Below are 57,671 nucleotides of genomic sequence, written 5' to 3'. Positions count from 1 at the left end.
GCCGAATAGACCAGTGTCACGTCCGGAGCACAAGCAAGTTGGGCAAAGTCGTGCGCCGCNAGNCCCATCCGCTCTTCCGGGTCCCCAAGACCCAATCGCGCCCGAAAATGTCGCGGAAGGAACGCGTCAGCTGCCGGTCGTTTCGGCCAAACGTCTTCATTCAGTCCAGCGAGAATGACGCGGTCNGCTGTCTGCAGGCGCGCCTCCAATGGCCCCCAGATAGACAATTGCGGATGCTCCGCCTCACCGNAGCTGACCGTCATCTGGGCCGCTTGAGCATTTACCAGATCTGCCAGCGCCGATGGCTTCATCGGGCCAAGTGATCCCGATACGTCTCGGACAAATTCCAGCAAGCGACTTGTGGCCGCCCCGTCTTCGCCGGCCCAGGGCATTGGCGTCTCGCTGACCGCTTCCGACAAAGCTGCNATGCGCTCTATCGCTTCNGCNCCAGTGACATCTTGTAACTGGCTCAGATCAGCCCGCGCATGATCGAAATGCGAAATGAGGTTTTGGACCAGATCAATTGCTGCAATCTGGTGATCCGATTTGAACTGAGGATAGGGCTCGATCGTGTCCCGCAAGCGTATACTCTCAACTAACTCGGCGAGGGATCGCCAACGGCGTGGACCACGCAGGAAATACAATTCCAGATCCGCAAGCCCCTCAANGGGCGCCGCGAGTTCGTGCGACAGGACAGACATCATCAGAACCGGATCGCCCGGATCAACCGCCCATTTGGCGCAGAGTCCCACAAAACTGCCCGCTGCNGTGCGCCCCACCGGAATACCGGCAGAAGGCGGTACGTTTATGTTCCACCGCTTCAACAAGGCCGAGACCCGCCGGGCAAGGCCAGCGTCCGGGGTGACAAGCGCCGCCGTACGGCCCTCAACTTCAAGAGTTTCCCGCATGATCAGAGAAATGGCGGAGGCTTCGGCAGNTTCATCCGGCGCCTCAATCAGGGACAAGCCATCCAACGCCTGCNTCGCGAAGGTCGCAACATCCGTCTCCGCACTTGCAGCGAGTTGATCAAGCGTGTCACGCCAGTCGGCAGTAGCATCTGCAGGTGCCAGCGCCTCCATGATCATGCGGCGGCGTGCATAGCGGTGAGGGTTCGCCTGGCTTCGNGGCCACTCCGCGACATCGCCGGGATCAAGCTTCAAATCCTGCAGCGTACTCATCAGAGCATTCTGGGGATGTCCGATCTCGGACAGAATCGCGAGACGCTGCTCTTCGGACACATCCCTATCAAGCCCGGGAAACACGACCAACCCCTTCGGCAGTTGAAGCGCAGCCTTCATCAGCGCACGCCCTGAAGGCGTTGCGCCAGTAGANCCCGCTATGATAACGGGCGCCTGAGGCATAGCGCTCTGCCACGCATTTGCGGTCGCTTCAGCCGCCAGCAGGCGCCGTTCGAGTGGGTCGGCAGCTCCCTGTTCTTTCAGAAACGCTGGCCATGCCGTTGTGATGATTTCAAGGAACTTCGCTGAGTTTTCCCAATGCTGGGCGAGGTCTGCTTCCTTCACCAGATCAGGAAGGCCGCTCCAGTCGGCCTCTGCGCTAAGATGCGCCTGATCCANCAGACGCGCGAGTTCGTTTGCTGCGGCAAGCGCGGACGAAGGCGGCACGTCCATACCGGAACTATTGCGATAATAGGCTTGCACCAGCGCCGCCAAATTCCCCAATCGCGNGGCAGNCGTTACGGCTGGNGGCAGGTCCGTTTCGGATATCTCTGCAACAGGAGGCGCCTCATCGCTTTCAAGATCCCCCATCGCGCGGATATCCGGTGACAGGATCGGCGTTTCATTTGCGGCGAGATACAGCGCCGCCGACAACTCACGTGCGGATCGCCTGTTCGGCACATAGATCGTCGCATCAGCGAGCGCATCTGGATTCCCGGAAAGGTTCACGGCGTGGGCCAGTTCCGTCGCGAGGGCCTTCAGGAAGTTTTCGCCGGGCGGGATGGACCAGGCCTTCGACGCCCCGGCNCCGAANATATTCGGATCACTGACCATGACAGNGCAACCACATCTCAGCATCCTTCAACGCGTCCGGATCGCCGACATGGAGCCAGAAATCATCCAGCGGCAGACCGTGCAATCGCCCCGCCTCAACCAGTGGCCCCCAGATACGCCAGGCAACTGAAAACCGCTCAACCTCCAGCCCGGCAAATGCCTGAGGCTTCAGAATGCGAACGCCTGCATACGCCCAAGGGGCTGAGGGATTGTCACCACGTCGGGACAGGCTGCCGGTTTCGGACCGAATAAAGTCCCCCGCGCCACCATATCCGAGGCTGCGCTGGNTGTCGGCCAATAGCAGGAGTTCATCCATGCGATCAGGATCAAACACCTCAGCCAGCTGAACGAACGGCGCTGGATCACCGCGCCCCCAGAACGCATCAGTATTGACGACAAAGATAGGATCCTCGCCGAGCAAAGGCGCTGCCTTCGCCAGCGCCCCGCCTGTTTCAAGCACTTCGCCGCGCTCGTCAGATACAATCACGTCTGCACCTTCGATGCCGGAAACATGGTTTTCCACCTGATCGGCCAGCCAATGCACATTGACGACAATCCGCTTCACACCGGCCGCAATCAGCGGCTCGATCATACGGTCCATAAGACGCTTTCCGGACACTTCAATCAGCGGCTTCGGGCACGTATCCGTCAGCGGCCTCATCCGTGTGCCCAACCCGGCGGCGAGCACCATGGCCGTATGCGGAACTTCAATCGGCATCAGGATTCCTCAAATACAAAAGGTGTCGTTTCCCGCACGAAAGCCTCCATGGAAGCCAATGCAGGATGAGACAGGTTGCGCGCGAGTAGTTTCAACTGTCGTGGCTGGAATGTTCCATAGCGCGGCTTCCCATCGCGGTGTTGAAGCCTTGAAAACACACCTGCAATGCGCAGCGCGTTCAGCGCTCCAATTACAGCGAGCCGTTCGTCGAATGCCTCACGCGCCTTTCCGGTCTGGTCGAGATAATGCCGGATGGCGGCCTCTGATGCCGCTTCGGACACTTCCCTTCGCGCATCCTGTGTCAGCATTGCCATATCCCAGGCGTCCCAGCCTTTCACCGCATCCTGAAAGTCCAGCAATGCAATGCGATCGTCCCCGAGCCAGAGCAGGTTCTCAGCATGGTAGTCGCGCAGCGTGAACACGCGCGGAAATGACATCGCTTGTTCGATCAGCGCATCGCGCTCCTGTTCCCATTTGGCTCGCGCGGCTCCGCTGAGCGCTTTGCCACCAGCTTCCACCGGCAGCCAATCTGCATAGAGATCCGCGTTCGAGGCCAGAGCGAGGCGGTCAAACTCCAAGATCGGCCAATGCTCGTTGCCGTCCGAGACGACATCAGGAATAGGATGAGCGTGCAGCCGGGCCAGCATGTCAGCGGCAAGCGTGTAGGCTGGAACCTCAAGCTCCGGCGTGCGCTCCAAATGACGCGCGAGTTCCATCCCGTCTCCGAAATCCTGCAACAGCGCGAGGCCAGCTTGCGTGTCATGGGCCAAGACCTTTGGCGCTTCAAAGCCGAGCGAACGCAGATGATTGGCGATCAGCACAAATGCATCCACGCGCGATGCGGCCAGCCGCGTCTGGGCGTTCCACCCCATCGCAGTGCGCGTCGCGTCGTCGGCATCCGGTGGGCACGGATCCGCCTCAATGCGTGGAGCATCCATGAGCATGGCCGTTGTCCCATCTGGCATCGCCAGCCGAATGTAGCGGCGCGTAGAGGCATCTTGCCCAAGTGGCAGCAACACCGCGTCCCCCCAACCATGCTGGGAGAGGAATGCGGCGATCAGTTTATCACGCATGCTAGAATCGAAACTCATCGCACCGTTTCTGCCAGTCTTCGCCATGCGGTTCCAGCGTAACGCGCCGATGCTCACCCTCGAAGTCAAAGACAATGTCGAGACGCCAGGCTGGCAGGCGCGAACCGGCCTTGTCTGGCCATTCGATCAGCGCCACGCCGTCTTGGGTTTCATCCCAGCCGATTTCGTCCATCTCATCGGGCGACTCAAGGCGATACAGGTCAAAATGCCAGACAGGAAACTCAGGCCCATCATAAGTTTGTACCAGCGTGTAAGTGGGGCTAGGCACGTCCTCAACAGAAGGCACCAAAGCGCGGATCAATCCGCGACTGAACGTCGTCTTGCCGACACCAAGCCCGCCATGCAGGGCAATCACATCCCCCGGCTTCACCAGGCTTGCCAGCTCTGCGCCCAATTGAAGTGTACGGGCTTCGTCTTCAAGTTCGTAAGTCTGAGTCATCACATTCTGCATATAAAAGAGAACCAGGAGACACCATCGTTTCCTGTCGAAATTGCGGCAATTGGCGTGGTGACATGCCTTGCGGTAACAGGCAGACTGGCCTAGAAACAGGAAAAATGACGCATGCGTCATGAATTGACGCTACGTAGCCGGGGAACGGGATTTTGGATCTTACGGACGCAAAACGAATTGTGGTGCTTGGCGGTGGTCAGGCCGCAGCACAGGCGATCCAGTCTCTGCGAATGGGTGGCTATGACGGCGAGCTGACACTTGTCGGCGCCGAAGCCGCCCTGCCTTACCAGCGTCCCCCCCTGTCAAAAGCCTACATGAAGGGCGAGTTTGCCGAGGAACGCCTCTATTTCAAACCAGCGGCCTGGTACGAAGACAACAATGTGGATCTGGTTCTTTCGACCCGCGCCACCGCGATCAATCGAGCAGACCGGACCGTCGAAATCGAACATGGTGGCAAGCTCGACTATGACGCACTGATCATCGCCACCGGATCGCGCCCGCGGAACCTGCCGATTGAAGGCGCCAATCTCGAACATGTCTACGCGCTGAGGGATCTGGCTGATGTGGAGCGCATCCGCCCGCAGATGGTCGCAGGCCGCTCCATCGTTATCGTTGGCGCTGGCTATATCGGGCTNGAAGCNGCTGCCGTCGCCCAACAAATGGGCCTGAAGGCAACCGTGCTTGAGATGGCACCGCGCGTTCTNGCTCGCGTGACCAGCCCCGTCATGAGNGAGTTCTACGAGAACGAACANCGCCGGCAAGGCGTGGACATCCGAACAGAAACCAGCCTCTCGAAGCTCGAAGGTACGGAAGATGGAGCCGTCTCGAAAGCTGTGTTGAGTGACGGAACAGTTCTGGACGCAGATATCGTACTCGTCGGGATTGGCATTCTGCCCAACGAGGAACTCGCCAAGGACGCGGGGATCAGTTGCAATAACGGCATCCTGGTTGATCGCGACGCACGTACATCTGATCCGAGAGTGTTCGCGGCGGGCGATTGCGCGAGCCGTCCGCTTGTTCACTTCGGACGCTCCGGCCGACTGGAAAGCGTTCACAATGCGATTGAGCAAGGCAAATTGGCCGCCGCGGCAATTCTCGGCAAGTCACGGCCTGTCGAAGACTGCCCCTGGTTCTGGTCCGACCAATATGANCTGAANCTTCAAATCGCAGGCCTGAGCGAAGGNTATGACCAAATCGTCGTGCGCGGAAATCCGGAAGACCGCAAATTCGCTGCCTTTTACCTGAAAAACGGCACACTCATCGCGGTGGACGCGATCAATAGNCCGCCGGAGTTTCTGGCGTCGAAAAAGCTCATCATGTCAGGTGCAAAAATATCGGCTGACATTCTGGCAGATACATCAATATCAATGAAAGAGATTGCCGCTAAAGCATCGGCAGCTTGAAGGAGAGAAACCGGCCCATGGCGAAAATTACCTATATCGATCACGACGGCACTGAGCGTGTCGTAGAGGCACAGAACGGCGAGACCGTNATGGAAGCCGCGATCAAGAATTCCATCCCCGGCATCGATGCCGATTGNGGCGGCGCCTGCGCCTGCGCCACGTGCCATGTCTATGTGGACGCAGCCTTCATGGATAAGGTTGGCGAACAGGAAGAGATGGAAAAGTCCATGCTGGATTTTGCCGAGAACGTTCAGGAAAACTCCCGCCTGTCCTGCCAGATCACCGTATCGGACGCGCTCGACGGCCTGAAGGTGACCACACCGGAAAGCCAGCACTAGTCTGCGCCTTAAATCGCAATTCACAACGCCCCGGTCAAAGCTGGGGCGTTTTTGCATCTGGATGCCCCAGCGTTACCAGTTGGTTCTTTTCCGGAACTGACTAAGTCTGAGCGGCAAGATACGGAGACTTTCAATGGACTTCACATCCCTCATGGAGAGCGGCAAGCAGACCGGAGACCGGTCAGTATCGTTTCACATTCCCGAGACCTGGATGCAGGGGCGCACGACCTATGGCGGCCTGACATCCGCGCTCTGCCTGAAGGCCGCGCTGCCAACATCGGGCGGACGACAGATCCGCTCCGCCCAAGTGGCCTTTGTCGGCCCCGTTTCCGGTGATGTCGAATGTACCGCCACACTGCTGCGCGAAGGCAAGAACACTGTGTTCACAAGCGTGCGGATGACCGGCGAGACCGGAGTAGCTGCAGAAGCCATCTTTGCATTCGGCGCACACAGGGAGTCCCGGCTGAACTTTGCTCACCTCCCCGCGCCGGACGTCAGCACCCCGGAAGAAACGATGTCCTTCTTCGGAGATTCAAATCGCCGCCCGGCCTTCACGCGGAACTTCAATATGAGATTGGCCGCAGGTCAGCCGCCNATGTCGGGNGCANACAAGGCCGACATGTCNCTATGGATGCGTCACAAGGATGGGGCCGTCGCGCCGAGTGACATTTCTGTTCTGGCGCTGGCAGATGCCCCGCCCCCAGCGTCCATGGCCATGCTGACCGAACCAGCCTTGATCAGTTCCATGACCTGGATGGCAGAGTTCCTGACGGACGATATCCAGACGGATGACGGCTGGTTCCTTGCCCGCCACATCGCGGAAGCGTCAAAGGATGGATACAACAGTCAGNCAATGACACTCTGGAATACGCGCGGTGAGCCAATCATGATCGGNCGGCAGACGATCGCGATGTTTGCGTAATCTAGTCTTCGGAGTCTGGCGTTTCGGTGTCATTGATAATCGGGCCAGGCTCCAACACTTTCAGGAGCGAAGCAGGAACCTCTCCAACGGGACAGGCCTGTTGCAGAACATAAGCGTTTCCAACACCTGGCGCACCTGCGTGAACCGGAGCTGCAATCGTCTGCGACCGAAAGATCCAGCTGAGGAAGAACATCGCGAACACAGCAGCACCTACAGCCGCGAGCGTGCCCCACCCCATTCCGAGCGGATCGGATGCCTTGGTCGCATTTGTGGCAACAGGCTTGCGAACGGCGCTCTGGCTCGGGACAGGCTTGACGGAAGCTTTCGCCAGCGCTGCAGCGCTCGCAGTTTCTGCGGCTGGCGCAGGCTTGATGCCCATCGCCTTCTCGCGCTTCTTCTTGTCGTCAATAGCAATTGGATCGTCTGGATGCGCNGCGATCCAATCGGCCCGCGCATCTTCGTCCTTTTTGCCATACCCCATCCATTCGCGCAGATCGGACCGGCCAGCACGCTGCCCGAGCTCTTCGATCATCTTGTAGAAGCCTTCCGGCGTCTTGCGGGAGGTCATGCCTTCAATAGAAAANCGCTTGTCGCTCTTGAACGGNTCATAGGGAATGGTTTTGTCGAGGCTTGTCTGAACGAGCATGCCAGGACGTGAATGGCCNACCGAGGCCGCTGCCCGCACCCAATCACTTTTCACCGCATCCTTGGACCACATGACCAGCATGTATTCGGAATTGCCCGCATTGCGCGCATCCTTGGCGTCAAACGTGNTGTCGGTCTGTTTCTGATCAAACCAGACCTTGAACTTCAGGGAGCGTAAACGCCGCGCGACAAGCTTCGCCATGTCGCGATCCTCGATCGCCGAGACCAGAAAAACATCATACGCCATGTGCGCGCCACCTCTTGAAGTAACNGGCCAAGCATACCCATAGACCCTTAACATTCCACCCAATTCCGCTGTGAGGCGATATTTCAGTCTGTTTTTCGGCTGAGAATACCGCTAGTTGCGCGGCGTAACCAATTATTCGGGAGCTCTCTCATGGGTTTCAAATGCGGCATCGTCGGCCTCCCAAATGTGGGTAAGTCCACGCTCTTCAACGCGCTTACGCAAACAGCCGCCGCACAGGCTGCCAACTATCCATTCTGCACCATTGAACCCAACGTCGGTGAAGTGGCCGTTCCGGAGCCCCGCCTTCAAAAGCTGGCCGAAGTGGCAGGGTCAAAGGAAATCATTCCCGCCCGCATGAATTTCGTGGACATTGCCGGCCTGGTTGAAGGAGCTTCCCAGGGAGAAGGACTAGGCAACAAATTCCTGGCCAATATTCGCGAGACGGACGCCGTAATCTACGTGCTGCGCTGCTTCGAGAATGACGACATCACGCATGTCAGCGGCAAGGTCGATCCGATCGCCGACTTCGAAGTCGTTGAAACAGAGCTGATGCTGGCCGATCTCGAAAGCCTTGAAAAGCGCAAGGCCGGCGTCGTGAAGAAAGCGAATTCTGGCGACAAGGAAGCGAAGGCGCAGGTGGCGCTGATCGACCTAGCACTCGCCGAATTGACNGAAGGTCGTCCTGCTCGCCGGGCAGAAGTCGCAAAGGACGACATCAAAGCCTGGAACATGCTGCAATTGCTGACATCGAAGCCAGTGCTCTTCGTCGCGAACGTCGACGAAGAGAGCGCGGCGACCGGGAACGAATATTCCAAACGCGTCGAGGAACGCGCCGAACAAGAGGGCGCCGGGTGCGTCGTGATTTCAGCACAGATCGAAGCTGAGCTTGCGCTGCTGGATGATCCTGACCGCGGCGAATACCTGGAGACACTCGGCCTGGAAGAGCCCGGCCTGACCCGGTTGATCCATGCCGGCTACGACCTGCTGGACTTGCAGACCTACTTCACCGCAGGCCCGAAAGAGTCTCGCGCCTGGACCATTCGCAAAGGGTGGACAGCGCCGAAAGCCGCCGGTGTCATCCATGGCGACTTCGAGAAGGGCTTCATTCGCGCCGAGACGATCGCNTTTGAAGACTATGTCGCGCACAATGGCGAAGCAGGCGCAAAGGAAGCTGGCAAAATGCGCGCCGAAGGCAAGGAATACGTCGTTCAGGATGGCGACGTGATGCTGTTNCGCTTCAACGTCTGATCCCTACGACAATTACTCCGCCGACAGCGAAGCGCGGCCCTTTCCTGAGCGTTTCGCTGTCAGGCTTGCCCATTTCGGCCGAACATACAGGAAGTTCAAAGCCGTGCCTCGGATCAGGGCATGGAACATTAGCGGCAGGCCGACAGCCAGGATAAGCGCCAGCGCACTGGCCAGCCCAATGTCGCCAAACGGCGCCCCGAATTTCGGCAGCACGAAACGCTCCATCAGGACGAGCGGAAATACGTAGGTCAGGTAAATGACGATTGAGTGCTGCCCGCAATAACGCAGGAAGTCAGCAGCCTTGAACCGTGTCAACAGAGACGACACCACGCAGACGGCAGTGGCCCCTGCCATACCGAACACGAAACTGGTGATGACCTGCTCGTGAAGGTCCAAGGTAACAGCCCACCAATTTACCACGGCCCAGACCATCAGTCCGGCAAGCCAAATCAATGGCGCTTTCGCGGCGCGTTCCGCAAACTGGAATATCTGTGGCGCGAACGCGTAGCCGAGAAAGAAATAGACATACCGGTTGCAGAAGCGGTCGATGATGCCCCAGCNTGTGTCGATAATGACGAGCTGATAAAGCGATTGAAGAATGAACGCCCCCGCAAACACAATCCATATCGGCACGTTGCGGAGCAAACGGGTCACAACATAGAAAANCGCCAGCATGTGCACGAACCAAAGCGAGTTGCTCGGTTCTACCAGGCTGAACAACCACATCTTCACGAANTAGCCAGGATGCTCGACCATCCAGTCAAAGTGCAGAACAGGAAACTGCAGCGTCAGCCAGAGCAGGTAGAAATAGACGAAATGTACGATCTTCCGATCGACATAGCCGCTGAGCGGGCCGTGAATGCTCCGCCCAAGAAAAAGTCCCGCGACCAGGAAAAAGTCCGGAATTCGGAATGGCCGGGCGAAGTCCACCACAGGATGCATCCACCCCATGCCGTCCAACACNTGCTCAACACCATTCACGGTGTGCATCATCACAACGAGTATGATGCAAATCCCCTTTGCGTAATCGACCCAATCAATCCTTGCAGCAGGTATGGANGACGCGGCGTNTTTCGCNGTGTTGCTCATGCCGAAACAACCTCCTCAAATTCGGCTGTGCCGGTNTGAGTTGTTGCCGCCTGAAGACAGTCAGCCATCCAGTCGAAGGACTTCTGTACACGTTGAACAGCATGTCGCTCTTCAGAGAGCACGCTGGACTCCCCTTCCGGCAGCCAGAAATAAGGGTTCGCTTCCCATATCATGACCTGGCCATCGGGACGAATACTGTAGTCGACCGCTGCGATATCAAGACCGAGGCTCCGGACAGCCTGCACAAGATGGGCACGACCAAGCACTGGGCTGTTGAAGTATTGCTGATCCGCCTCAATCAACTCGTCAAGCAGATGTCGGTGATATCCGAATTTGCGCGCTACGGCGCGATTGTGGCTGGATTCTCNGGAGAAAAGTGAATTTGAAAGACCTACGATAGGGCTTTTGGAGAAGAACAGATGGCTGGCCATGACCTGGTCGCCAATCACAAAGGCGCGTGCCTTGTGATGGTACTCGCGGAACAAGTGCGAAAACCCACCCCGTACGTNGCGGTACTCCTGGCGAATGTCATAGAGCCGCAGAACAGCTGATGCAGTGCCGGACGTCAGTGAGCANCGCGCAAGATCTTCCTGATTTCGGACGATAGTCACATCGCGCTGTGCATGTTCGCAATCGCTCCGCACAATGCAGGGCTTCCCCAACTCGAATACTGCAGACCTCAGCTGAGAGTCATTCCGCACCAGACGAACTGCAGCGCTCGGCACCTTTTTTTCGCTCCAGATGCGCGCTTGCATCGTCTTNGACGTATTGCAAAGCGCCTCTGGGTGGTTCAGCACTTTCAAACNGAGCGCCTCTGCCTCATCCGCGATAGCTTTGGCCTCTCTATAGCAATCTGGATATTTCTGTTGCAGCGGGTCGCCCAGCCAGAACACAATTGCACGCACGTCCGCCAAACTTGGAACGCCTGCTCCAGTCTCGTGAATTCGAATATCCTGGAGCAANGAGTGGTTTGTTTGCGCCAAACGCTTCTGGAAAGCCTTTCCTGTCGGAACCTCCCGTCCACGTCCCNTGCCNTGAACCACNACCAGTATCTTGCTGTTCTGAGTCGTTTGCATGTGCCGCAATCCCAATATCTGACATCGGCTCTGACGGCCGAGTTCTGTAGCGATATCAACGCAAGGCGCATGCCAAATTTTGGTCGTAAACCCTAGGATCCGTTCCGGACAGAGAGTTCAAAAGCACCTATCGGAAATTGTCGNACCGATATTCCAAANGTCGAAACCATCTCAGCCCACCCATCCTGTTGNGCGGTCAGCTGCTTCCACANCGTTAACANGACCGGACGNCACCTTCTGTCGCGAAAAAATCCACAGAAGTGTATCGACAAGCTCGAAAACTTTAATGATATATCTTTTGAGGGCTTATGAAGGGAATTTGGCTCAATGGATTTTTTCGTAACACATGAACTCGCCATCCTGAGATGGTTGCACATCGTCGCCATGGTCTACTGGCTGGGTGGTGAATGGGGCGTCTTCCAGACCAGCTACAAGGTGGTGAACACTTCACTGTCGTTCGAAGAACGTGCCCGCCACATGGAAACGGCATACCGGATCGACATCATGGCAAGGACCGGCATTATCTCCTTGCTGCCACTCGGCCTGCACATGGGCTACCTATGGGGTCTTCAGCCTCTCGGCGGCGGATGGCTCGTGGCAATGTGGATCGTCTGGGTGATCTGGATGGCAATCACGTGGGGCGCCTTTGCCAATCGTGGCAGCAAGCTCGGCCTGTTCCTGTCCAACATCGAAGACTGGACGCGTTACCTGCTGATCCCGACCCTGTTGTTCCTGTCCATCTCCTCGCTTCTCGGCAATGGCCCATTCGAGGCGGGCGACGGCCAGAAATGGTACTCGGCAAAGATGCTGACCTATGGATGCCTGCTGATCCTCGGCGTGATCCTGCGGTTGATCATGCATGAATGGCGCGCATTGTTCCCAATTCTTGAAAAGGGACCGAACGCCGAAGTCGAACGCAAGTTGCAACGGTCCATGTTTATCGGTCGCTGCACGGCCTATACCTACTGGGTTGGCATTCTTGCCACTGCATTCTTCGGCGCCGTTAAGCCTTTCTAGCAATTTTGGAGGGAGCCTCCCCTTGAGGCTCCCTCCGCCCCCAAAAGCGATGGCAACATCGAATGTTGCGCGCACGAAACACCTGTACATTTATCTCTTGGGCCGCATAAGACCCGCTCTTCCAGAGCGTAGCTGAGCGGAACAATTGAAATGCGATCTTCCGAAACAGACCTCCAAACCGGCTCAAGCGTCCTATCGCTGTCCGAGATTCAGTCTGCTATCGACAACAAGACCAAGCCGCTCGGCGCACTGGGAGAGATCGAGACTCTCGCAGCCCAGATCGCGAATATCCAGCAGACCCTCACCCCGCAGGCCGATACGTGTCGCCTGACCATCTTTGCAGCGGATCACGGAATGGCGCTGGCTGGCGTATCGGCGTTTCCCCAAGCGGTGACACGCCAAATGGTGNTCAACTTCCTGACCGAAGGAGCCGCAGCAAATGTGTTTGCCCGCTCGGTTGGCGCGGAAATTCAGGTGGTGGATGCCGGCGTATGTGGTGACCCGATCATTGACGAGCGGTTGCTCCAGAAGCGCATCGGGAACGGCACGGCGAACGCCATTGAACGTCCCGCCATGACACCGGACCAGGTTCGCTCGGCGCTCGCATCAGGCTCCGCCCTTGGCCATGATGGCAACGAAGCAGTGGCGTGCTTTGGAGAGATGGGTATCGGCAACACGTCATCGGCCAGCCTTGTGGCTGCGAAGGTTCTGGGTCTCCCGGTCACCGAAATCACCGGTCGCGGGACAGGACTTGATGACGACGGACTTCAGCGCAAATCCGCCCTGCTGGAAATTGCAGCCACCCGGACNGATGCGCANTTGGACGCCAAGGCAGCGCTCNAGGAATATGGCGGCTTTGAAATCGCGATGATGACGGGCGCCATGCTTGGCGCAGCNGCGGCTGGAAAGATCGTGATCGTNGANGGGTTNATTGCCTCGGCAGCAGCATTGGCAGCTTCCAGAATTGCCCCGGAGAGCCGCGCGAACATGGTGTTCGCCCATCAGTCGGCCGAAGCCGGCCATGCCCGCATTCTGGACGCGTTGGAGGCGAGGCCCCTGCTTCAACTCAATATGCGACTGGGCGAAGGGACTGGCGCGCTGCTCGCCTTCCCGCTCGTGAGAGCCGCCGCAGACATGCTGCGCGACATGGCGAGCTTTGAAAGCGCAGGCGTAAGCGGGCCAGCATGATTGGCGAGTTTGCGAAGTTTGTGCTCGCGGCGCAATTCCTGACGCGCTTGCCGCTTCGAACCGACCGGCTATTCACGCCTGAACGCATGGCCGAGGCGCCTCGCTACTTTGCGCTTGTAGGCCTTCTGATCGGATTGGTGTGCACGGGCATCTACTGGCTTGCCGCGCTTGTCCTGCCACATCTGATGGCAATCCTGATCGCGATGGGCACCAGCCTGCTGTTAACCGGCGCGTTCCATGAGGACGGGCTGGCTGACACGTTCGATGGCATTGGTGGCGGGCTCAACAAGGCACGCGCGCTGGAGATCATGAAAGACAGCCGATTGGGCACCTATGGCGCCGCAGCCTTGTTCATGGCCTTGGCGCTGAAGGCGGGCGCATTGTTTGCCCTGCCGCCTGTCTGGGTTTGCACAGCGCTTCCTCTGGCGCATTGCCTGTCGCGGGGCTCTGCCGTGCTGGTGATTGCGACAAGCCGCTATGTCCGGGACGAAGGCACCGGAAAGCCCGTGGCCAAAGGGATCTCAGCTGTCACGCTTGTCGTCACCTGTCTCACCCTGTCGGGGGCTGTCGCCATATGTCTCCTGGTGTTGCCATTTGTCGCCGTCGTGTCGTCCTTTGTCGCCATGTGTCTGATGCATGTCGCCATGCGCGCCTTCTTTCAGCCAAAGCTCGGAGGCTATACCGGCGACACGCTAGGCGCGGTCCAGCAGGCGAGCGAGATCGGCATCTATCTGGGACTGCTGGCATGGCTCTGACGCTGCTGCGCCATACGACGCCAGATGTCGCGCCGGGCATTTGCTATGGCCGGACGGACCTGGATGTGGTGGACACATTCGTCGAGGAAGCGACGCGCGTCGTAGCCTCTCTGCCACGGGTCGACCGCATCTACTCCAGCCCGCTAATGCGCTGTGCCAGCCTGGCAGACTTCGTGGGAGAACAGACAGGCCTGTCCCCCATCCGGGACGACCGATTGATCGAGATGGATTTCGGCCGATGGGAGATGCAGCCCTGGGGCGACCTGCCCCGACACGAACTTGACGCTTGGGCCAATGACTTCCTTGACGCGCGTCCGCATGGCGGCGAAAGCGTTGCCGAACTCACCGCGCGCACCCGCGCCGCAATTTCAGACCTGAACACACCGGATACTCACACGCTCATCGTGACCCATGCCGGGGTGATCAAGGCGGCTTTCGCCGCACTGGGCGGAGACCATCATTATCGCAGCACAGTGTCCTATGGGGGGCATGTCACGCTGCTGGAGCACAGACCGAGGAGCGCCCCATCATGACGGACGACACATCCCACACCGAAAAGATGAAGGCGCTTCAGGAAGAACAGCGCAAGAAAACGGACGCGGCCTCCGTGCCGGATCGCGGATTGGTGCTGGTCCACACAGGCAATGGCAAGGGGAAGTCCAGCTCCGCCTTCGGCGTGATCGCCCGCGCACTTGGTTGGGACCAGAAAGTGGGCGTCGTCCAGTTCATCAAAGGAAAATGGATCACCGGGGAACGGCAGTTTTTCAGCAAGTTCCCAGACCAGCTGGACTGGCACACAATGGGCGAAGGCTTCACCTGGGACACGCAGGACAAGGCCCGGGACATTGCCGCTGCGGAGGCCGCCTTTGCACGCGCGAAAGACATGATGGCAAGCGGCAAGTATGATCTGGTCGTGCTCGACGAGATCAACATCGCCATGCGCTATGACTATCTGGCCGTTGATGCCGTGCTGGACGGGCTGAAGGCGAGGTCCGGCCAGACAAGCGTGATCCTGACAGGGCGCGACGCCAAGCCGGCGCTTTGCGACTATGCCGACCTCGTCAGCGAAATGGTCGAAATCAAGCACCCCTTCAAAGCGGGCCTGAAGGCCAAGCGCGGCGTCGATTTCTGACCACTTTGCCGCGCATCCTGTCGTGCGTGCAGTATTGACAGCGTGACAGGCTTGCAACAATACGAGCGCNAGATGGTGCTTTCTGCAAGGAAAGCTAAGAGGGAAGCCGATGAGAATTCGGCGCTGTACCCGCAACTGTGAACCGGGAGTTCATGGCCACGAAAGCCACTGGAGCAACAGCTCTGGGAAGGCGGCCAGGAACGCAGATCGGTGAGCCAGGAGACCTGCCATCGCGTCGTTCGTCCGGAGGCCGGGAATAGTTCTCAGCGGGCGGGAAGGCTGCGTGCCTCTCCTTTGTAACGACATCCGAACCTTGGGCCTGGCCGTCCGCACCGATCACAAGGTGAGGCCAGATTGTCGTTATGAACTGCATCCACCATTCGGGCGGCTGGGATGCGAGGAAAACACATGTTTTACAAAACCGCTCTCCTCGGAGCNGTTGCTNTCGGNGCGTCATTATCCGNACTCGCACAGACGGACACCGCGGAAGAAACCAAGCTGGACACCATCACAGTCAACGGCTCGCGCCTTGACCAGACGCTGACGGAAATCGGCTCCAGCGTCTCGCTCATCACGAATGAAGACCTCGACGAGCTGGGCGTTGACTTCGCTCTGGACGCAGTGGCGACCGCACCGGGNNTCACCGTCAATCAGAATGGAGCCTTTGGCGGCAANGCCAGCGTTCGCATTCGCGGCGCTTCCAGTGACCAGACTCTTGTCCTGATTGACGGAGTTCCGGTAAATGACCCCACCGGAACGGGTGGCGGATACAATTTCGCCTATCTCGACACGGACAATATTGAGCGCATCGAAGTGCTGAAAGGCCCGCAATCCACACTATGGGGCAGCGATGCCATCGGCGGCGTGGTATCCATNACCACGAAGCAGCCAAGCNAAGGCCTCACCGGATCCGTATTCGGCGAGTACGGCTCTTTCAANACGCTTCGCGGCGGCGCAGCCATCAGCAATGCCAGTGAAACCGGCGATTTCCGGATCGCGGCCACGGGCCTGACCACGGANGGCATTTCCAAGGCGGATGAGGACAATGGCAACACGGAAGATGATGCCTATGAGTCCCAGACCGTGTCCGCCAAAGGCGGCCTGAACCTGCCAAACAGCGTCCGTCTCGAAACCAGCATTCTGTGGAGCGACACAGAGTCCGAGTATGACAGCTATTCCGGCAGTGCGCAGGGCAATGTTGCCGATGGCGACGAAGTCTCGAACTCCGAAACGCTGACGGGATATGTCACCCTGAAAGCTCCCCTGTTTGACGGCTTGCTCGATAATCTCGTGCAGATCGGCTATTCCGACATTGAACGCGAGAATGTCTCAAATGGTGCACAGAGCTACCTGACCGAAGGCGACCGCGTCCTTTACCGGTACCAGGGCACACTGAACATCAATGATGCGAANAAGCTGGCGTTTGGTGCTGAGCGAGAAGAAACATCAGCAAACGATCAGGACTCAGCTATCGACAGCCTGTTCGCACTCTACGAATACAAGCCGGTCGAAACACTNACCCTGACGGGCGGCGTTCGCATCGACGACCATGANGGCTTCGGCTCCGAGACNACAGGACGTGCCGCTGCGGCNTGGAACGCCACTGACCAATTGATCGTGCGCGCCAGCTGGGCGCAAGGNTTCAAGGCNCCGAGCATTTTCCAGTCGACCTATATCTGCACNTTCTGNGGNCTGACGGCTCCAAACCCNAATCTCAAGCCGGAAACGTCCGAAGCCTTCGACATCGGTGTTGAGTGGCNCTCTGCGGATCAACGCCTGATGCTGGGCGCGACCGTGTTCGACCAGGAAACCGACAATCTCATCGATTTTTCCTTCACGGCTGGCTATGACAACATCGCCTTTGTTGAATCTAAGGGCATCGAACTGGTCGGCGCCTACAGCCTCACGGAATGGCTGAATGTTTCTGCGAACTACACNTATATCGATGCCGAAGACGGCGATGGCAACGAGCTCTCCCGACTGCCGGAGAATTCCGCCAATGTGACGCTCTCTCTCGACCCTGAAGGCCCGTTCGCCGGATCCGTGATCGTGCGCCACAATGGCGAGGAAGCCAACACCAACAGCACCGACCTGGACAGCTGGACGCGGCTCGACCTGACTGGACGCTACGACATCAATGAGAAGGTCGAGCTTTACGGGCGGATCGAGAACCTCTTTGATGAGGATTATCAGCAAATCCTAGGCTACGGCACGCCGGGAACGTCTGGTTCCCTCGGCATCCGCCTGCGATTCTAGGCACGTAATGACGAGACTGATTGCCCCCCTGATCGCCCTGCTCCTGTCCGCATGCGGACAGGGCCTGGCACCGGAGGCAGAGCGGCCCGACCGCCCTGCACGGGTGGTCAGTCTCGATTATTGCGCGGATCAGTACGTCCTGAAACTTCTCGACCGGGAGCACATTCTGGCGCTCTCGCCCGATGCGGCGCGNGAGTTTTCCTACATGCGCGACGCAGCGAAGGGTTTGCCAACTGTCCGCCCCACCGCNGAAGACGTTCTCATCNTGAAGCCAGACCTCGTGGTACGCACCTATGGAGGTGGNCCGAACGCNTCCGCCTTTTTCCGNAAGGCCGGTGTGCCCGTGGTGGATGTTGGCTGGACGCCTGACATCCCGTCCGTCATGGCGAACACNCAACGCATCGCGGACGAACTCGGCGAAAGCGAACGGGGTGCGGCCGTAAATGCGCAGATGCAACAAAGGCTGGCCGATCTCCGCCAGCGCACGGATGGGCAAGTCGCCCTCTACATGACCCCCGCCGGCGTAACGACGGGTCCGGGGTCGCTGATCCATGAAATGATCGAAGCTGCTGGCCTGACCAACATGCAGACCGAGCCTGGCTGGCGGTCCATTCCGCTGGAACGGCTCGCCTATGAAAAGCCAGATCTTGTCGCGGCCGCATTCTTTGGCTCCAGAACCAATCATCCCGACGCGTGGAGCCCCATGAAACATCCCGTTGCGCGGACACAGCTGACCAAGAGCGAGGTGGTCTCTCTCGAAGGCGCATGGACATCCTGCAGCGGCTGGTTTCTGATGGATGCCGTTGAAGCAATGGCGGAAGGGACAGAGCGATGATGCGTGACTCCCTTCTCATGCCTGCGCTGATCATCGCGAGTGTCATCGCCCTNNTCGCCGCCTGCTTNCTGGGCTCGACAGCGCTCCCGGCAGACCGCCTNCTGTCAGCCCTGTTCGGCGGCGCGNACGCCGGAGACCGGTTGGTCGTGTGGCAGATCCGCCTGCCCCGCGCGATCGCGGCCTATATTGTGGGCGCCGCCCTCGGCATCAGCGGCGCNGCGCTGCAGGGATTGCTAAGAAACCCTCTGGCCGAGCCCGGCGTGCTGGGCGTGTCAGCGTCGGCGTCCCTGATGGCTACGTTCTCGCTCTACTACGGCATCGCGACGATCACGCCCTGGGCCCTGCCAATNGCGGCAATTATTGGTGCACTGACGGCAACTGCGGTGATAACAATTGCGGCCCTGAGAACACAATCNGTGGTGACGCTCATCCTGATNGGAGTCGGCCTGTCCAGCTTTGCGGGTGCAGCNATGAGCTTGTTGATGAACCTGGCGCCGAACCCTTTCTCCCTCTCCGACATGATCAACTGGATGCTTGGCTCAGTCGCCAATCGCAGCTTTGACGAGATCNGGCTGGCTGCGCCGTTCATCCTTGCAGGCGGGCTGATCCTGTTTGTGACGCGCCGGGGCCTGTCCGCNCTGACACTCGGCGAAGAGGCCGCAAGNGGCATCGGGCTTGACCTTCGGCGGCAACGCATCGCGACCGTTGTGGGCGCGGGTCTGGCAACNGGCGGCGCAGTCGCCCTGGCTGGCGCGATCGGCTTTGTCGGCATTGTCGCNCCGCACATCATCCGGCCATTCGTGGGACACGATCCGGCGCGCTCNTTNATCCCGTCCGCGCTTCTTTCCGGTCTNATCCTTGTCGTTGCAGATATCTTCGTGCGCCTGATCCCCACGTCATCAGAGCTTAAGCTCGGCGTCGTCGCCGCCCTGATCGGTGCACCAGCCTTNGTCTGGATCGCNATGCAAAGGCGGGCTGGAAATGACTGAGTTGACCGTACAGAACATCTCTGTCCANGCGGATAGGTCCATCCTGGTCGATGATGCGAGCTTTGCCCTGGCACGCGGGGAGTTTGTCGCGCTGCTCGGTCCGAACGGCGCAGGCAAGACCAGTCTCATTCGCGCCGCGATGGGGCTGCAGGATGTCAGCGCGGGACAACGCCTGCTAGGNGGAGCCGATGTNANGACGCTGTCNCCAGCAGAACGCGCCCGTCAGATTGCCTACCTNCCCCAGACCCGTCCGCTCGCTTGGCCCAATTCGGTCCGAGACGTCGTGTCTCTCGGGCGGTTCAGTCATGGCGCGCCGCTTGGCCGCCTGAAAGGGCTGGACGCCGAGGCAGTTGACCGCGCGCTTCAGGCCTGCGGGCTCTCAGACCTCGCCACGCGCAAGACAAACACGCTGTCAGGCGGCGAACTGGCGCGCGTACACTGTGCCCGGGCCTTTGCCGCCGAAGCCCCCTTGCTGATCGCGGACGAGCCGATTGCCGCGCTCGACCCACGCCAGCAATTCCGAATTCTCGACCTGATCAAATCCTATGTCGACCANGGCGGCGGCGCGCTTGTCGTACTGCACGATATTCAGCTTGCGGCCCGGTANGCGTCGCGAATGATCTGGATGAAGGATGGCANGATCGTCGCCGATGGNCCACCAGCCGACACACTTACGCCTGATCGGCTCAAGGACATTTATGGCGTCACCGCCCGTATTGAGGGCACCCAGATCTTCATCGAAGGTGCTGTGTGACCGCTCGAGCCTTGATGTTGCAAGGCACCGGCTCTGACGTCGGAAAATCCGTGCTGACGGCTGCGCTTTGCCGTATNGCGCGTCGGCAAGGCTTGAGTGTGGCCCCATTCAAACCGCAGAACATGTCCAATAATGCAGCCGCCTGTCCCGGCGGCGGAGAAATTGGCCGGGCTCAGGCNCTGCAAGCACGTGCCGCGGGGCTGGAACTTCACACGGACATGAACCCTGTCCTGCTGAAGCCCCAGACCGACCGCGCGTCTCAGCTAGTGGTACATGGCAAAGCCCTGCGCGCGATGGAGGCGGCAGATTACATGGCAAGCCGTGATCAATTGATGGGCGCAGTCATGGAGAGCTTTGACCGGCTCGCTGAANAGCATGATCTGATCATCGTCGAAGGCGCCGGCAGCCCGGCAGAAACCAATCTGCGCGCCCGCGATATTGCCAATATGGGGTTCGCGCGTCGTGCCGGTGTACCGGTCTGCCTGATTGGNGATATTGAAAAAGGTGGGGTGATCGCCAGTATCGTTGGCACCCGGACTGTAATCGACAGGAAAGACGCGGCCATGATCCGCGCCTTTCTGGTCAACAAGTTTCGNGGAGACCCGTCCTTGTTCGANGATGGGGTCAGGGAGATTGAGCGACGCACGAAATGGCCGTGTCTGGGCGTTATCCCCTGGCTACCGGCTACGGCAAAACTGCCCGCCGAGGATGCTGTGGTGTTGGGCACGCCATCCACCCAATCCGGCAAGACGCTGAAGATTGCTGCCCCCATGTTTTCCCGGATGGCAAACTTCGATGATGCGGACCCGCTAAAGCTTGAGCCCGGCGTGGAGTTTGAATGGACCAGACCCGGACAGCCGATTCCGCGCGACGCCGATGTGGTCATTCTGTTTGGCACCAAATCCACTTTGGGTGACCTCGCCTTCATGCGCGCGCAGGGATGGGATCACGACATCCTGGCCCATGCTCGCGCGGGTGGTCGCGTTCTGGGCATTTGCGGTGGCTACCAGATGCTTGGACAATCCATCACAGACCCTCATGGCGTGGATGGTGAACCCGGCGAAGCGCTGGGGCTCGGCCTGCTGGATGTCGAAACGACAATGACCCGCCACAAGGACGTTCGCCCCGTTTCGAACGCGCAGACCTTTATCGGGTCAACGACATCCGGCTACGTCATTCATGTTGGTCGCACGAATGGCCCCGATACAGACCGTCCCTTTGCAACGCTGGAAGGTGAGAGAGACGGTGCACGCAATGGGAATGGCCGGGTCATGGGCACCTATTTTCACGGCGCTTTCGCAAACAATGAATTCCGGCGGGACTGGCTGGAGCATGTTGGCCACTCCGGACGATCCACGCTCGACTATGACGCGGCCGTTGACGGCGCCCTGGATGATTTGGCTGATGGCGTCGAGGCAAGCGTCGATGTTGAAGCGCTGCTGAATCTCGCCGAGCCAGTCGGNTGGCGCCGGGACAAAACATGATGCTTTACGCGCCACTCNTACTGGGCGCNTGGTTGATCGAAGCGCTGTTCGGCTGGCCCAAGCCATTGTTCAGTANTATCCGGCATCCTGTCGTCTGGTTGGGCTGGATAATTTCTGCGGCGGANAAACNACTNAACCGGCCGCNATGGCCCCACTGGATCAAATATGCATTAGGCGGATTATTCTCCTCACTGCTTATATTAGGCACAGCGGCATTTGCGTGGGCAATATCGGATACCTTACCCAATACATGGTGGGGATGGCTGGTGGAATGCCTGATCGCCTCCTCACTTGTCGCGTCCCGCAGCCTGCACACGCACGTGGCCGCTGTGGCAATCCCCCTTGCATCCGGAAACATGGAGGCCGCGCGCAAAGCAGTTTCCATGATTGTTGGGCGTGACCCCAAACAGCTCGACGAAGCGGGCATTTCGCGCGCCGCCCTCGAAAGCCTCTCAGAGAACATGTCCGATGGCGTGATCGCACCGGTATTCTGGGGGGTACTGTTTGGATTGCCGGGTATTGCGGCCTACAAGGCTATCAATACACTCGACTCCATGATCGGACATCGCAGCGAACAGCACGAAGCCTTTGGAGGGTTTGCGGCACGGCTGGACGATATCGCGAATTTGATACCGGCGCGCCTTACCGGATTGTTCATCACGCTGGCCAGCGGACGCCCGTCTTCGGTCGAAGTGATGATACGGGATGCGCGCAAGCATCGCTCTCCAAATGCAGGCTGGCCTGAAGCCGCAATGGCCGGGGCTCTGGATGTGCGCCTGTCGGGGCCGCGGCGTTATCAGGGCCAAACCAGCGACGAACCCTGGCTTAACCCGGAGCGACCTGACCCCACTGCCGCGGATTTGGCGAAGGGGTTGAACATCTATCGCAAGGCGTGTCTGCTTGGCATGGTTTTCGTCGCGCTGATTGCTGGTGCGGAGCTGATCTAATGTCAGATGATCTGTTGCATGGCGGTTCGCTTGACCGAATGCGGGTCGCTTTCCCGGATGCGCCAGAGCCCTGGCTGGACCTGTCCACAGGCATCAACCCCTGGCCCTATCCAGTAGAGCCTGCGAGCGCGGATGCGCTGCATCACCTGCCGACGCGAGAGGCCTATACCCGCTGCCTCGCCGCGATGGCGAAAGCGATGGGCGCACCCACCGAGTCCATGCGCCTATCGCCGGGCAGCGAGCTACTGATCCGCNTGCTGCCGAAAATCATCTCACCTGANAAGACCNTCGTGCTGTCTCCCTCCTACGGAGACCATCAACAGGTCTGGAACGCGTCGTCGACTATTGTAACTGAAAGCGCTGATCCGCTCACTCATGCGGATACCGCAGACGCCATTGTGTTGTGCAACCCGAACAATCCTGACGGGCGCGTATTCTCTCTGGATGAACTCGAAATGGCTCGCGCCAGACTGGCGAAGCGTGGCGGCTGGCTGATTGTCGACGAAGCCTATGCAGATTTGAACCCGGGTTTCAGTCTTGCGCCGTGCGGAGGCGCGCCGGGACTGATTATTCTGCGCTCTTTCGGAAAGTTCTTCGGCCTGGCCGGTGTCCGCCTCGGCGCGGTCATTGCGCCGACGGACATACTGGACGCATTCGATCAGCTACTCGGTGTGTGGCCAGTCTCAGGGAATGCGCTGGAGATTGGTGCCGTTGCGTATACCGATATGGACTGGCAAGCGGACATGCGCCGGCGTCTGTCAGAGCGGCGCAACAGGCTGGACGAGATACTCAGCGCACACCGATTAGGCCCTGTTCAGGGCACAGACCTCTTTCGATATGTCACCTGCGAGGACGCTCACACACTCTGGCGGAGGCTCGCTCATCAGGGCATATATGTCAGGCGTTTTGCGTGGTCGGACAGACATCTGCGCATCGGTCTGCCCGGCTCGGACTCGGATGAAGCCAGACTGAACGCTGCACTCAGCCTTTCAGTTTGAGTGGAAGCCCCGCCGCGACGAACTCGACCTGATCGCAGACTTTGGCGACGCGCTGGTTCAAGCGTCCCTGTGCATCCCGGAATTCACGGCCAAGGCTTGTCTCCGGGACAAGCCCGAGACCGATCTCATTTGAGACGAGCGCAATGCTGCAATTTGATTGCGACAGTGCCTCGCACAAGGCGTCTGTTTCAGCTGCCATATCGCGCTCATGATGGAACAGGTTTGATAACCAGAGCGTCAGGCAATCAATGAGGAGGAATTCATCCGAGCCTTCGTTTGCCTTGATGGCGCTGACGAGGTCCAGCGGCACTTCAAGCGTTCGCCAGCCCTGCCCCCTATCCGCCTGATGGCGTGCGATACGGTCTGCCATCTCCGTGTCCAGAGCCTCTGCCGTCGCGATGAAGACACGCTGCGGAGANGCCGCTTCGGCAAGCGATTGCGCGCGGGAACTCTTGCCGGAACGCGCTCCGCCGAGGATAAAATACTTGGTCATCGAGACCTAATGNCAGGACAGCGCGCAAAGCGCAAAGGCAATCCGGAACACATCAGGCNGGGGTATCNTCATCATCGTCCAGGATGCGGTAGGCCGGGCCTTGCATGTCNTCGAACTGGCCGGACCGGATCGACCAGATGAACGCCCCGAGCCCGAGCAGGCCCAGCGCGAGGGCAACGGGNATCAGATACACGATGATGGTCATATCGCCCTATTCCCCGAGCTGGAGCCGCATGGCGTTCAATGTCACGATAATCGACGATAGCGACATCGCTATGGCGGCCACAAGCGGCGTAACGTTCCCCGTCACCGCGATCGGAACCGCGATGACGTTATAAGCTGCGGCGAGAGCGAAATTCTGGCGCATGATGGCGCGCGTCTTTCTGGCAACTTTGAGAANGAGCGGAATGGCCTGCATGCCGCCACTATAGACCGCGTCGCTGGCAGACTGGCTGATGTCGATCGCCGCGCCGGGCGCGAGCGAGGCATGGGCCAGAGATAACGCACCAGCATCATTCAACCCATCTCCAACCATGAGCACATGCGCATCCTGCGTGCGCAGCGCCTCCAGCCCGGCGACCTTGTCCTTGGGTTTGGCTTCGCCGGTCCAGTCACTGATGCCCAGAGAATTGGCCAGTGCGGATACCGAAGCGTTCTGGTCACCGGACACGATCTCAAGGCTGATGGACTGGTCACGCAACGTATCGAGCGCTTCACGCGCGCCGGGCTGAATGTCGTCTGTGAACTGGAATTTCACTTCTGGCTCATCCCCTCGCGAGAACCAGAGAGACGGTCCAGATGCTTCGCCATCGGCCTCCGCGCCGACCCATGCGGCAGAGCCCAAGCGCCAGATCATTCCGTCGAGTTCAGCTTCAAGGCCGTGGCCAGCAATCTCTTTCACGTTTTCGGCTGCTGCCCCGACGCCTGCGGCTGACACCAGTGCGCGGGAGAGCGGATGGTGGCTGGCTCTGGCCAGACGGGCCGCGTCAGAGAGCAGGCGACTGGCCTCTTGTGAACGTGCCTCGAGCTGACGATCGCCGATCAAAATGGAGTTCAGCTTGGGTGTACCCAGAGTGAGCGTTCCCGTCTTGTCGAAAACGATATGATCAATCTCGGCTAGACGCTCAAACGCATCGCCTGAACGCAAATAGACGCCCTTTCGGAACAGGCGGCCCGCAGCAACAACTTGCGCCACCGGCGCAGCCAGTGCGAGCGCGCAGGGGCACGTGATGATCAATGTCGCCGCCGCAATCATTAGTGCGTCCGGCAGTGATGCCCCCAGCAGCAGCCAGCCAACACAGGCCAGCGCAGCCGTCGTGTGAACGAACGGCACATAGATAGAAACCGCACGATCCGCGATGCGGCGATAGGCAGACCGGCGCTGCTCGCCTGCTTCCAGCATTTCTCCAATCTGGGAAAGCAGCGAGTCCTCCACCGCCTTCAGCGCTTCTCCGCGCAGTTGTGCCGAAACATTGATCGCGCCTGCGTGCAGCACCATCGCTGGCGAGAACGTGCGGGGAATGGACTCTCCGGTAACCAGGGACTCGTCGACATCACTTGTTCCGGCGAGGATGCGCATATCGACCATCGCGCGCTCGCCAGGCGCAAGCAGGATATGGTCACCCGCGGCAACATCGCTTGCAGCAACGGATACAGCTTCTCCATTACCGGCCACTCGCGTAACTGCGCTGGTCTGCATGGCTGCGAGCGCATTCGCTGCGGCGTGTGCCTGTCGGCGCAGACGCGCATCCAGAAAGCGTCCGATCAGCAAGAAGAAACAGAGCATNACAACGGCGTCGAAATAGGCGTGCTCGCCGCCGCGGAANGTTTCGAACACGCTGACGCCAAACGCCAGACTNAGCGCGAGNGAAATCGGNACATCCATATTGGCGTGNCCATTGCTGAGCGCGGCCCAGGCAGAGCGGAAGAAATGCCGTCCAGANAACAGGAGCACCGGCAGGGCGATTGCGCCCGACAGCGCGTGCANGGTCTGGCGCGTCGCCTCGCCCATTTCTCCGTGCCCAGCCCAGACAGATACCGAGAGCAGCATGATGTTCGCCGCGGCGAAACCGGCAACACCCATTGAGATCAAGAGCGAACGTTCTTCACGGGCCTTGTTGACCGCCCCTTGGTCAGCAGCCTGCGCCGCCACGCCATAACCAAGATCGGAGACTGTCTGCGCAATACGGTCAGCCGCCAGCGAACCNTTCCACCGAACGCGCATCTGGCCATTGGACAAATTCAGGCGAGCTTGCGTAACCCCCGGCAAGGCAGACACGGATTTTTCGATCTTGCTGAGACAGCCACCACATTTCGCNCCGCGCACTACCAGATCGAGCGCATTCTCATCGCCNACATGTCGAACGAACCCNGCATAGCCCGTCTTGGTGGCCTTTTCTGCCGCGGGGGCCATACCGGACGGACAGCCCGGCGCAGTGCTCGTCAATGACGTCATGGTGTGATGACAATCCTCTTGTCGGCGCGAAACACGATGTCATCCCCGGCGGGATCAATGACCTGAAACTGAACATCCCAGCGCCCTGCTGGCAAGTCGGACAAATTCACCGCATAGCTTCCAGATTGGAGAGGCTNCATNTCCACAANCTGGTCATGTGCCGTGCTCGCCGCCCGGCGTAGCTCGNTCGTNACCNGATACCCTNNCAACGGATTTCCGTCGGCGTCGGTCAGGTCGAACACGAGATCACTGCCCACCATGCCGGCGGCGGCGCTCCATCCGAGTTGATCCTGCGCGGCTTTCGCTTCCAACGTGTGATTATAGTCCAGCCCTTGCAGGTAGGACTTCTTCACATCCTCGCCCGGAAAGCTGGTGATGGCATGGTAAAGGAACACGCCGTTCACAGCGAACATCACGCCGAAGAAACCAAGCATGATGAGGAGAACATGCCATCCCGTCAGCTTTCCCTTTGAGGGCACCTGTTCAGCACTCATGATCTGTCCAGTCATTGNTCAGCTCCTCTGAAAGACGAGATATTCACATCAGCCTCNCCTGTTTCCGCATCCNTGACGGTGAAGGTAATTTGCCGACGTGGTGCGCCGGCCTCTGCAGCGACAAGAATTCTATAGCGATCAACACCGAAGCCTTCGACGGGGAGTTCGAGCGTTTCGCTGCCCTCATGATCCATGCCGATAACCTTGAAGGAGAGGCCCTCCAGGCCCGCAACGTCCAGCAACATGGTCCGCGGCTCGCTGGCCTTGTTCACGAGCTTTAACGTNTAGCCATTCTGGATGCGCCCGTCGGACAGCATGACATATGGCGGTGAGCGATCCTTCAGCACGTTGGCCTCAAGAGTTGATTTCGTGGCGAGCCCCCAAACCATCAAAACTCCGATCACAGACATGACAACAGCGTATAGCANAGTNCGCGCGCGAATGATCTTGTGNTTCGGCGGTGTGCAACCCTCGTTGCGCGCCGCGACAGCAATCTGTGTGTCGTAAGCTATCAGACCTTTGGGGCGACCGATCTTCACCATCATCTCGTCGCATGCATCAATGCACAAGGCGCAATGAATACACTCCAACTGCTCCCCATCGCGAATGTCGATCCCCATCGGGCAAACCTGAACGCATTGATCGCAGTCAATGCAGTCGCCGCGTTCATCCCAGCTCTCGGACTTTCTCTTCGGACCACGCGGTTCCCCTCGGTCGTACCGATAGGTGACATTCAGAGCCTGTTCGTCGGTCAGAGCCCCCTGAATGCGCGGCCAGGGGCACATGTAGGTGCACACCTGCTCGCGCATGGTCCCTGCCAGGAAGTAGGTCGTAAGCGTCAAAATGCCGGCAAACCAATACGCAGTCAGCGGCGCTTCGCCCTTGAACCAGCCTGCTGCAACCGTAGGCGCATCATGCCAGTAGAGAATGAACGCGCCGCCTGTCCAGAACGCTATGATCAGCCAGACTGCATGTTTGCCGAGCTTTCTTGAAAGCTTGTTGACGGACCAGGGCGCCTTGTCCAGACGCATGCGCGCGGCGCGGTCGCCTTCGAAAGCGCGCTCGACCCAAATATAGAGATCCGTCCAGACCGTTTGCGGACAAGTGTATCCACACCAGACCCGCCCCAACAAAGACGTAACCAGAAACAAGAGCAGCGCAGCGAGGATGAGCCCGCCGGCCATGAAGTGAATATCCTGCGGCCAGAGCTCAATGAAAAAGAAGTAGAATTTCTCACTGGCGAAATCCGCCAGCACCGCCTGGTCCGGTACGCCCTCACCGCGATTCCAGCGAACCCACGGCAATCCATAATAGACCCCCAAAGTGGCCGCCATCACGAGCCATTTGACCATCCTGAACTTGCCATGCGCAAGTTTGGGATAGATCTGCTTGCGCTTGGCATAAAGGTCTTCATGCCGCGGCGGCTCCCCACCCTGCTGGGCGGGGAGCGTGGCCGTTTTATCGATGAGGGTCGAACTGGCCATGTCGGGGTCTATTCGCCTCCNCTGAGCGAGTGAACGTAGACAGCGATCGCCTTGATCGTTGCGTCGTCGAGGCGGTCATCCCAGGCAGGCATGTGAGAATTACGGGCATTGTAAATCGTCGCCCGGATGTTCTCTTCACGACCGCCGTAGAGCCATTCCGCGTCGGTGAGGTTCGGTGCCCCCTGGGCGCGATCACCCGTTCCGTCCACGCCATGACACGTCGCACATTGCTGTTGGAAAATCGGCGCGGCACGGGAGACNGCNTCNGCATCATCGCTCCGGTCTGTCAGACTGAGCACATATTGCGCGAGATCATCAACTTGAGACCCTGTCAGAAGGCCGTCACGACCAAATGCCGGCATCGCAGAGAAGCGTGTTGCGTCATCCGCATCGTGACGGATGCCGTGGCGGATCGTGTACTCAATGCCGTCGAGAGAACCATCCCACAACCAGACATCATCTGCGAGAGCCGGATAGCCAATGGCACCCCGTCCACCCGCACCGTGACATGTGGCGCAGTTGTCTCCGAAGGCACTCTCGCCCATGGCGAGCGCGAATTGCTGCAAGGTACGGTCTGTCTCGATCGTCTCCAGATTGGCATCCAGCAGCACAACCGACTGCGCATCACGAGCCGACTGAAGGTCCGCAACGGCCTTGGCGACTTCCACACGGTCAGAATGACCCCTGACACCTTTCGTATTTGTTCCCATGCCTGGCAGAGCCGGAATGGCGGGCATCAGGATCATGTAAACGACGGCCCANGCAATCGTCATGTACCAGACATACAGCCACCAGCGCGGCAACGGATTGTTCAGTTCCTTGATACCATCCCAGGAATGGCCGGTCGTCTCGACACCTGAGTGTTTATCAATGTCTTTGGTTTCATCAGTCATTTGATGGCCCCTTGTCTTCAAGCGGAGAGTTTGCAGCGCGGTCGAAAGTTTCCTGATTGTTGGGCCAAAGCGCGTAGGCCAGAGCCGCCAGGAACATCAGAACGAAATAGACCAGGCCGCCGGTCTGAGCGAAACTTGAAAGTGCTTCATACATTCCGTGATCCTCCTAGCGACGGTTNCTGAGGTCGTTGGCCTCATAGGTTGAGAAGTCGACCAGCGTGCCGGTCATCTGGAGGTAGGCAACGATGGCATCCATCTCGGTGACGCGCGTGCGGTCTCCATCATAATCGCGATACTCAACCGAGCCGTCGCGNCCTGCGATGCCGTCATACTCTTCGATCAGGCTGTCGAGATAGTCGTAGCCTTTCTCGTCNGGATCNGCNTGNGCATAGATATGGCCCGCGGCGTTCTCAATCATCTCATCCGTGTAGGGTACGCCAAGCATCCGCTCGGTCCGCAAACGCTCCTCGATCCGATCATAGTTGAGCTTCTTATCGGCCAGGAACGCATAAGGCGGCATGACACTCTCCGGCACCAGAGCGCGCGGATCCTTCAGGTGGTCGACCTGCCATTCAGCAGAATACTTGCCACCCACTCGGGCGAGNTCCGGCCCCGTCCGCTTCGATCCCCACTGGAAGGGGTGGTCGTACATGCTTTCCGCGGCGAGAGAGTAGTGCCCGTAGCGCTCAACCTCATCCCGCAGGGGACGGACCATCTGGCTNTGGCAGACATANCAGCCTTCGCGGATGTAGATGTCCCGGCCCATNAGTTCGAGGGGTGTATAGGGGCGCATCCCGTCAACCTTCTCGATCGTGTTGTCCATATAGGCGAGAGGGGCCATCTGGATCAGGCCGCCGATGGATACGACGACGAGGATGCCNATGGTGAGGAGCAGCGAATGCCGCTCCAGCAATCCATGTTTGTTCATAATGCTCATGGANACGCTCCTATTCAGCAGGAACCAGCGTCGCGCGCGGCTCGGGGGTTGCGTAAGGGTCAGGCTTGGCATCAATCGGCTCTGCAGCGCCGTGGCCCATTGCGGAGCGCACGAGGTTGTAGGCCATGATCAGGGCACCGCTGAAGTACAGCAGACCACCCAAAGCACGGATCATGTAGCTGATATGCTTTGCCTCGACGGTTTCAACGAAGCTGTATTCGAGGAAGCCGTATTCATTGTAGGCGCGCCACATCAGACCTTCCATGATCCCNGCGAACCACATGGAAATCATGTAGAACAGGATGCCGATCGTGGAGATCCAGAAGTGCCACTCAACAAGNGACTTCGAGTACAGAGCTTTCTTCTTGTAAAGCCAGGGCACAAGGCAGTAGAGCGCGCCGAAGCTGATATAGCCGACCCAGCCCAGCGCACCTGAATGCACGTGGCCAATGCCCCACTCCGTATAGTGGCTNAGCGAGTTCACCGCACGAACGGACATCAACGGTCCTTCAAAGGTCGCCATNCCATAGAAGGCCAGCGAGACCACCATCATGCGTACAACTGGATCCGTGCGCAGCTTGTCCCANGCNCCTGACAGCGTCATGACNCCNTTGATCATACCGCCCCAGCTAGGCATCCAGAGCATGATCGAGAACGTCATGCCAAGCGTCTGCGCCCATTGCGGCAGAGCCGTATAGTGCAAATGGTGCGGACCCGCCCAGATGTAGATGAAGATCAGGCTCCAGAAGTGCACGATCGACAGGCGGTAGGAATAAACCGGCCGATTCACNCGCTTCGGAATGAAGTAGTACATGATCGCCAGGAAGCCGGTCGTCAGGAAGAAGCCAACCGCGTTGTGGCCGTACCACCACTGCGTCATCGCATCTTGCACACCGGCAAAAACCTGAACGGACTTGGTGCCCGTCCAGCTGACCGGCACAGACAGATTGTTGACGATGTGCAGCATCGCGATGGTCACGATNAAGGACAGGTAGAACCAGTTTGCCACATAGATGTGCGGCTCTTTCCGCTTCCACAGTGTGCCAAGGAAGACGAGCAGGTAGGCCACCCAGACAATCGTCAGCCAGAGGTCCACATACCATTCCGGCTCAGCGTATTCTTTCGACTGCGTAACGCCGAGCAGATAGCCCGTTGCTGCCAGAACGATGAAGAACTGATAGCCCCAGAAAACAAACCAGGGCCACATTCCGCCAGCAATCCGCGTGCGGCAGGTGCGCTGAACCACGTANAANCTTGTCGCCAGCAACACGTTGCCGCCAAATGCAAAGATCACNGCNCTNGTGTGCAGCGGTCTNAAGCGACCAAAGTTCGTCCAGCCCCATTCAGGAAANTANAAGATGTTCGGAAAGGTCAGCTGCAATGCGATGACCACACCGACCAGAAGCCCNGCGATGCCCCAGAACATGGAGGCAAACACGCCATACTTGACCAGCGTGTCTTCGTATTTGGTCTCATCAAACGGATTGCGGTCCAGCAGATTGCCAGCCCACATCCCCGTCCCGACGAGAAATGCCGTGACAAGCGCGATGAATGTCATCGCCTGAATGCNCATGGCGTGATCAATCGTGCGACCTGCGATGATCAGGGCAAGCACCCCGAATATCGCTACGGCAACCGAGACAGTCGCAATGCTGCCCCGGCTACTGTTTGAAGCAATGGAATTTGGTGTCATCATACTAACTAAGCCCCTTCCGCAGAGCGTTGCGGTTCACTCGTATGACGCCTGATTACGGTGATCGCCTCGGCCCGCGTATAGGGGCTTTCCCGTATGGGACAGTTGGTCCGNATTTTCTATGAAACGGCATCAATTGAAGGGACTTCGATGTGAAAACGACATTCGCCTATCTCGCCTCAGCCGCGCTGCTGACTGTCGGCCTCGTAAAGATGGCCGTTCAGGCCTCGACGCAATCCACCCTTTTGATTCCAACCTGCTTAGGCCANTCGGTCGCCCTTCCTGTCGCGAGCGCAGGAACGCCGCTACTTCACTGCTGGGGATGCTATACGGCGGCGCTCGGAGCAGTTGGCCTGACTGTTCTGGCTGCCAATGGCCTGAAGCAAACACGCCAGCGCCGAGTGTCTGCGCTTTCCTAATTGACCGACTACTCTTACAGTCGACGGGATATGACCNATCCCTTGTCTGACCTCTGGCGTATTGAGAATTCCGAGTTNCANGACTCGNGTTCGCTTCANTCAATCCTGTCGTCGATNTTGCANTCTGTACCGGACGCGATGATCGTGATCGATGATCGCGGAATCATCATGGCNTTCAGCCGTGCGGCAGAAACCCTGTTCGGTTACAAATCCGAAGATGTCGTGGGCGAGAANATCAAATGCCTCATGACCGATACCGATCAATCCCATCATGACCAGTACATCCGCAACTATCTGACGACCGGCGAGCGCCAGATCATCGGCATCGGCCGTATCGTGGAAGCGCGCCTTGCCAATGGCGACTCTATTCCGGTGGAACTCAAGATCGGAGAGGCAAACATTGGCGAGCGCAAACTGTTCACCGGCTTCATCCGCGACATTACAGAGAAACAGGCCAATGTGCACCGTATTGGCGAGTTGCAGGCGGAGCTAAGCAATTTCTCTCGGTTGAGTGCGGTCGGCACAATGGCGTCCGCGATGGCGCATGAGCTGAACCAGCCGCTGACCGCCGTGGCGAATTATCTGGAAGCCGCCCGCGACATGCTGGACGATCCAAGCTCGGATGACCTTGCAATGGTACAGGAAGCGATGGCCGCCGCTGCCGAACAATCCATCCGGGCCGGACAGATTGTACGCCGCCTGAGGGATTACGTTTCTCGCGGTGAACTGGACTTGCGCCCCTTCCCGCTCAAGGAAATTATCGACGACGCTGTCACCATCGCCAAAGTGGGGATCGACGGCCCCCTTGCCCGGGTCGTGGTGCGACTTGACGATCCCGATGTGAAGGTGATGGCAGATCGGCTGCAATTGCGTCAGGTGTTCGCGAATCTGGTTCGCAACGCAATCGAAGCGCTGGCCGAAACGGAAAACCCGCAAGTCTGGATCCATGGACGGCAGGNCGNCGANGAGATTATNGTGGAAGTNCGCGACAATGGGCCCGGCCTTTCCGAAGACTTGCTCCACTCGCCGTTTGAAGCGTTCCAGACCACAAAAGCCACAGGCATGGGACTGGGACTATCGATCTGCCAAACNATAGTCGAGGCACATGGCAGCAGCATTCAAGTTGCATCAGAACCGGGTACTGGAGCCTGCTTCACCTTTACGCTAAGAATCGCCTCGGACNTGGCAATGTGAGCTCGAAATGACCAAAACCATTTTCCTCGTGGATGACGACGAAGCCATTCGGCACTCGGCAAGCTTCATGCTGCGCCACGCCGGCTACACGGTGAANACGTTCCCGGATGGAATGACCTTCCTCGACGCATACGCCCCAAACGATTCGGCTTGCATCCTTCTGGACGTTCGGATGCCTGGAATGGATGGCCTGGCAGTGCAGCAGGCTCTGTCAGAACGTGGGAACAAGATGCCGATCATCGTGCTCACAGGACATGGAGACGTGTCCGTCGCGGTGCAGGCAATGAAGAATGGCGCGATCGAATTCCTCGAAAAACCGTANGAAAAGAAGGCATTGCTGGAAGCCATCGAAAATGGCTTCAATCGTATTGCCGACCATGCTGCCGAAGCAGACCAACGCAGCGAAGCCGTCGCGAAGCTCACCCGGTTGACTGGACGGGAATCTGAAGTGCTTGATTGCCTGGTGGACGGAATGACCAACAAGGCCATAGCGGAAACCCTGTCGATTTCTCCCCGCACCGTCGAGATCCACCGTGCCAATCTGATGGAGAAACTGGAAGCCGACAGCCTGTCCGCTGCGCTTCGCATAGCTTTCACGGCAGACCGCGGTCGCGAGCTGCCTCGTTAGGTAGGTGTACTTAGAGACGCGCGATCTCTCCGTTCGTAGATATGGGATTCTATGAACGTTGAGATCAGCCATCCATGAACCAATCCGCGCACCAGCCCGAATTGCTCAGAATTGCTCTCGTCGAAGACGATGAGGAAGTNCGCTACTCCTTGATGATGCTNCTNAGGTCACGTGGCTTCGCGGTCGACTCCTACNGGAATGGTATGGAGATCCTGATGAACCAACCGAGCCTGCAAGTGGATTGCCTGTTGATCGACTANAAGCTGCCGCGATTTGACGGAATTGACTTGCTGGAAAAAATGCGCGTGGCTGGCACCACAACGCCCGCTGTTCTTATCACAGGCTATTACTCTCCCCACCTGAAAGCGCGTGCGCTCAAAGCGGGCTTTACAGACGTCGTCGAGAAATCCTCAAAACCGCAAGACGTACTCAATTGCCTCGCGACTGCGACCGGGCAAATCCACTAACATTTTGCCGCAGGCGAATTGATCCGTTCAGGACCAGTCTACAGTCCTGACCAATCTCAAGAAGGCGCTTGTGTGCCAGTGCCCTCGGATTCCGGTGCGGCGTCCGCCACCCAATCTGGCCCCTTCAGTGCGACATAAATTGCGGGGATTACCAGAACGGTCAACGCGGTGGATGACGCCAGCCCGAACAGGAGCGAGATTGCCAAGCCCTGGAAAATCGGGTCCGTCAGAATCACAGCTGCGCCAATCATTGCGGCCAAAGCTGTCAGCAGGATCGGCTTGAACCGAATGGCCCCCGCATCCAGCAAGACTTCCCGCAAGGGCCGGTCCGCGAACTGACCGTGGCGAACAAAATCCACCAAGAGAATCGAATTTCTCACGATGATGCCCGCGAGTGCAATGAAGCCAATCATCGATGTCGCCGTGAATGCCGCCCCGAATATCCAGTGCCCCAGCATGATACCGATCAGCGTGAGTGGCACTGGCGTCAGGATCACCAAGGGAGTTCTGAATGTACCAAACTGCGCGACCACGAGTATGTAGATGGCCACGAGAGCTACGCCGAACGCCAAGCCCATATCCCGGAATGTGACATAGGTGATCTCCCACTCCCCATCCCACAACAATGATGGCTTTGATTCATCCGCCGGCTGACCATAAAGGCGTATTTCAGGTGCCTCCAGCCCCGCCGCAGCCCAATCATAAGCGTCGACACGGTCCTGGATTTCCATCATTCCGTAAATAGGCGCCTCAAATCGGCCGGCCAATTCTCCCATGACCATGTCGGCGAAATAGCCATCCCGACGGAAGATCGTGGCTGAGCCGGATTCCATGCGCGCATCGACCAACGTACCCAGCTCAACAGCCTGGGCACCCGGCTGGACCGGCACTGGCAGACTGGCCGTGCGTTCTGACCAGACCTGTGAGGACTTCGGCAGCCGAACCGCAACAGACAAGGGGTCCCGCCCACCACCGCGCGGGGCCACACCAACGATCTTTCCAGAATAAATCAGCGCCAGCGCATCCAGCACATCCTGCTCGGCAACACCTCGGTCAGACGCGGTTGTCTCATCGACGGAAAGAAGCAGTCGAGGTTGCGGACCACCGAAAGAGTTGTCGACGTCCACAATATACTCGGTTTCCCGAAACAATTGTTCTACAATTTCTGCGGTCCTGCGCCGCGTCTCCGCATCCGGCCCATAGATTTCAGCCAGCAATGTCGACAGGACAGGAGGCCCAGGAGGCACTTCCACGACTTTGACACTGGCGCCATCAGGCAGCGGAATCTCTCTCAACTGAATTCTCAGATCGAGCGCAATCTCGTGACTGGACCTGTTGCGATGGCTCTTTTCAAGCAGATTGACCTGAAGATCACCAAGCTCCGGAGAAGACCGAAGGAAATAGTGCCGCACCAGTCCATTGAAGTTGAACGGCGCCGCCGTACCAGCATAAGCCTGAATGGACTCGACCTCATCGACATCGTACATCGTTGCCGCCAACGCAAACAACGTGCGTTCAGTGTCTTCCAGAGCCGTCCCCTCTGGCATGTCGAGAACGATCTGTATTTCAGATTTGTTGTCGAACGGCAGTAGCTTCACCGTCACGGCTTTGGTCATAAACAGCACCAAGGATGCAAGTGTCGCCACACCGACTATGCCAAGAAATATCCAGGCATTGCGGCGGCTTTCCACAATCGGACCAGCAACAGTGCGATAGAACCGCCCCAAACGGCTTTCTTTCTCATCAGAATGCTCATGAACAGGTGCCCTGCCCGCGATCTTCATCAAAAGCCATGGGGCGATCCCTACAGCGACAAAAAATGAAAACAGCATTGCTGCAGAAGCATTTGCCGGGATCGGCGCCATGTACGGACCCATAAGTCCTGAAACGAACATCATCGGCAGCAAAGCAGCTATGACGGTCAATGTCGCGACGATTGTCGGATTCCCGACTTCAGCCACGGCATCAATCGCAGCCTGCACGCGTGGTCGCCCATCCCGCATGGACCAGTGTCGCGCTATGTTCTCGATAATGACGATCGCATCATCCACCAGAATACCGATGGAAAAGATGAGCGCAAACAAACTGACCCGGTTAATCGTATAGCCCATCATAAGTGAGGCAAAGAGCGTTAGCAGGATGGTTGTCGGAATAACGATCAGCGTAACAATCGCTTCTCTCCATCCAATTGCGAATGCGATCAGGACCACAATGGACACTGTCGCAAGCGCCAGATGGAAGAGCAATTCATTGGCCTTGTGGTTCGCCGTCTCGCCATAGTTTCGCGTCACGGCGATATGGACGCCTTCCGGTATCATTTCCCGTTCGAGCAGCTCAAGTCGCTCGAGAATTTGGTCTGCAACCACAACCGCATTCGCCCCCGGCCGCTTGGCAAGTGAGAGCGTCACAGCGGGTAAGGCTTCGAACTCTGCNCGCGACGAATTTCGCTCAAGCGTCCACGCGCGTGCCTCAGTCTCAATACCGGCGACTTCGACGCGCGCGATATCCGACANGTATATTGTGCGACCNTCGGGAGCCCGGATTTCAAGACGTTCCAGATCCCCTATGGCGGATATGCGATCCCCCGCCTGAACGATGATGGATTCCCCTGCCCCNCGCGCAGCTCCAATGGGGCGCGCCTGAACGGCCTGCGAAACGGTATCAACCAACGCCTGTAGTGGAACACNATATGACGACAGGGCCTCAATATCGGGCTCGACACGCAGCTCGAGGCTACGNCCACCAATCACGTCTGTCAGGCCGACATCTTCGACCTTCACGAGTTCTTTCAGAACCTCGTCCGCCAGCATCCGCAAGCTCGTGTCGTTCCAGACATGGCCCGTCCAAGGCTCAGGCGACAGGGTAAGNGTAACGATCGGAACATCATCAATGCCGCGGCCGACAACTTGTGGCATGGGCACTTCTGGCGGAATACGATCAATATTTGCNCGGATCTTTTCATGGATTCGCAGGATCGCGTCATCGGCATCAGTCCCAACCATGAAGCGAGCGGTTACAATCGCTCCATCGTCCCGGCTCTGACTGTATACATGTTCAACATCAGGGATCGCCTTGACGATTTCCTCCAGCGGCTCCGTAACCTGTTCAACCGTGTCGGCTGCGCGCAGGCCCGGGGACTGTACCAGAATGTCCACCATCGGAACGGAGATTTGCGGCTCCTCCTCGCGAGGAATCGTCAGCAGTGCAACCAAACCGACCGCNAGAGCAGCCAGCAGGATCAATGGCGTCAGCGGCGAACGGATGGTTGCCCGTGTGATAGAACCCGAAACATCCGCCTTCATGAGCTTTTCGTTCCCGGCAAGGCAATTACNTCTCCCGNTCGCAGCCCCGACAGAACTTCATANACTCCNTTGGCAACCAGCGGCTCGGCNAAAACGACAGGGGCATCAACATATCTGTCCCCAATCTTCACCCGCACAAAATCTACGCCATACCGCGTCGTNACATACTCCTGGGGNAGNATGATCGCCCGCCGGTCACCAACTGGCGCAAGCACGTCGGCTCGCTCCCCAACCAAGGCATTGAGCCCGCCCTCGACAACAGCATCAGCCACCACAGCGCCATCCTTGAGTGCTGGGTAAACCTTTTCAATCCTGGCCGTCCTAATGGCATCATCTCGNGCGGGAAGCCGAATGGATATTTCGCCGCCCTCAGATAGATAGCTCAAATGTCGCTCAGGCAGAGACAAGCGTACCAGGCCGTCCAGNGTCGCTAGAGTGGCGATGACTTGTCCTGGGGACACGACACTGCCCTCTACCACCGAGACATCAGTCACCCGCGAGTCCGCAGGCGCCCGCACATAGCCTTCTCCCTGTCGGGCAACGAGACTGCGGCGCTCCTCTATGGCCGAGGCTCTGTTCGACTTCATCACATTGAGCGCCGCCGCTTCCTGATCATATCGAGCCTTGGGATAAAAACCGTCCGCCAGTAGTTTCTCAGCGCGCGCGAGATCCGCNTCTTGNTGGGTCACTTGCTCTGTCAGGCCATCAATTCGGGACTGAATGGCGTTGATCTGNGGTGCGATCGTGTCGTCAGCAATGAACGCAACAACGTCACCAGCCTTCACTGTATCACCCTCATCTATACCAAGCTGGGTCACGATGCCTTGCAGCCGAGAGCGGGCCATTGCCGTATCGCTGGCCTCAATGCGGCCAACGACGGGTCGGTAGTCCGTGACGATGCTCTCCTCCACCGTCATGGTTTGGGTAGCAGCAATCGGACTACTTGCCAGACAGACCGCCAAGCTGGCCAAAGCAAATCGGATCATCTCANTAATCCCCCTTGTCCACGACAGTCCCGGTGGCTGGATCAATCCGAATGCACGGCTGTCCAGNTGATCTCCAGGCAGCAATTCCCCCAGCCATATGAGCGGCCTCAACCCCAATCTCCTTCATGAACTTTTCCAAGGCCATGCGGGATCTTTTGCCGGAACCGCACTGAAAAANGATCTGGCGGTGTCCGTCAGTCGGAAGCGCCTTTGGCTCGAAAGTCGACAATGGGTGCAGTAAAGCACCATGGATCCGCTCGTTCGCGAACTCCGCCGGCTCACGTACATCGACAAGCAATATGTTTCCGGCCTTCAGGTCAGCCAGAACTTGTTCGGGTTTCACGTCATACTTGTCTGCCATGTTCATCAAAGCTCCCTGCTTGCTGGTGATTGCGCACCACGCATTTGATCTAGGTCATCAATACTCGCTCCCATATAAGTAGCATTGCGTATTTGCGAAAGTGCTAATATACAATATCTCTCCTGCATGGAGGATTGGTCATGGCAAAAGTCGTAATTCTCGGCGCCGGATTGGGTGGGCTTATCGCAGCCTTCGAAATCAAGAAAACGCTCGGCGATCAACACGATGTCGCGATCATCAGCGAGACCGANTACTACCAGTTTCAGCCTTCAAACCCTTGGGTGATCGTGGGATGGCGCCAACGCTCGGATATAACCATCGACCTTGCCAAACCCCTGAANAAGCGAGGCGTTGAACTGATTGTCGGCAAAGCGGAAGAGAGTNGTCCCCGCAGAAAAATGCGTTCGAATGCCGAATGGCGACCGCATCTCCTATGACTATCTCGTAATTGCCACAGGACCCGAGCTTGCATTCGATGAAATTGAAGGCCTTGGTCCACGCGGCCACACACAATCCGTGTGCCATATTGATCATGCGGAACAAGGATTCGCGGCCTTTGAAGCCTTTTGCAGGGACCCCGGACCAATTGTGATCGGTGCAGCGCAGGGGGCATCCTGCTTTGGACCTGCGTACGAGACTGCTATGATCATCGAGACGGAACTGCGTAAACGGAAGATCCGAGATTAGGTTCCAATGACCTTTATCACGCCTGAACCCTATATCGGTCACCTCGGCCTCGACGGTGTGGGCGACACAAAGGGCTTGCTGGAAAGCGAAATGCGCGAACGGCATATAAAATGGATTGTCAACGCACGCGTTTCAGCAGCCAAAGCGACTTCAATCGAGGTAGAAGAACTTGATTTGAATGGGAACGTTGTGAAGAAACACGACCTTCCGTCCAAGTTTTCAATGCTCATGCCACCATTTCAGGGCGTGGAGGCCGTTCGCGGCGTCGATAATTTGGTCAATCCAAAAGGCTTCATCCTCACGGATGAGTTTCAGCGAAATCCGACCTGGCCAGATATCTTCGGTATTGGCGTCTGCATCGCAATACCGCCCATGGGACAAACACCCGTACCCGTCGGCGTCCCAAAGACAGGCTTCATGATCGAGTCAATGGTTGAGGCGACCGCGCGGAACATCAAGCAGCTGATTGATGGCGAGGTTCCAACTCACAAGGCAACATGGAATGCAATTTGCCTGGCGGACTTCGGGGATGGCGGCGTTGCCTTTGTCGCACAGCCACAGATCCCACCGAGAAATGTCAACTGGTCGGCCTCAGGTCGTTGGGTTCACATGGCGAAAGCCGGTTTCGAAAAATACTTCCTGCACAAACTGAGAACCGGAAAATCAGAGACCTTCTACGAAAATGCCGCCCTCGGACTTTTGAAGACTCACAAACTGAAAGGTCACTCTTGATAATGGCGACCAAACACATTGTTTGCACAAAATGCGGCAGGATAAACCGAGTGCCCACTGACAAGCAATTGGCAAGCGGCCAGTGTGGGGCATGTCAGTCAAAGCTCTCAGCCGACACGCCAATTGATATCAGCGAAACCGTATTGAATCGCTTGTTGGCGAAAGATGAGGGCTCATTCCTACTAGATGTTTGGGCGCCTTGGTGCGGCCCCTGTCGAATGATGGCACCAGCCTACATGGAAACAGCAAAGCACTATGGCGGAGCTTTGCGTTTTCTGAAACTGAACACTGAAGCGTTTCCGAATGCTGGCGCGGCATTGAACGTTCGCGGAATTCCCGCCCTGCTCATGTTTCAATCCGGCTCCATCGTGGATCAGCGCGCAGGAGTCATGACATCGCAAATGATGACCAAATGGATCGACAACTCAAACATCGCAGCGTCTCTAACGGAAATCTGACTTAACACGGAGTATTGCAATGAACCTTGACCGCGCCGTTCTGGCATTCGCAGGCTTGATCGTTCTCGTGAGCCTTGCCCTCGGATACTGGGTTTCGCCCTACTGGCTGCTTCTTACCGCGTTTGCTGGCCTAAACATGGTTCAGGCTGCTTTCACGGGATTCTGCCCCGCGGCACTGATCTTCAAACTGTTCGGCGTCCGCAGCGGCTCTGCGTTTCGCTGAAGGATCATGAAGGCCGAAAAACGCTTTTGCCCCACCTCAATCAAAGCGCCCCTCGCCTGAATACCAGGCAAGGGGCGCTGTCTTTTAAACCGATCTGACTGGATCTAGAACTTAGCCGTCAGACTGACCGAGAAGGTCTGACCACGATCATACGTATTGAACTCAGTACGTCCAAGTTCACCTTCGCTGATCTGATACTCTTCATGAGCTTCATCAAGCAGGTTGCGCCCGCTCAGCCCCAGCGTGAATTCGCGTCCAACCACTTCGAAATCACGGTTGTAGACGAGGTCCAACTGAATACCTGGATCTTCGATGATATCCGGCAGAGCCGCGCCTGGCAGATCAATGCCGCGCTGGAGAATACGATCATCAACCCAACCCACGAGTAGAGTGAGCTGTTCGACGTCAGATTCCCAACCAAACTGAGCGTTCAGAATGTTCTCAGGCGTTCCTTGCAAGTCAGATCCATCCAGACCGAAGAAGCTGGCGTCACGGAGAGACCGGGAAATCGGATCGAAAACCTGATCATTCTCATCAGCCTGCACTTCTGAAGACGTGTAGGTGTAGTTGATGGAGAACCGGCCGTCGCGATCGTTGAAGAACGAATTATCGAACGGGAATTCGAACAGAGTACGATACTCGAATTCACCGCCGAACAGTTCGGCTTTCGGTGAGTTGATGAACGTTGTTTCGAACACGAAGGTTGAAGTGGAGTACTGGATTTCCTCGATAGGATTTTCCAGTTCCTTGTAGAAACCTGCAATCGTGATGAACTCGTTCGGGCCAAGATAGTACTCGAGGCGCGCATCGTAGTTTGTCAGCTCTGTATCGACCAGCCCGTTATTACCCCGATAGGAGCGCTCACTTTCTGGATCGAAATAATTCGAAAGAGCGAGTTCCCGGAATTGTGGGCGAGCAATTGTCTGGGAATATCCAAGACGCAGTTGCAGATCTTCAGCGAAGTTCCACGTGAACGTCAAGGATGGCAGCAGATAGTCATTTTCGAGATCGACTGCACCGGCGCCTTCATTGCCGAAACGGTCGAAGGTGTTGACTGTCTGCTGGGCTTCTTCATAGCGAAGGCCCAGCGTGGTCTGGATGAAGTCCGTCCACTCAATGTCGCCCTCGACATAGGCGGCATAAACATCCAACTGACCCTCATAGGAGTCGTTTGGCGTGGTGATTTCCTGCAGCACGAAACGCTGTGGGTCGATATTGTCAGGGCTGAACAGGAAGTCGGGGCGTTGGATCTGAATATCTTCAGAGATCGAGTTGCCGCCGGCAAAACGGAAAGCGTAGAAATTGTATTCACGCTCGGTCGAGGAAACGTCAAAACCGCCCGACAGGACCGCCTCACGGGAATCGCTCAGCTCAATTGTGTATTCCGCATCGCCGCCGATTCCTTTGATATCATCGGTAAGGTCGGAGAAGCGAATGTCGTAGCTGTTCGCGACCTGATAGGCCGGAACACCGTCATCGTTGATGTAGCGACGAAGCGAACGCTCATACGGCGCGTCACGCGTCGATTGAGCGACCGAACCGCGCCAGGACAGGACGAGATCATCAAACGTGTGCTCGCCGCGAAGCTGACCAAACAGAAGGCCCCGCTCAAACCAGCCTGAGGATTCGTCGAAGATTTCGCCAGAGCTACCCTGCGCGTTGAAGTCCGTACCGGTATCAATCTGGGCTTCTTTCGACGTGTCATGCACGTAGAATACAGTCGCCTGGACTTCATGACCGGAATACCAGTTGATGGTCGCAGAACTTAGCGCGTTAACGGTCGCGTTGTAGTTCGTTTCCAGCGTCTGATAGTCGTTTCCGAGCACACCGCCCTGAACAAATTGGCGAGTCGCTTGCTTGGTGGCCCAACCGGAGTCAAATCCGGCAACACCAATGATGCCGAGGTCAAACTCCTTGCCTTCAACAATCCGGCCAAACTCAACAGAACCGTTATAGTTTGGTTCCAGATCCTTTTCCTGAATGACATTCAGAGGCGTGTTTACGAGGCTCTCACCCACAGCTTCGATGGCGTCGTCATCAAGGCTGTTCAAGCTTTGGTCCAGGCTCAGTACGAGCCCCAATGGTTGCGGGAAATTGCGCAGACCATCATCATAACCGCTCCAGTCCGTATCAGAACCGCGAACGAAGATACCCTTGTCGAACGTGGTCGCCGTGTTTGCACTGGCACCAAGCTTTACGTGAAAAAAGTTCTCGTTTGGCTGGCGAAGCGTTTGCAGGTCGATGATGCCGCCACCGAATTCGCCCGGATAGTTTACCGAGAAGGTTTTTTGGACGGTTGCACCGTCAAGAGCGTTAGACGGAAACAGGTCCAGTGGAACTGTCCGGCGAAGTGGTTCTGGACTGGGAAGCGGCGAACCGTTCAAAAGTGCCGCTGAGTAGCGGTCACCCAGACCGCGAACATAGGCAAATTTGTCCGAAACAATACTAAGACCCGACAAGCGGGTCAGTGCGAGCGCAGCGTTGGAGTCGCCTTGGCGAGCCAAGTCTTCCGGCGCGAGAAACGATGCGACCTGCGACGTTTCACGTTGGGGTGCGGGGATGTACTCGCCTCGAACAACAACCGTTTCCAGTTCACGTGCTTCTTCGGCGGTTTCTTCCTGCTCAGATGGAGCTTCTTGCGCAACGGCGGGAATGTGGTTTGCCAGGGCTAGCGCTGTCCCGAACAGCAAAGTCCCTTTTAGCAATTGGTGTCTCATGAGACTGTCCTTGTGAATCTTTACCCAGTCGTTCGTGATAGAAATGCCCCTCGAACTCTCGGGAAATACAAACCTGTGTAGGTGCAAGGTGCGGGCAACGCTCGTTGCCCGCACCCCGCAAATGCCTCTGGCTAGCAAGCGTCGCTAGCTTCCAGTCCGCAGGACCATCCCTGCCACCATGTGTCAGAGCTGTCCTTGACGGCGCCGATGTAATCAACCGGGTCGAGATCGGACGAAATCGTCGTGACATCGAATGCAGTGACACCAGACTCGGCGGCTCCATTTACAAACGTGGAAGACAGCGTCGACGCGGTCGTCGTTGAGTTGTTTGTGCCAGCTGCAACAGACGCTTCAGCGATTGCCGTTTCCGAATTCGACGTGGTTAGGCCGAGGTCACAGTCAAACAGTACCGAGTCGAAAGCGGGGTCCGATCCGGCATCATACGTCGTGTTGCCATCACCGGCGCTATCCTGCCAACGCATGCACTCTTTTCCGTAGTTCACAACGCCGTTGACGTAGCGACCAACCGTACCTGTGTTCAGGCGGAAGGCGTTCGTGCGGTTACCGACGAATGTAAAGTTGGAAATTTTGGCGTTCGACAGTGGCGTGACACCAGAACCAGCGCTGGAGGCTTCAACGATATTGTCACCGCCGCTTTCGCGCTGAACCACGATGGCATACTGAATGGAGCCATTGTAGCCATTGTCCGTATCGATCGAGTCATCGTCGTTGCCGGTCAGCACCAGGTACTTCACGTTGACGCCGCCACCGAAGAACTCGACGCCGTCGTCAGCGTTGTTGTGGACCTGAATGTATTCAACTTCAGTTCCGGTTCCAACGCCAGCGAAGGTGATGCCGTTCAGTTCGTTACCAGCTGTGTTGATTGCGAAGCCAGCGTGGCGAACCTGGGTGAAGCGGATCGAGCCGCTGTCATCATCAGCGGTTGCACCACCGTAAACGGCTTCTGGATTGGTCACACCTTCAACGAGGTTTTCACATGCGACCGTGCCTGGCGTTGCAGCGTCACGGCAGCGATTGATTGGTGCGCGGCCGAGAATAACCACGCCGCCCCATTCACCGATGGCATTTTCTGCATCAACCTGGCTGTTCGTAAGATCAGCCTCAGACGTCATGATGACGGGGTTCTCGCGAGTACCGTTGGAGAAGATCTGCGAACCGCGGTTCACAACGATGTAGTCTTCACCNTCATCACCGAACATGGTCACGCCAGATTCGATNGTCAGGGCAGCNGGGTCGCCATCCGTAGCGGAACCGTCAGCNCCGACGTCGATACCGACATCAACCCGTCCGACGATTTCNTAGATGTTGCCACGGGTCAGGCGGACATCGTCCGTCAGGATACCGCTGACTTGGCAGACATTCTGACCTTGGAGGTCAAAGCCGCTATCGGTTGTTCCGGATGGGCATTCAGGCTCAGGGAACACTGCGAATGACCAACCAGACGCCCAGTTTTCCGTGACCGATTCGTCGGGACCAAATGCACCGATGTAGGTGACAGGCTCGAAGAAGCTGGACAGCGTCGTNGCNTCAAATGGCGTGACAGCCTGCTCGTTCGGTCCAGGGAAGAANTGCGAAGCGAGGGAGTCGCTGACGTCGGTTGAGTTGTTGGTACCTGCCGCAACAGATGCTTCAGCGGTTGCCGTTTCGGAGTTGCTCGTGGTCAGGCCGAGGTCACAGTCGAACAGGACCGAGTCAAAAGCCGGATCAGAACCAGCCGTAAATCCGGCAGTGCCATCACCAGCACTATCCTGCCAGCGCATACATTCCTTGCCGTAGTTCACGACGCCGTTGACATAGCGGCCAACCGTACCTGTGTTCAGGCGGAAAGCGTTCGTACGATTACCGACAAAGGTGAAGTTGGAAATGTTCGCGTTTGAAAGTGGCGTTACACCGTTCCCGGCGCTGGATGCTTCCACAATGTTGTCACCACCGTTTTCACGTTGAGTGACCAGAGCGTACTGAATCGAGCCTTGGTAGCCGTTGTCAGTGTCGATGGAGTCATCATCGTTGCCGGTCAGCACGAGGTGGCGAACGTTGACGTTTCCGCCGAAGAACTCGACGCCGTCGTCAGAGTTGTTGTGAACCTGAACATAATCGACGGTCGTGCCGTTGCCGACACCTGCGAAGGTGATGCCGTTCAGTTCGTTACCAGCTGTGTTGATAGCAAAACCAGCGAAACGGACCTGCAAGTAACGGAGGATGCCGCTATTGTCGTTGGAGTCGTCGCCACCATAAACGGCTTCCGGATTGGTCACGCCTTCAACAAGGTTTTCACAATCCACAGTGCCTGGGGTCGCTGCATCGCGGCAGCGGTTGATTGGCGCTTGGCCCAGAATGACCAGACCACCCCACTCAGAGATGTTGTCACCACCGTCATCATTTGACGCGTCGCTATCGGCCTGGCGCTCAAGGTCGTCGGCGCTTGTCATGACGATCGGTGCCGCGCGTTCACCATCCGCTACCAGCTGAGATCCGCGATTAACGACGATGTAGTCAGAGCCGGATTCACCGAACAGCGTGACGCCAGGATCAATCGTCATCGTCACGCCCTGGCCGCCGGCGAGATTGCCGTCTGCACCCGTGTCAGCGCCGATGTCGATCCGACCGTCGATGCGGTAGGCCAGCCCCTCAATATTCTCAAGCGTAACATTCGCGAGATAGGTGCCGGACAGATTACATGTGGTCAGGCCAGCAACAGCTTCGCCTTCAGTAAAGGCTGCGGGGCATTCAGCGGAACCTGAACCGCCGTCACCGCCGCCATCGCTACCGCCTCCTGGAGGCGTCGTTGGGGTTGTCGTTCCTGGTGAAGAAATGTCGCTGCCCTGCGAACAGGCTGCGAGAGCAAGCGCCAAGGCACTCGCGGCTAGTTTGAGTCTCATTGTCCAACCCCTAATAATTGGTTTGCAAATTGCATTCGATCGTAGTTTCGACGATCTGAAGGGGCTCTAGACGTCTTATGTAACACCCGAATGACACCCCGGATGGTTAGCGCGCACCGATATGTCCAGATCACTCAACGCACCGCAGACAGTATGCAAAGCCTCTGCCACGGACTCGTCACACGAGTTACAAGAAAGTATCCATGTACAGGATAGCTGCAGTGAGGCACTCTACTTAATGCACGCGCCTTCAAGACACAGAAGCGCCCAGCATCCACCCAAACCATTGTTTTGTTTGGATTTTAATTCCACAGTCTTTGTAGAATACTCTGCTGGTGCCAAGCTGAGCAATTTGATCTTCGCAAGAAGAGCAGAACACGATCAATTTGAAGCATGGAAAAACCCCAAAACTCCGCCCTCTGATTGCACGCGATAGCGGCCGCCTTGAAGACGCCCCCTCACAAAAGCTGTTTTGTGAATTTTTTGTGTATTTCGCAGCTCGACACATCGTTCTTTTGTGCCCCTGAAGCCCCCATATCGAATGAGTTCCCCCCCTGCCTGGGTGGAACAAGCTGATGACGGTATGCAGTCTGCACGGCTTTCGTGCCGCCAGTCCCTACCTGCGCAAGTGTGCCCGATCTGGTTCTCGTATGAAGTCTGAAAAATTGGCATGATTTCGGCTGTACACTTACCATAAGGCGATACGAGCGCCCCAACTTCGTACAGGCGCACTCACACGATTATCAATGAGCACCTCAAAAGCGTGACGTTAGCCGAACATAGTATTGACCTCCATCAGTATCGTAGGGGGCGTTGCGGGAATAAATCAGCCCCTTGCTGACCTCCAGAACGGCCTCATCCGGATACTGATTGAATAAGTTCTCCACGCCGAAGCGCACAGTGAAATTGTCACTGAGCTCAGCCGACACACTGACATCGACGAAAACTTCCGAACCGAACTCCTGAATCAAATCTGCATTTTGATCGGTAAAATCCACCCAGGGACCGATCCATTTGAGTCTGGCATCGAATGACCAAGTTCCGCGTCTGAACTCTGCTGAGGCATGGGTGGAGAAACGTGGATAGAGCCGCTCGAACCGGTCTACTCGCGAAGAGTTTTCAACAAAGCTGGAGTTCAGCACATAGGTGTTGTTGTAATTGAATGATAGGCCGAGAGTTAAGTCACCCGCCGCCAGTTGCGCGTCATAATCCATCACCAGATCCACGCCGGACGTTCGCGTATCGAAGCTGTTCTGAAAGAATCCCACCTCCGTAATGCTTTCCCCACCCGGCACACCCAATGCCGCGAGACGCGCACGCTCATTGGGTTCCAACGTATAAAATTCAGATGTAAAAATCCGATCTCGGACGTCTGTCTGATAGATATCCAGGCTGGCCATCATCCTGTCCATAGGACGGAAGACCAAACCGGCAGAGAGATTCACCGAAGTTTCGGGCTTCAGTGCGGAGATATCCACACCTCCCCGCCCGCTGAGAATTTCCGCCACCGGTCCGATAGGGCTAAAACGACCATTCGTGAAAACGTCCAACGTGTCTGGAGCGACCCCCTGCGATGTCCGCTCCGAGAAGAGTTGCGCCGGTGTCGGCGCCTTGAATCCGGTCGAGACTGTGGTGCGTAGCGCGAAACCTTCCAGCAAGTCGTTACGATACGATAGCTTACCGTTCAGTGTGCTTCCGAAAGTATCGAACTCTTCGAGACGCAGAGCGACACCCAGTTGTACATTTTCATCAGGACGCGTCTCGGCGTCGACATAAGCTGCCCAGTTGGACTGATCATATGTTTTAGCCTGGTCCAGGGTATAGCCTGGAAACCCGTTTGATCCCGAAGTCAAACCGTCTGCGGCGCCCGGGCCAATTTCATATGAGGCAGGCTCGCCTTCAGCGATGGTGTAGCGTTCCAGTCTGCTTTCAAGGCCAAAGGCCAAATTGATTGGTCGGGAGAAGAATAGAGACGTATCGAGCTGGGTTTGGAAATCTGCATTCAGATTGAACTCCTGTTGGCGCAAGCCGCCTGCATCGAACTGCGTCGGACTATCCGGCCCCATGGACGCATTGATCGTGTTATAGAGAAAATAGTCGATCTGATTTTCTCCGTATGCAGCACTGATATCGTAGGACAAGCCGCTCGCCAAAGCGCCTTTCAGACCAAAGATTGCAGCACGGTCATTCTCCTCCTGCCCGAATTGGGGCGTGAACCCGTTCGGATAGAGATCAATCAGCGACCAGTCTCCGAAGGTGGAACTGGAAACATAGACGCTTGGTGTTGCCGGGCTGCGCCAGTTGAAGTCGCTCACACCTTGCCCCCAGCTCGCACTGAGGAGGGTATAGATCTGTCCGAAGTCCGTATTCTGGTCTGCCACCAGCAACGCCCGGAAATCCTCCCGTTCGGGCTGGCCCCATTTCTGGACTGGATTGGCAATAGCTGCATCTGGATGTTCTTCAAGATATTGCACAGCATCGAGACGCTGGCGGGCACGAGAAGTCGGCGCGGCATCGCTGTAGTCGAGGCTGAGCCGGAAGCCGCCTTCTAGTTCGCGGGCTCCGCCGCCAAGGCCGATACGCTTCTGAATTCCATCACCCTCGTAGTACTGGCTAGATTGCGCGAAGCCTTCAACCAGCGTGTCATCGCGAGTGATAATGTTGATCACCCCCGCAATCGCGTCCGAACCATATTGCGCCGATGCTCCGTCCCGCAGAATCTCAACACGCTGGATGGCATTGGTGGGAATCTTCGACAGGTCGGGTGACTGGGATCCGCCAGCATTCAGCATGGCGGAGCGGTGTCGGCGCTTACCGTTGACCATGATCAGTGTATGATCGGCTGACAGATTCCGCAGGCTATAAGGGCGCACGAATACGGCACCATCGCTAAGCGGTCGGCGTTGCACAAAAAAGCTGGGCATGATGCCTGCCAGAACATCTGCAAGATCATCGGATACAGGCGCGGCCAAATCTGTCTGGGTCAACACGTCAACCGGCGACAGACTTTCCCAAGCTTCCAATCCAGACCGAGAGCCAGTCACAATCACCGTATCATAGGTGCGTGGCAGGTCGATGGTTTGTGTAGGCCGCTGGCTGCGACGGATCGCCCGGAGACCATAGGCGGGCCGCTCTGACGTCGAGCTTTCGGGCTGTTGGCGGCGAACAATCCAAACTCCGTTTGCATCTTGGCTGACGCTCAGGGATGTGCCGGACAACAATGCTGTCAGCGCTTCCTCGACGTACATGTCGCCTGATAGCGACTTGGAACTAAGGCCATCCAGATCCGCTGCTTCCGCAATAATGACAGTGTCAGTCTGGTCTGCCAGCAATGTAATGGCACCAGCCAGTGGCATGTCTGGCAGATGCAGGGAATGAGTCTGCGCNGCCGCCGATGGCACCNCGGCAGAGCANGTCAGCAGGAACAGGCAGAGCGATCGCATTCGTCCCTCAGGGAGGTCCTCGCATTCCGCGTTGAAGTTACCCCTAAGAAGCCGATGGCGATGACAGGTAGATGACAATCATCATCTAAAACAGACATTCCTGTGCCGGTGGGACCCAAATGCTGCAGTTAGGTACAGTTCGCAATGTCAGAATTCCGCCAAGAGAGAATGCAGCGCTCGCACAAGCTGAAAGGCTTGATCCGGCGTATTGTAAAGAGTCGGCGTCACACGCACGCAGGCACCGTTTGCCACGCCATCACGATGCACGGTGAAGATGCGATGCTTGTCCACCAAGGCCTTCACGATAGCCTTGTTGTCCTCGACGCTTGTGACNTCTCTNAAGCGAAAAGACGTNATGGCGGCATGCAGACGTCGGTCTGGCGGTGTCAGGATCTCGATCCGGTCGTCGTCGCGCATTTCCTCGGCCCATAGGTCGCGCAAATACGCCACGCGGGCGGCCTTGCGGGCCGGGCCGACAAGCTCATGGAAATCAAGCGCATCTTTCAGCGTCANGAAAGTCGCGAAATTCGTCGTGCCTGTATGGATACGATGGTAGATCGTGCCGACACCTTCGGGCCGCTCGGAGATGTCCGGCGAGATGTCCGTCAGCCGGTCGCGGCGGATGTACATCAAGCCCGCGCCGATCGGCGCACCGATCCATTTATGAAGGTTGAAACCGATAAAGTCCGCACCAAGATCTTCCATACGAAAATCGATCTGGCCCCAAGAATGAGCCGCATCGACGATACAGTCCACATTAAAACCGCGCGCCATCTTAACAATCTCCCGAACCGGTATCATCAGGCCGGTGCGGTGGCTGATATGGGTCAGCAACAGAAGGCGCACGTTCGGATTGGCTTCCAGTGCCTGCCGGTAGGTGTCGATCAAGCCATCGAAGGTCACTGGTTCCGGAATGGCAATGCGGACGACCGACGCCCCTTCCCCTTCGGCCTTGGTGTCCATCGCCGTCTGGATGGAATCATAGTCCAGGTCGGAATACATCACCGCATCACCCGGCTTCAGACGGTTATAACCGCCGACAAGGCCCTGCAGCGATTCCGTGGCATTTCTGGTGAAGACGATCTCATCCTGCCCAGCGCCGAGAAAATCGGCGATGCGCGCATGGATCGGCTGGATGTCGGAGTAATAGTCCCGGCGGGCATACCAGGAGTTGTGGCGGTTCACTTTTTCAGTGTTCCGAACGAAGGCTTCCAAGACAGGTTTTGCCATCAGCCCCCAATATCCGTTCTCGAAATTCACGACATCCGGCGTGACGTCGTATTGCGCCACAATCGGACGCCAGAAGGCTTCGTCGCTCGCGATATCTTGCACTGTCCGCTCCCCTGCAGAGGCCGGCACCGGCGCAGCGGTACAGGCCGTTTCTGTCGTAAAGGACGCCGCTGCAACAGCGGCGCCCTTCATGACCAGTCGTCTGGTAAAGTCCATATCTCTTTCCGGAATCAGAAGCTGAGATCGAGGCGGAGGTAATACTGGCCGCCATCGGTATCATAGGGGGCGTTCCGGGAATAAATTAGTCCCCGGCTTGCCTGATAGGTCGCTTCGTCTGGATATTGGTCGAAAACGTTCTCGGCGCCCACGCGGACTGACAGATTATCGTTCACCTGATAGGTCGCGCCGAGATCAAACAGCACCATCGCGCCAAAATCCTGGAAGATGTCACCGGTGGAATTGCCCGAATAGTCACGCCATTCCCCATAGTAGCGCATCCGGCCAAAGACATCCCATTTACCAAATGCGTAATTGGCTTGAAGGTTTGCGGTATGCTCCGGAATGCCTTTCTCGAACCGGTCAGCCGAGGTTGTGTTTTCAGCAAAGTCGCCACCGGTCACTTCGGTCTTGTTATAGTTATAAGCTCCGGTCAGATTCACCTGTCCTGGCCCAGCATTGAAGGCATAAGCTAAAACGAGGTCGAGCCCCTTCGTGCGCGTGTCAAAATCATTCTGGAAGAAATTGACTCGCGTAATCCCTTCCGCGCCCGCAACGCCTAGAGCGGCAAGCTCCGCACGTTCCTCATCAGTGACAACAAAGGTCGACGATGTGCTCAGACGGTTGGTGACGTCGATCTGATAAATATCAACAGTCGCGGTCATGCCGAAATCGCTATTCCAAGCCAGACCGGCCGTGATGTTGTCAGACTCTTCCGGTTCGAGCGGAAGAATGTTCACGTCAGCACGCTGGCTGATCAGTTCAGCGACGGCACCTTGCGGGCTGAACCGGCCACTTGTGAAAATGTTCAACGTCGTGGTGTCGAGCCCCTGATAGGTTCGCTCCGAGAAGAGCTGCCCTGGTGTGGGGGCGCGGAATCCGCTGGACGCAGTCGCCCGCAGGGCAAGGCCAGGCGTCACTTCGAAACGAGTCGACAGCTTGCCGGTCGTGCTGCTACCGAATTCGGAATAATCCTCATAACGGACTGCAGCGCCAACCGTCCACCGGTCTGTAATCGGGGCTTCCAGATCCACATATGCTGCATAGCTGGACTGATCCGAAGATCCGGACTGGTCTGGCGAGAAGCCGGGGAAACCGTTGGAACCAGAAGGGAAACCTTCGGCCGCGAGCGGTCCCACGGCAAANGATGCATACTCACCCTGACCAATTGAATATTCTTCCTTGCGATTCTCCGCACCGAAAGCAAACGACAGATCGTCGGCCAGGAAATCCAAGCTGGCAAGGTACACGAAGTCAGCGTTCAGGTTGAACTCGGTCTGAGTCAGCGTTCCGATATCGAAGGAGGTCGGGCTGGCAGAGCCGAGCGAAGCNTTNATCGANTCGTACATGAAGTATTCGATCTGNTTCCGGCCATAGCTGGCACTGAGGTCATACGAAAATGCCCCGTCTCCTGCACTGCGCAAACCGCCGGTCAATGAAAAGTCGTTGTCGTCCTGACCAAAGCGCGGCGTAAAACCGGCCGGATAAATCTCAGAAAGGTCATAGTCCGGATCAATCGCGCTATCACCGAACGCGCTGGTCGAAAGAGGGTTTCTCCAGTTGAAGTCAGTTACGCCGGTACCGAAGCCGTAGGTACTGAATATGTAGGCTTCGTTGTTCGCTAGCTCGTATGCACCGTTCAGCGCGAATCTATATGCCTGGCGCTCTGGCTGACCCCAGTTCTGAACCGGATTCGGCACTTTAATGTCTGGAAAGGCTTCCTGCAGGGCGATGGCATCAGCACGCTGACGCGAACGGGATGTCGGTTGCGCATCTGTGTATTCACCAGAAAGGTTCAGAAAACCATTGTCGAATTGAAACCCTTGTTGGGCGCCGATGCGATATTGTTCGCCATCGCCTTCATAATACTGGCCAGCCTGGGCGAAAGCATTCGTACCGGGTTCGTCGTCGAGGATAATGTTGATAACACCCGCAATNGCGTCGGACCCGTACTGAGCCGAAGCACCGTCACGCAGCACCTCNATTTGCTTGATGGCGTAAGACGGAATCTGAGCAAGGTCTGGCGCTTGAGCGCCGTTGGAGCCAAGCATCGCAGAGCGGTGCATACGCTTGCCGTTGATCAGCACCAACGTGTGATCGGCTGAAAGTGAGCGCAGGCTGGCCGGACGGACAAAAACCTGACCGTCAGCCATCGGAAGGCGTTTGACGTTGAAAGACGGCACAAGTTGAGACAGCGTATCCATAACTTCGTCAGATGCTGTCAGNTCAATGGCTTTTTCAGAGATGACATCTACCGGCGCGAGGCTATCGAACGCGGTGCGGGGCGCACCGCGCGTACCGGTGATGACGACCGTATCCTGGATGCTTGTATCGTCCTGATCGGTTGCTGTCTGGGCAATCGCTGCATTGCTGAAGCAAAGGGCGGCGCCCGATGCCGTCAGAATGAGTGCCTTGCGCAGGCTGATCGAAGTTTTCATGACTTTCCCCTCATGGTGAATTGTGCGGGGCGAAGCATCACACCCGCCGCCACGCTCCTGCGTGGTCAAGGGGAAGACAGATCAGGTCGCCAGGCCTTTCAGCGATTTTGCGAACTTCATAAAAGGTTCACCGCAGGCGCTGTCAGCGTCCTTGCGAAATCACGATTTCCGTATCGTTTTCGCGTACCTCTATCGGGTAAGCTGCATCCAGACCGGCCAAGACCTGATCAATCTGTTTAACAGAGAAAGACAGGGTAAGCCGCATGTCCGCAGGCGCGCTGGGCGCGAGCCTGACCGGACGACCGCTGTATTGGTTTATATCCGCGACGATGTCATGAAGCGGCGCATCTACAAATGTGAGNCGTCCGGATCGCCAAGAGAGTTCCCGCTCAGCATCGAATGGCTCGACCGGCCCAAGACGCAAAGCGGCTGAGGAGACAATCCGGTCGCCGGCCCGCAGATCGCGCGCGGCCATATCAGTCATCACGCGGACGTGCCCGCTGTCGACAGAAACAGCCACCTGTTCCGTTCTCTTCTTTATACTGAACCGGGTGCCGAGAACTTGAACTCGCACACTTCCCGTATCGACGGTTAAAGGCCGATCTTTGCTGCGCGTAATATCGAAGTAGGCATTGCCTCCGACGAGCTCGAGGTTTCTCGTCGTCGCTGAGAACTCGCCTCGAACCTGGCTGGCACCACCCAGCGTGATCTCGCTACCATCAGACAAGGTGAAGGTCTTAATCTCGCCAATTGGTGTGGAAAGCTCGATCATTTCCGGAGGAACTTGCTGTAGCGTGAGCGAGCCAATGCCGACAGCACAAACCAGGCTCGCAGCGAGGCCTCCGCCCAACAATAACCGTCGCGACATCCTCCGGCGCGACTGAAACGTCTCAATGTTGTTCTGATCCGTCAGGATGTTCTCGACATCTTCGACATCGGCCATCGCATCCCACAACTGGCCGGCCCGCTCGAACGCGACGCGCCGATCCGGATTTCCGGCGAGCCAATCAGCAAAGAGCTTTTGCTTTTCCGGCGCATTTTCTCCGGAAGCAAAGTACAATACCCATGCATGGGCTTCAGCGTCCAATGCCGATCCCGAAACAGGTTTTAAGGAAGAGTCAGGCTTCACGGGCTTTTTCATTGCGCAGCGCTACCCGTCCAGTTCGGCTTGCAGCAGTGCCATGACGCTGCTGAGCTGGCGGGAAATATCCGCCTCGCTCCAGCCGGTATCCTTCTTGATCTCCGCATAGGTCTGCCCTTTGAACCGGCTTCGCAACAGGATTTCTTTCTGCTTCGGCGACAGCAGCCGCATAGCGTACGCGACCCGTTCGAGATCCTGCTTTCCCATTAAGACAGTTTCGGGAGAGATTTCTTCCACCTCAGGAGAAAAATTTCCATTAATCTGGGTTTTGACGAAGTTTCGCCCACGCCGTAGCTTGTCGTTTGAGTTTAATCCCAGATTGATCGCCGTCTTGAACAAGAAGGCTCGGGGTGACCGGATTCGGCTGAGGTCCGTGAGCTCGGCGAGTTTTGAAAACGCAGCTTGCGCCACATCTTCTGGTTCAGGTGGCCCGGCACCATGGATCTTCCTGAGGCGGCCAACCAATTCGCTGTAGTGGTTACGAAACAGGCTATTCAGGAAACGCGTCCGATCCGCCGCCTCGTCTCGCTCGCTACCCGACGCAGATGCGTTGACTATTTCAGTAAAAGTACCGGTTGGGACGATGTCGTCCGGAGAGGATGGTTTTGCCTGCATGTTGCGCCTTCAGGTCGTTGCCTGCGCTATTGAAGTAGAAACGCGACGGATTCGTGAAGCTGACTTGAAACAACTGTAACGAACTCCCGAAAAATCCATGCAGGCCGCTCGCCAAGGACACTACGCTGGGTGCATCGCTACCAGTTTGCTTTTGGCAGGCCGTCAGCTCTGCGAACAGATTTCGTACTCTGTCATTTTCAACCATGGGAGAGCTTGCTTGCGCGTCATGCCCAAATTTTTAGAATGCTCAAGTCCTGATCAATACCTGGCGGGGGCACTGCACCACCGCGCCCCTCACTTTTCTTTGGGCTACCGACCACCCTCTCCGCAAACCATCTTGCGCGCGCCGATTATCACAATGCCCCGCCATGACATCTGCTATCAAAAACCATTCACACGGATGATTTTGTGCGCTAATACTTGCGTAGCATTTGAGGCTGCTCAGGGGCGTAACGCCGCTCGACCGGCGCATGGGCCTGCGATTAGAGATGCAACTGCCCTCCAGCGTGGAGAACGTGACGAACCCTTCTCGACCGCACGGCGTTTGCATGAAGGGCTCAGAACTTTCCCGAAAGAACTTCTTTCAGGATCTGATTGTCCAGGGCGAGATCGGAGATTGCCTTGCGTAGGCGCCGGCTCTCCATCTCCATGTCATTTATCCGCTTCGCCTGGCCGACCTGAAGGCCGCCAGACTCCTTGCGCCACCCTGTAGTAGGTCTGCTCGGTCACCCCGATCGCATGCACGGCCTGACCCGTCGTCTCACCCCGGCTCAGTCAGACCTCCACCTCACGCAGCTTCGCGACGATCTCTTCAGGCTTGGCTCTCTTACCTATTCTCAGCTCCACAATCGAAGCCGACTCTCACTCAAATATCGGACCCGTTTTCGTGTGGCAGACCATGTCCGCGTAGAGCAAGTGGGTCTGCAGTGCGATTGGGATCAGATCGCTATCGTTTAAGCATCATGATAAATGCGAGGAATACTTCATGCCATTTGCAGTGCAAAAGTGTGTATTATGTAGTGCGCGGATTACCAAAAAAAGCAGGTTTGAAACGGACAGCCCGCGCCTTTAGCAAAAGCTCAACAAAACTGACTACAATCCTCTTTTCTATTCGAGACAAAGTAGAGAGAACGCTTCCGCGCTTCATCTAGGCTCGACAATAAAACGTATGGAGGAGAGGAATCAACTGGACTATCTCAAAGACCAGATCGTGTTCACTACCCGATCACTAGTCCTATGTGATCGAATTGGTCATTTAAATTATTGAATTGGACAGTTCTTTTAGTATACCAAGTAGAAGAAACAGTATGGATACCCTCATGTCCAACCGCCGCTTATACAAAGCCGTCGCCGACGAAATCAAAGCAATGATTGCGTCTGGCGCATATCCTCCCGGCTCGAGACTGCCCGGAGAGCGTGACCTTGCAGAGCGATTCGGCGTCAGCCGGGTGGTCATACGAGAAGCTGAAA

At 57.3% G+C, this 57,671-nt stretch carries 47 protein-coding genes, 2 pseudogenes and 1 riboswitch (1 of these 50 running past the window's edge); of the genes and pseudogenes, 23 read left to right on the top strand and 26 right to left on the bottom strand.

The features are described 5' to 3' along the window. The 4 genes from addB to tsaE form a co-directional block, all read right to left on the bottom strand. Positions 1-2,012 carry the 5' portion of a double-strand break repair protein AddB gene (gene addB, locus CBB91_RS02860; RefSeq protein ID WP_273011867.1) on the bottom strand. It extends 1,045 nt beyond the left edge of the window, so only the first 2,012 of its 3,057 coding nucleotides appear in the window; the start codon lies at positions 2,010-2,012; the stop codon falls past the left edge of the window. Further along, positions 2,002-2,730, bottom strand: a complete 729-nt coding sequence (locus CBB91_RS02855; RefSeq protein WP_273011864.1) for a nucleotidyltransferase family protein — start codon at positions 2,728-2,730, stop codon at positions 2,002-2,004. Before CBB91_RS02855 ends, addB begins: the two co-directional genes overlap by 11 nt. Next, entirely contained in the window at positions 2,730-3,803 is a 1,074-nt protein-coding gene (locus tag CBB91_RS02850) for a phosphotransferase (RefSeq protein WP_273011861.1), read from the bottom strand. The genes CBB91_RS02855 and CBB91_RS02850 overlap by 1 nt, the downstream gene beginning before the upstream one ends. A gap of 1 nt (position 3,804) precedes the next feature. Continuing rightward, positions 3,805-4,260 (bottom strand): tRNA (adenosine(37)-N6)-threonylcarbamoyltransferase complex ATPase subunit type 1 TsaE, encoded by a 456-nt coding sequence (tsaE, locus tag CBB91_RS02845; RefSeq protein ID WP_273011859.1) that lies wholly within the window; start codon positions 4,258-4,260, stop codon positions 3,805-3,807. Between the two features lie 164 nt (positions 4,261-4,424). Here tsaE and CBB91_RS02840 point away from each other — a divergent pair, with 164 nt between their 5' ends. The 3 genes from CBB91_RS02840 (at position 4,425) to CBB91_RS02830 (ending at position 6,935) form a co-directional block, all read left to right on the top strand. Next, positions 4,425-5,675: an FAD-dependent oxidoreductase gene (locus CBB91_RS02840; protein WP_273011857.1), complete on the top strand. Its 1,251-nt coding sequence runs from the start codon at positions 4,425-4,427 to the stop codon at positions 5,673-5,675. Between the two features lie 17 nt (positions 5,676-5,692). After that, positions 5,693-6,013, top strand: coding sequence for a 2Fe-2S iron-sulfur cluster-binding protein (locus tag CBB91_RS02835; protein WP_273011854.1), 321 nt, complete (start codon positions 5,693-5,695; stop codon positions 6,011-6,013). Positions 6,014-6,146: 133 nt separating this feature from the next. Next, positions 6,147-6,935 carry a thioesterase family protein gene (locus tag CBB91_RS02830; RefSeq protein ID WP_273011853.1) on the top strand — a complete coding sequence of 263 codons (789 nt, stop codon included), beginning with the start codon at positions 6,147-6,149 and terminating at the stop codon, positions 6,933-6,935. 1 nt (position 6,936) lies between these two features. On the opposite strand, the gene CBB91_RS02825 is transcribed toward CBB91_RS02830, so the two are convergent. Further along, entirely contained in the window at positions 6,937-7,827 is an 891-nt protein-coding gene (locus tag CBB91_RS02825; protein ID WP_273011851.1) for a toll/interleukin-1 receptor domain-containing protein, read from the bottom strand. 150 nt (positions 7,828-7,977) lie between these two features. On the opposite strand from CBB91_RS02825, the gene ychF reads away from it, so the two are divergent. Then, positions 7,978-9,075 (top strand): redox-regulated ATPase YchF, encoded by a 1,098-nt coding sequence (gene ychF, locus CBB91_RS02820; RefSeq protein ID WP_273011848.1) that lies wholly within the window; start codon positions 7,978-7,980, stop codon positions 9,073-9,075. Positions 9,076-9,087: 12 nt separating this feature from the next. On the opposite strand, the gene CBB91_RS02815 is transcribed toward ychF, so the two are convergent. After that, the gene (locus CBB91_RS02815; RefSeq protein ID WP_273011845.1) at positions 9,088-10,164 is read right to left on the bottom strand and encodes an acyltransferase family protein; all 1,077 of its coding nucleotides are present in this window, start codon (positions 10,162-10,164) and stop codon (positions 9,088-9,090) included. A 1,403-nt stretch (positions 10,165-11,567) separates the two neighbouring features. On the opposite strand from CBB91_RS02815, the gene CBB91_RS02810 reads away from it, so the two are divergent. From CBB91_RS02810 to cobD, 12 genes are all read left to right on the top strand, one after another. After that, positions 11,568-12,257 carry a hypothetical protein gene (locus CBB91_RS02810; protein WP_272981773.1) on the top strand — a complete coding sequence of 230 codons (690 nt, stop codon included), beginning with the start codon at positions 11,568-11,570 and terminating at the stop codon, positions 12,255-12,257. Positions 12,258-12,407: 150 nt separating this feature from the next. Beyond that, the gene (cobT, locus tag CBB91_RS02805) at positions 12,408-13,445 is read left to right on the top strand and encodes a nicotinate-nucleotide--dimethylbenzimidazole phosphoribosyltransferase (RefSeq protein ID WP_273011841.1); all 1,038 of its coding nucleotides are present in this window, start codon (positions 12,408-12,410) and stop codon (positions 13,443-13,445) included. After that, the gene (cobS, locus tag CBB91_RS02800; RefSeq protein ID WP_273011840.1) at positions 13,442-14,200 is read left to right on the top strand and encodes an adenosylcobinamide-GDP ribazoletransferase; all 759 of its coding nucleotides are present in this window, start codon (positions 13,442-13,444) and stop codon (positions 14,198-14,200) included. The genes cobT and cobS overlap by 4 nt, the downstream gene beginning before the upstream one ends. Further along, positions 14,191-14,733, top strand: coding sequence for an alpha-ribazole phosphatase family protein (cobC, locus tag CBB91_RS02795; protein ID WP_273011837.1), 543 nt, complete (start codon positions 14,191-14,193; stop codon positions 14,731-14,733). Before cobS ends, cobC begins: the two co-directional genes overlap by 10 nt. Further along, entirely contained in the window at positions 14,730-15,332 is a 603-nt protein-coding gene (cobO, locus tag CBB91_RS02790; RefSeq protein WP_273011835.1) for a cob(I)yrinic acid a,c-diamide adenosyltransferase, read from the top strand. Before cobC ends, cobO begins: the two co-directional genes overlap by 4 nt. A 56-nt stretch (positions 15,333-15,388) precedes the next feature. Beyond that, positions 15,389-15,579, top strand: a riboswitch (cobalamin riboswitch). A gap of 161 nt (positions 15,580-15,740) precedes the next feature. Next, on the top strand, positions 15,741-17,588 hold the full coding sequence (locus CBB91_RS02785; RefSeq protein WP_273011833.1) for a TonB-dependent receptor: 1,848 nt from the start codon (positions 15,741-15,743) through the stop codon (positions 17,586-17,588). Positions 17,589-17,595: 7 nt separating this feature from the next. Continuing rightward, positions 17,596-18,423 carry an ABC transporter substrate-binding protein gene (locus CBB91_RS02780; RefSeq protein ID WP_273011831.1) on the top strand — a complete coding sequence of 276 codons (828 nt, stop codon included), beginning with the start codon at positions 17,596-17,598 and terminating at the stop codon, positions 18,421-18,423. Then, the gene (locus tag CBB91_RS02775; RefSeq protein WP_273011828.1) at positions 18,423-19,412 is read left to right on the top strand and encodes an iron ABC transporter permease; all 990 of its coding nucleotides are present in this window, start codon (positions 18,423-18,425) and stop codon (positions 19,410-19,412) included. The genes CBB91_RS02780 and CBB91_RS02775 overlap by 1 nt, the downstream gene beginning before the upstream one ends. After that, a complete protein-coding gene (locus CBB91_RS02770) occupies positions 19,405-20,166 on the top strand; it encodes an ABC transporter ATP-binding protein (RefSeq protein WP_273011825.1) in 762 nt (253 codons plus the stop codon). The genes CBB91_RS02775 and CBB91_RS02770 overlap by 8 nt, the downstream gene beginning before the upstream one ends. A 14-nt stretch (positions 20,167-20,180) precedes the next feature. Further along, positions 20,181-21,650, top strand: a complete 1,470-nt coding sequence (locus tag CBB91_RS02765; protein WP_288145219.1) for a cobyric acid synthase — start codon at positions 20,181-20,183, stop codon at positions 21,648-21,650. Continuing rightward, positions 21,647-22,597, top strand: coding sequence for an adenosylcobinamide-phosphate synthase CbiB (gene cbiB, locus CBB91_RS02760; RefSeq protein ID WP_345906712.1), 951 nt, complete (start codon positions 21,647-21,649; stop codon positions 22,595-22,597). The genes CBB91_RS02765 and cbiB overlap by 4 nt, the downstream gene beginning before the upstream one ends. Further along, positions 22,597-23,595, top strand: a complete 999-nt coding sequence (cobD, locus tag CBB91_RS02755) for a threonine-phosphate decarboxylase CobD (protein ID WP_273011818.1) — start codon at positions 22,597-22,599, stop codon at positions 23,593-23,595. The genes cbiB and cobD overlap by 1 nt, the downstream gene beginning before the upstream one ends. On the opposite strand, the gene cobU is transcribed toward cobD, so the two are convergent. The 9 genes from cobU to ccoN form a co-directional block, all read right to left on the bottom strand. Further along, positions 23,579-24,088, bottom strand: a complete 510-nt coding sequence (gene cobU / locus CBB91_RS02750; RefSeq protein WP_273011816.1) for a bifunctional adenosylcobinamide kinase/adenosylcobinamide-phosphate guanylyltransferase — start codon at positions 24,086-24,088, stop codon at positions 23,579-23,581. The two genes, cobD and cobU, sit on opposite strands and share 17 nt — an antisense overlap. 52 nt (positions 24,089-24,140) lie before the next feature. Next, entirely contained in the window at positions 24,141-24,293 is a 153-nt protein-coding gene (gene ccoS / locus CBB91_RS02745; protein WP_273011814.1) for a cbb3-type cytochrome oxidase assembly protein CcoS, read from the bottom strand. 6 nt (positions 24,294-24,299) lie between these two features. Next, positions 24,300-26,543 carry a heavy metal translocating P-type ATPase gene (locus CBB91_RS02740; protein WP_273011811.1) on the bottom strand — a complete coding sequence of 748 codons (2,244 nt, stop codon included), beginning with the start codon at positions 26,541-26,543 and terminating at the stop codon, positions 24,300-24,302. After that, positions 26,540-27,052: a FixH family protein gene (locus tag CBB91_RS02735; RefSeq protein WP_273011809.1), complete on the bottom strand. Its 513-nt coding sequence runs from the start codon at positions 27,050-27,052 to the stop codon at positions 26,540-26,542. The genes CBB91_RS02740 and CBB91_RS02735 overlap by 4 nt, the downstream gene beginning before the upstream one ends. Further along, complete coding sequence (gene ccoG, locus CBB91_RS02730) at positions 27,049-28,521, bottom strand: cytochrome c oxidase accessory protein CcoG (protein WP_273011807.1); 1,473 nt, start codon at positions 28,519-28,521, stop codon at positions 27,049-27,051. Before ccoG ends, CBB91_RS02735 begins: the two co-directional genes overlap by 4 nt. An 8-nt stretch (positions 28,522-28,529) precedes the next feature. Continuing rightward, the gene (gene ccoP / locus CBB91_RS02725) at positions 28,530-29,414 is read right to left on the bottom strand and encodes a cytochrome-c oxidase, cbb3-type subunit III (protein WP_273011804.1); all 885 of its coding nucleotides are present in this window, start codon (positions 29,412-29,414) and stop codon (positions 28,530-28,532) included. Next, complete coding sequence (locus tag CBB91_RS02720) at positions 29,407-29,568, bottom strand: cbb3-type cytochrome c oxidase subunit 3 (protein ID WP_035550252.1); 162 nt, start codon at positions 29,566-29,568, stop codon at positions 29,407-29,409. Before CBB91_RS02720 ends, ccoP begins: the two co-directional genes overlap by 8 nt. A gap of 12 nt (positions 29,569-29,580) precedes the next feature. After that, the gene (gene ccoO / locus CBB91_RS02715) at positions 29,581-30,351 is read right to left on the bottom strand and encodes a cytochrome-c oxidase, cbb3-type subunit II (RefSeq protein ID WP_273011801.1); all 771 of its coding nucleotides are present in this window, start codon (positions 30,349-30,351) and stop codon (positions 29,581-29,583) included. A gap of 10 nt (positions 30,352-30,361) precedes the next feature. Next, the gene (gene ccoN, locus CBB91_RS02710) at positions 30,362-31,864 is read right to left on the bottom strand and encodes a cytochrome-c oxidase, cbb3-type subunit I (RefSeq protein WP_345906713.1); all 1,503 of its coding nucleotides are present in this window, start codon (positions 31,862-31,864) and stop codon (positions 30,362-30,364) included. Between the two features lie 629 nt (positions 31,865-32,493). Here ccoN and CBB91_RS02705 point away from each other — a divergent pair. From CBB91_RS02705 to CBB91_RS02695, 3 genes are all read left to right on the top strand, one after another. After that, positions 32,494-33,657 (top strand): PAS domain-containing sensor histidine kinase, encoded by a 1,164-nt coding sequence (locus CBB91_RS02705; RefSeq protein ID WP_273011795.1) that lies wholly within the window; start codon positions 32,494-32,496, stop codon positions 33,655-33,657. 7 nt (positions 33,658-33,664) lie between these two features. Next, positions 33,665-34,285, top strand: a complete 621-nt coding sequence (locus CBB91_RS02700; RefSeq protein ID WP_273011792.1) for a response regulator — start codon at positions 33,665-33,667, stop codon at positions 34,283-34,285. A 74-nt stretch (positions 34,286-34,359) separates the two neighbouring features. Beyond that, positions 34,360-34,752: a response regulator gene (locus CBB91_RS02695; protein ID WP_273011790.1), complete on the top strand. Its 393-nt coding sequence runs from the start codon at positions 34,360-34,362 to the stop codon at positions 34,750-34,752. Positions 34,753-34,808: 56 nt separating this feature from the next. Here CBB91_RS02695 and CBB91_RS02690 read toward each other — a convergent pair whose 3' ends face one another. The 3 genes from CBB91_RS02690 to CBB91_RS02680 all read right to left on the bottom strand — a co-directional run bounded on the left by CBB91_RS02690 (position 34,809) and on the right by CBB91_RS02680 (position 39,401). After that, on the bottom strand, positions 34,809-38,054 hold the full coding sequence (locus CBB91_RS02690; protein WP_273011789.1) for an efflux RND transporter permease subunit: 3,246 nt from the start codon (positions 38,052-38,054) through the stop codon (positions 34,809-34,811). Beyond that, positions 38,051-39,040, bottom strand: a complete 990-nt coding sequence (locus CBB91_RS02685; RefSeq protein WP_273011786.1) for an efflux RND transporter periplasmic adaptor subunit — start codon at positions 39,038-39,040, stop codon at positions 38,051-38,053. The genes CBB91_RS02690 and CBB91_RS02685 overlap by 4 nt, the downstream gene beginning before the upstream one ends. A gap of 1 nt (position 39,041) precedes the next feature. Then, positions 39,042-39,401, bottom strand: a complete 360-nt coding sequence (locus tag CBB91_RS02680; protein ID WP_273011783.1) for a rhodanese-like domain-containing protein — start codon at positions 39,399-39,401, stop codon at positions 39,042-39,044. A gap of 140 nt (positions 39,402-39,541) precedes the next feature. Between CBB91_RS02680 and CBB91_RS02675 the strand changes: the two are divergent. The 3 genes and pseudogenes from CBB91_RS02675 (at position 39,542) to CBB91_RS02665 (ending at position 41,501) form a co-directional block, all read left to right on the top strand. After that, positions 39,542-40,820 (top strand): annotated as a pseudogene (locus CBB91_RS02675) (FAD-dependent oxidoreductase). A gap of 2 nt (positions 40,821-40,822) precedes the next feature. After that, on the top strand, positions 40,823-41,278 hold the full coding sequence (locus CBB91_RS02670; protein WP_272983550.1) for a thioredoxin domain-containing protein: 456 nt from the start codon (positions 40,823-40,825) through the stop codon (positions 41,276-41,278). A gap of 19 nt (positions 41,279-41,297) precedes the next feature. Beyond that, positions 41,298-41,501, top strand: coding sequence for a DUF2892 domain-containing protein (locus tag CBB91_RS02665; RefSeq protein ID WP_035550227.1), 204 nt, complete (start codon positions 41,298-41,300; stop codon positions 41,499-41,501). A gap of 104 nt (positions 41,502-41,605) precedes the next feature. Here the strand turns inward: CBB91_RS02665 and CBB91_RS02660 are convergent, their stop codons facing one another. The 8 genes and pseudogenes from CBB91_RS02660 to CBB91_RS02625 form a co-directional block, all read right to left on the bottom strand. Next, entirely contained in the window at positions 41,606-44,218 is a 2,613-nt protein-coding gene (locus tag CBB91_RS02660) for a TonB-dependent receptor (RefSeq protein ID WP_035550225.1), read from the bottom strand. A gap of 131 nt (positions 44,219-44,349) precedes the next feature. Beyond that, complete coding sequence (locus tag CBB91_RS02655) at positions 44,350-47,118, bottom strand: hypothetical protein (protein ID WP_273011778.1); 2,769 nt, start codon at positions 47,116-47,118, stop codon at positions 44,350-44,352. A gap of 755 nt (positions 47,119-47,873) precedes the next feature. Then, positions 47,874-50,474, bottom strand: a complete 2,601-nt coding sequence (locus tag CBB91_RS02650) for a TonB-dependent receptor (RefSeq protein WP_273011776.1) — start codon at positions 50,472-50,474, stop codon at positions 47,874-47,876. 234 nt (positions 50,475-50,708) lie between these two features. Beyond that, a complete protein-coding gene (locus CBB91_RS02645) occupies positions 50,709-52,007 on the bottom strand; it encodes an aminotransferase class V-fold PLP-dependent enzyme (protein ID WP_273011774.1) in 1,299 nt (432 codons plus the stop codon). A gap of 14 nt (positions 52,008-52,021) precedes the next feature. Next, positions 52,022-54,445, bottom strand: coding sequence for a TonB-dependent receptor (locus CBB91_RS02640; RefSeq protein ID WP_273011771.1), 2,424 nt, complete (start codon positions 54,443-54,445; stop codon positions 52,022-52,024). A 142-nt stretch (positions 54,446-54,587) separates the two neighbouring features. After that, a complete protein-coding gene (locus CBB91_RS02635) occupies positions 54,588-55,586 on the bottom strand; it encodes a FecR domain-containing protein (protein WP_273011768.1) in 999 nt (332 codons plus the stop codon). A gap of 9 nt (positions 55,587-55,595) precedes the next feature. After that, positions 55,596-56,201, bottom strand: a complete 606-nt coding sequence (locus tag CBB91_RS02630; protein ID WP_273011765.1) for an RNA polymerase sigma factor — start codon at positions 56,199-56,201, stop codon at positions 55,596-55,598. A 578-nt stretch (positions 56,202-56,779) separates the two neighbouring features. Then, a pseudogene (locus tag CBB91_RS02625) lies at positions 56,780-56,975 on the bottom strand (transposase); the annotation flags it as partial. Between the two features lie 545 nt (positions 56,976-57,520). Between CBB91_RS02625 and CBB91_RS02620 the strand changes: the two are divergent. Next, positions 57,521-57,671 (top strand): GntR family transcriptional regulator (locus CBB91_RS02620; RefSeq protein WP_273011881.1); only part of this gene is annotated, 151 nt, incomplete at its 3' end.

It is taken from the genome of Hyphomonas sp. TMED31 (genome assembly GCF_002172815.1).
Classification (GTDB): domain Bacteria; phylum Pseudomonadota; class Alphaproteobacteria; order Caulobacterales; family Hyphomonadaceae; genus Hyphomonas; species Hyphomonas atlantica.
The sequence above is the reverse complement of the archived record's forward strand: the minus strand, read 5'-3'. Positions and strand labels throughout refer to the sequence as shown.

Excerpts from the sequence above, each read along its gene's own strand:
- CBB91_RS02850 (WP_273011861.1), bottom strand. The coding sequence starts at position 3,803 with ATGCGTGATAAACTGATCGCCGCATTCCTCTCCCAGCATGGTTGGGGG.
- tsaE (WP_273011859.1), bottom strand. The coding sequence starts at position 4,260 with ATGACTCAGACTTACGAACTTGAAGACGAAGCCCGTACACTTCAATTG.
- CBB91_RS02810 (WP_272981773.1), top strand. The coding sequence starts at position 11,568 with ATGGATTTTTTCGTAACACATGAACTCGCCATCCTGAGATGGTTGCAC.
- cobS (WP_273011840.1), top strand. The coding sequence starts at position 13,442 with ATGATTGGCGAGTTTGCGAAGTTTGTGCTCGCGGCGCAATTCCTGACG.
- cobC (WP_273011837.1), top strand. The coding sequence starts at position 14,191 with ATGGCTCTGACGCTGCTGCGCCATACGACGCCAGATGTCGCGCCGGGC.
- cobO (WP_273011835.1), top strand. The coding sequence starts at position 14,730 with ATGACGGACGACACATCCCACACCGAAAAGATGAAGGCGCTTCAGGAA.
- CBB91_RS02720 (WP_035550252.1), bottom strand. The coding sequence starts at position 29,568 with ATGTATGAAGCACTTTCAAGTTTCGCTCAGACCGGCGGCCTGGTCTAT.
- CBB91_RS02670 (WP_272983550.1), top strand. The coding sequence starts at position 40,823 with ATGGCGACCAAACACATTGTTTGCACAAAATGCGGCAGGATAAACCGA.
- CBB91_RS02665 (WP_035550227.1), top strand. The coding sequence starts at position 41,298 with ATGAACCTTGACCGCGCCGTTCTGGCATTCGCAGGCTTGATCGTTCTC.
- CBB91_RS02660 (WP_035550225.1), bottom strand. The coding sequence starts at position 44,218 with ATGAGACACCAATTGCTAAAAGGGACTTTGCTGTTCGGGACAGCGCTA.
- CBB91_RS02650 (WP_273011776.1), bottom strand. The coding sequence starts at position 50,474 with ATGCCACTGGCTGGTGCCATTACATTGCTGGCAGACCAGACTGACACT.
- CBB91_RS02630 (WP_273011765.1), bottom strand. The coding sequence starts at position 56,201 with ATGCAGGCAAAACCATCCTCTCCGGACGACATCGTCCCAACCGGTACT.